The 57,486-nt window shown below is 69.2% G+C and carries 52 protein-coding genes and 2 tRNA genes (2 of these 54 running past the window's edge); 31 read left to right on the top strand and 23 right to left on the bottom strand.

The window, feature by feature from the left end:
- The 7 genes from ACZ5K7_RS17025 to trxA form a co-directional block, all read left to right on the top strand.
- A protein-coding gene (locus ACZ5K7_RS17025; RefSeq protein WP_450971828.1) for a DUF6049 family protein crosses the window boundary here: on the top strand, window positions 1-2,060 show its 3' portion. 367 nt of this gene lie to the left of the window's left edge; the window shows 2,060 of its 2,427 coding nt (coding positions 368-2,427); the start codon falls outside the window, past its left edge; the stop codon is at window positions 2,058-2,060.
- Between the two features lie 46 nt (window positions 2,061-2,106).
- The gene (gene murJ, locus ACZ5K7_RS17020; protein ID WP_468914256.1) at window positions 2,107-4,506 is read left to right on the top strand and encodes a murein biosynthesis integral membrane protein MurJ; all 2,400 of its coding nucleotides are present in this window, start codon (window positions 2,107-2,109) and stop codon (window positions 4,504-4,506) included.
- A gap of 119 nt (window positions 4,507-4,625) precedes the next feature.
- Window positions 4,626-6,317, top strand: coding sequence for a protein kinase family protein (locus tag ACZ5K7_RS17015; RefSeq protein ID WP_468914254.1), 1,692 nt, complete (start codon window positions 4,626-4,628; stop codon window positions 6,315-6,317).
- A 20-nt stretch (window positions 6,318-6,337) separates the two neighbouring features.
- The gene (gene sigM, locus ACZ5K7_RS17010; protein WP_351695847.1) at window positions 6,338-7,063 is read left to right on the top strand and encodes an RNA polymerase sigma factor SigM; all 726 of its coding nucleotides are present in this window, start codon (window positions 6,338-6,340) and stop codon (window positions 7,061-7,063) included.
- Window positions 7,060-7,974 carry an anti-sigma factor family protein gene (locus ACZ5K7_RS17005; RefSeq protein WP_468914252.1) on the top strand — a complete coding sequence of 305 codons (915 nt, stop codon included), beginning with the start codon at window positions 7,060-7,062 and terminating at the stop codon, window positions 7,972-7,974. Before sigM ends, ACZ5K7_RS17005 begins: the two co-directional genes overlap by 4 nt.
- Before the next feature lie 206 nt (window positions 7,975-8,180).
- Entirely contained in the window at window positions 8,181-9,149 is a 969-nt protein-coding gene (gene trxB / locus ACZ5K7_RS17000) for a thioredoxin-disulfide reductase (protein ID WP_351695851.1), read from the top strand.
- A gap of 46 nt (window positions 9,150-9,195) precedes the next feature.
- The gene (gene trxA / locus ACZ5K7_RS16995) at window positions 9,196-9,528 is read left to right on the top strand and encodes a thioredoxin (protein ID WP_351695853.1); all 333 of its coding nucleotides are present in this window, start codon (window positions 9,196-9,198) and stop codon (window positions 9,526-9,528) included.
- An 88-nt stretch (window positions 9,529-9,616) separates the two neighbouring features.
- On the opposite strand, the gene ACZ5K7_RS16990 is transcribed toward trxA, so the two are convergent.
- The 9 genes from ACZ5K7_RS16990 to rpmH form a co-directional block, all read right to left on the bottom strand.
- On the bottom strand, window positions 9,617-10,234 hold the full coding sequence (locus ACZ5K7_RS16990; protein ID WP_351695855.1) for a GNAT family N-acetyltransferase: 618 nt from the start codon (window positions 10,232-10,234) through the stop codon (window positions 9,617-9,619).
- A 382-nt stretch (window positions 10,235-10,616) separates the two neighbouring features.
- Window positions 10,617-11,729 carry a ParB/RepB/Spo0J family partition protein gene (locus tag ACZ5K7_RS16985; protein WP_351695857.1) on the bottom strand — a complete coding sequence of 371 codons (1,113 nt, stop codon included), beginning with the start codon at window positions 11,727-11,729 and terminating at the stop codon, window positions 10,617-10,619.
- Entirely contained in the window at window positions 11,726-12,799 is a 1,074-nt protein-coding gene (locus tag ACZ5K7_RS16980; RefSeq protein ID WP_351696270.1) for a ParA family protein, read from the bottom strand. Before ACZ5K7_RS16980 ends, ACZ5K7_RS16985 begins: the two co-directional genes overlap by 4 nt.
- Before the next feature lie 298 nt (window positions 12,800-13,097).
- A complete protein-coding gene (gene rsmG / locus ACZ5K7_RS16975) occupies window positions 13,098-13,814 on the bottom strand; it encodes a 16S rRNA (guanine(527)-N(7))-methyltransferase RsmG (protein ID WP_351695859.1) in 717 nt (238 codons plus the stop codon).
- Between the two features lie 119 nt (window positions 13,815-13,933).
- On the bottom strand, window positions 13,934-14,443 hold the full coding sequence (locus ACZ5K7_RS16970; protein ID WP_351695861.1) for a Jag family protein: 510 nt from the start codon (window positions 14,441-14,443) through the stop codon (window positions 13,934-13,936).
- A gap of 15 nt (window positions 14,444-14,458) precedes the next feature.
- A complete protein-coding gene (yidC, locus tag ACZ5K7_RS16965) occupies window positions 14,459-15,763 on the bottom strand; it encodes a membrane protein insertase YidC (protein ID WP_468914246.1) in 1,305 nt (434 codons plus the stop codon).
- 3 nt (window positions 15,764-15,766) lie between these two features.
- Entirely contained in the window at window positions 15,767-16,132 is a 366-nt protein-coding gene (gene yidD / locus ACZ5K7_RS16960) for a membrane protein insertion efficiency factor YidD (protein WP_351316546.1), read from the bottom strand.
- The gene (gene rnpA / locus ACZ5K7_RS16955) at window positions 16,129-16,500 is read right to left on the bottom strand and encodes a ribonuclease P protein component (protein ID WP_351695865.1); all 372 of its coding nucleotides are present in this window, start codon (window positions 16,498-16,500) and stop codon (window positions 16,129-16,131) included. The genes yidD and rnpA overlap by 4 nt, the downstream gene beginning before the upstream one ends.
- 21 nt (window positions 16,501-16,521) lie before the next feature.
- Complete coding sequence (rpmH, locus tag ACZ5K7_RS16950) at window positions 16,522-16,659, bottom strand: 50S ribosomal protein L34 (protein WP_005482975.1); 138 nt, start codon at window positions 16,657-16,659, stop codon at window positions 16,522-16,524.
- A gap of 373 nt (window positions 16,660-17,032) precedes the next feature.
- Here rpmH and dnaA point away from each other — a divergent pair, with 373 nt between their 5' ends.
- From dnaA to ACZ5K7_RS16905, 9 genes are all read left to right on the top strand, one after another.
- Window positions 17,033-18,973 carry a chromosomal replication initiator protein DnaA gene (dnaA, locus tag ACZ5K7_RS16945; RefSeq protein ID WP_468914243.1) on the top strand — a complete coding sequence of 647 codons (1,941 nt, stop codon included), beginning with the start codon at window positions 17,033-17,035 and terminating at the stop codon, window positions 18,971-18,973.
- A 953-nt stretch (window positions 18,974-19,926) separates the two neighbouring features.
- Entirely contained in the window at window positions 19,927-21,057 is a 1,131-nt protein-coding gene (gene dnaN / locus ACZ5K7_RS16940; RefSeq protein ID WP_351695869.1) for a DNA polymerase III subunit beta, read from the top strand.
- 177 nt (window positions 21,058-21,234) lie between these two features.
- Entirely contained in the window at window positions 21,235-22,110 is an 876-nt protein-coding gene (gene gnd, locus ACZ5K7_RS16935) for a phosphogluconate dehydrogenase (NAD(+)-dependent, decarboxylating) (RefSeq protein WP_351695871.1), read from the top strand.
- Window positions 22,111-22,150: 40 nt separating this feature from the next.
- The gene (gene recF, locus ACZ5K7_RS16930; RefSeq protein WP_468914239.1) at window positions 22,151-23,272 is read left to right on the top strand and encodes a DNA replication/repair protein RecF; all 1,122 of its coding nucleotides are present in this window, start codon (window positions 22,151-22,153) and stop codon (window positions 23,270-23,272) included.
- Complete coding sequence (locus ACZ5K7_RS16925; RefSeq protein ID WP_351695875.1) at window positions 23,269-23,796, top strand: DciA family protein; 528 nt, start codon at window positions 23,269-23,271, stop codon at window positions 23,794-23,796. Before recF ends, ACZ5K7_RS16925 begins: the two co-directional genes overlap by 4 nt.
- A gap of 374 nt (window positions 23,797-24,170) precedes the next feature.
- A complete protein-coding gene (gyrB, locus tag ACZ5K7_RS16920) occupies window positions 24,171-26,234 on the top strand; it encodes a DNA topoisomerase (ATP-hydrolyzing) subunit B (protein WP_468914235.1) in 2,064 nt (687 codons plus the stop codon).
- Between the two features lie 42 nt (window positions 26,235-26,276).
- Window positions 26,277-28,880 carry a DNA gyrase subunit A gene (gene gyrA / locus ACZ5K7_RS16915; RefSeq protein WP_468914232.1) on the top strand — a complete coding sequence of 868 codons (2,604 nt, stop codon included), beginning with the start codon at window positions 26,277-26,279 and terminating at the stop codon, window positions 28,878-28,880.
- An 18-nt stretch (window positions 28,881-28,898) separates the two neighbouring features.
- Complete coding sequence (locus ACZ5K7_RS16910; RefSeq protein ID WP_351695881.1) at window positions 28,899-29,693, top strand: DUF3566 domain-containing protein; 795 nt, start codon at window positions 28,899-28,901, stop codon at window positions 29,691-29,693.
- A 111-nt stretch (window positions 29,694-29,804) separates the two neighbouring features.
- Window positions 29,805-29,881: transfer RNA gene (locus ACZ5K7_RS16905), tRNA-Ile, on the top strand.
- A gap of 73 nt (window positions 29,882-29,954) precedes the next feature.
- On the opposite strand, the gene ACZ5K7_RS16900 is transcribed toward ACZ5K7_RS16905, so the two are convergent.
- Entirely contained in the window at window positions 29,955-30,170 is a 216-nt protein-coding gene (locus tag ACZ5K7_RS16900; protein WP_468914228.1) for a hypothetical protein, read from the bottom strand.
- A gap of 962 nt (window positions 30,171-31,132) precedes the next feature.
- Between ACZ5K7_RS16900 and ACZ5K7_RS16895 the strand changes: the two genes are divergently transcribed.
- Window positions 31,133-31,339 (top strand): hypothetical protein, encoded by a 207-nt coding sequence (locus ACZ5K7_RS16895; RefSeq protein ID WP_351695885.1) that lies wholly within the window; start codon window positions 31,133-31,135, stop codon window positions 31,337-31,339.
- Window positions 31,340-31,724: 385 nt separating this feature from the next.
- Here ACZ5K7_RS16895 and ACZ5K7_RS16890 read toward each other — a convergent pair whose 3' ends face one another.
- From ACZ5K7_RS16890 to ACZ5K7_RS16875, 4 genes are all read right to left on the bottom strand, one after another.
- Complete coding sequence (locus ACZ5K7_RS16890; protein WP_168508452.1) at window positions 31,725-31,901, bottom strand: hypothetical protein; 177 nt, start codon at window positions 31,899-31,901, stop codon at window positions 31,725-31,727.
- Between the two features lie 654 nt (window positions 31,902-32,555).
- Window positions 32,556-36,593 carry an nSTAND1 domain-containing NTPase gene (locus ACZ5K7_RS16885; protein WP_468914504.1) on the bottom strand — a complete coding sequence of 1,346 codons (4,038 nt, stop codon included), beginning with the start codon at window positions 36,591-36,593 and terminating at the stop codon, window positions 32,556-32,558.
- 450 nt (window positions 36,594-37,043) lie between these two features.
- Window positions 37,044-37,502 (bottom strand): hypothetical protein, encoded by a 459-nt coding sequence (locus tag ACZ5K7_RS16880; protein ID WP_468914223.1) that lies wholly within the window; start codon window positions 37,500-37,502, stop codon window positions 37,044-37,046.
- A gap of 381 nt (window positions 37,503-37,883) precedes the next feature.
- Entirely contained in the window at window positions 37,884-38,336 is a 453-nt protein-coding gene (locus tag ACZ5K7_RS16875; protein ID WP_468914221.1) for a DoxX family protein, read from the bottom strand.
- Window positions 38,337-38,520: 184 nt separating this feature from the next.
- On the opposite strand from ACZ5K7_RS16875, the gene ACZ5K7_RS16870 reads away from it, so the two are divergent.
- The 3 genes from ACZ5K7_RS16870 to ACZ5K7_RS16860 are packed head-to-tail and all read left to right on the top strand — an operon-like array spanning window position 38,521 to window position 40,941.
- Complete coding sequence (locus tag ACZ5K7_RS16870) at window positions 38,521-39,732, top strand: amidohydrolase family protein (protein WP_351695895.1); 1,212 nt, start codon at window positions 38,521-38,523, stop codon at window positions 39,730-39,732.
- 39 nt (window positions 39,733-39,771) lie between these two features.
- A complete protein-coding gene (locus tag ACZ5K7_RS16865; protein ID WP_450971832.1) occupies window positions 39,772-39,975 on the top strand; it encodes a ferredoxin in 204 nt (67 codons plus the stop codon).
- Between the two features lie 3 nt (window positions 39,976-39,978).
- Entirely contained in the window at window positions 39,979-40,941 is a 963-nt protein-coding gene (locus ACZ5K7_RS16860; RefSeq protein ID WP_468914216.1) for an FkbM family methyltransferase, read from the top strand.
- A gap of 450 nt (window positions 40,942-41,391) precedes the next feature.
- Here the strand turns inward: ACZ5K7_RS16860 and ACZ5K7_RS16855 are convergent, their stop codons facing one another.
- From ACZ5K7_RS16855 to ACZ5K7_RS16845, 3 genes are all read right to left on the bottom strand, one after another.
- A complete protein-coding gene (locus ACZ5K7_RS16855) occupies window positions 41,392-42,177 on the bottom strand; it encodes a glycosyltransferase family 2 protein (protein ID WP_468914213.1) in 786 nt (261 codons plus the stop codon).
- On the bottom strand, window positions 42,174-42,962 hold the full coding sequence (locus tag ACZ5K7_RS16850) for a GntR family transcriptional regulator (RefSeq protein ID WP_468914210.1): 789 nt from the start codon (window positions 42,960-42,962) through the stop codon (window positions 42,174-42,176). Before ACZ5K7_RS16850 ends, ACZ5K7_RS16855 begins: the two co-directional genes overlap by 4 nt.
- A gap of 184 nt (window positions 42,963-43,146) precedes the next feature.
- Window positions 43,147-43,497 (bottom strand): DUF6344 domain-containing protein, encoded by a 351-nt coding sequence (locus tag ACZ5K7_RS16845; protein WP_351695909.1) that lies wholly within the window; start codon window positions 43,495-43,497, stop codon window positions 43,147-43,149.
- A 361-nt stretch (window positions 43,498-43,858) separates the two neighbouring features.
- Here ACZ5K7_RS16845 and ACZ5K7_RS16840 point away from each other — a divergent pair, with 361 nt between their 5' ends.
- Window positions 43,859-43,987: a DLW-39 family protein gene (locus ACZ5K7_RS16840; protein WP_003999697.1), complete on the top strand. Its 129-nt coding sequence runs from the start codon at window positions 43,859-43,861 to the stop codon at window positions 43,985-43,987.
- 199 nt (window positions 43,988-44,186) lie between these two features.
- Window positions 44,187-45,521 carry a hypothetical protein gene (locus ACZ5K7_RS16835; RefSeq protein ID WP_468914207.1) on the top strand — a complete coding sequence of 445 codons (1,335 nt, stop codon included), beginning with the start codon at window positions 44,187-44,189 and terminating at the stop codon, window positions 45,519-45,521.
- On the opposite strand, the gene ACZ5K7_RS16830 is transcribed toward ACZ5K7_RS16835, so the two are convergent.
- Both ACZ5K7_RS16830 and ACZ5K7_RS16825 read right to left on the bottom strand, forming a co-directional pair.
- Window positions 45,485-47,260, bottom strand: coding sequence for a serine/threonine-protein kinase (locus ACZ5K7_RS16830; RefSeq protein WP_468914204.1), 1,776 nt, complete (start codon window positions 47,258-47,260; stop codon window positions 45,485-45,487). The two genes, ACZ5K7_RS16835 and ACZ5K7_RS16830, sit on opposite strands and share 37 nt — an antisense overlap.
- A 152-nt stretch (window positions 47,261-47,412) precedes the next feature.
- Window positions 47,413-47,961, bottom strand: a complete 549-nt coding sequence (locus ACZ5K7_RS16825; protein ID WP_046727633.1) for a helix-turn-helix domain-containing protein — start codon at window positions 47,959-47,961, stop codon at window positions 47,413-47,415.
- Between the two features lie 184 nt (window positions 47,962-48,145).
- On the opposite strand from ACZ5K7_RS16825, the gene ACZ5K7_RS16820 reads away from it, so the two are divergent.
- Window positions 48,146-48,218: transfer RNA gene (locus ACZ5K7_RS16820), tRNA-Ala, on the top strand.
- 286 nt (window positions 48,219-48,504) lie between these two features.
- Here ACZ5K7_RS16820 and ACZ5K7_RS16815 read toward each other — a convergent pair.
- The gene (locus ACZ5K7_RS16815) at window positions 48,505-49,587 is read right to left on the bottom strand and encodes a sensor histidine kinase (protein WP_468914202.1); all 1,083 of its coding nucleotides are present in this window, start codon (window positions 49,585-49,587) and stop codon (window positions 48,505-48,507) included.
- On the bottom strand, window positions 49,580-50,275 hold the full coding sequence (locus ACZ5K7_RS16810) for a response regulator transcription factor (RefSeq protein ID WP_351695918.1): 696 nt from the start codon (window positions 50,273-50,275) through the stop codon (window positions 49,580-49,582). Before ACZ5K7_RS16810 ends, ACZ5K7_RS16815 begins: the two co-directional genes overlap by 8 nt.
- A 399-nt stretch (window positions 50,276-50,674) precedes the next feature.
- Between ACZ5K7_RS16810 and ACZ5K7_RS16805 the strand changes: the two genes are divergently transcribed.
- Window positions 50,675-51,661 carry an endonuclease/exonuclease/phosphatase family protein gene (locus tag ACZ5K7_RS16805; protein ID WP_468914503.1) on the top strand — a complete coding sequence of 329 codons (987 nt, stop codon included), beginning with the start codon at window positions 50,675-50,677 and terminating at the stop codon, window positions 51,659-51,661.
- A 103-nt stretch (window positions 51,662-51,764) separates the two neighbouring features.
- Here ACZ5K7_RS16805 and ACZ5K7_RS16800 read toward each other — a convergent pair whose 3' ends face one another.
- Window positions 51,765-52,460 (bottom strand): DUF5324 family protein, encoded by a 696-nt coding sequence (locus tag ACZ5K7_RS16800; protein WP_351695922.1) that lies wholly within the window; start codon window positions 52,458-52,460, stop codon window positions 51,765-51,767.
- 370 nt (window positions 52,461-52,830) lie between these two features.
- Between ACZ5K7_RS16800 and ACZ5K7_RS16795 the strand changes: the two genes are divergently transcribed.
- Both ACZ5K7_RS16795 and ACZ5K7_RS16790 read left to right on the top strand, forming a co-directional pair.
- Window positions 52,831-53,364: a peptidylprolyl isomerase gene (locus ACZ5K7_RS16795; protein ID WP_351695924.1), complete on the top strand. Its 534-nt coding sequence runs from the start codon at window positions 52,831-52,833 to the stop codon at window positions 53,362-53,364.
- 124 nt (window positions 53,365-53,488) lie between these two features.
- Window positions 53,489-54,388 (top strand): rhomboid family intramembrane serine protease, encoded by a 900-nt coding sequence (locus tag ACZ5K7_RS16790; protein ID WP_351695926.1) that lies wholly within the window; start codon window positions 53,489-53,491, stop codon window positions 54,386-54,388.
- 299 nt (window positions 54,389-54,687) lie between these two features.
- On the opposite strand, the gene crgA is transcribed toward ACZ5K7_RS16790, so the two are convergent.
- Window positions 54,688-54,942, bottom strand: coding sequence for a cell division protein CrgA (gene crgA / locus ACZ5K7_RS16785; protein ID WP_351695929.1), 255 nt, complete (start codon window positions 54,940-54,942; stop codon window positions 54,688-54,690).
- A gap of 152 nt (window positions 54,943-55,094) precedes the next feature.
- Here crgA and ACZ5K7_RS16780 point away from each other — a divergent pair, with 152 nt between their 5' ends.
- The 5 genes in view from ACZ5K7_RS16780 to ACZ5K7_RS16760 are tightly spaced (at most 52 nt apart) and all read left to right on the top strand, a layout consistent with a single transcriptional unit that may run on beyond the window.
- On the top strand, window positions 55,095-55,883 hold the full coding sequence (locus ACZ5K7_RS16780; protein WP_468914196.1) for a DUF881 domain-containing protein: 789 nt from the start codon (window positions 55,095-55,097) through the stop codon (window positions 55,881-55,883).
- Between the two features lie 27 nt (window positions 55,884-55,910).
- The gene (locus ACZ5K7_RS16775) at window positions 55,911-56,594 is read left to right on the top strand and encodes a class E sortase (protein ID WP_468914193.1); all 684 of its coding nucleotides are present in this window, start codon (window positions 55,911-55,913) and stop codon (window positions 56,592-56,594) included.
- 52 nt (window positions 56,595-56,646) lie between these two features.
- The gene (locus tag ACZ5K7_RS16770; RefSeq protein ID WP_351695935.1) at window positions 56,647-56,808 is read left to right on the top strand and encodes a hypothetical protein; all 162 of its coding nucleotides are present in this window, start codon (window positions 56,647-56,649) and stop codon (window positions 56,806-56,808) included.
- Window positions 56,805-57,443, top strand: a complete 639-nt coding sequence (locus tag ACZ5K7_RS16765; protein WP_351695937.1) for an aminodeoxychorismate/anthranilate synthase component II — start codon at window positions 56,805-56,807, stop codon at window positions 57,441-57,443. Before ACZ5K7_RS16770 ends, ACZ5K7_RS16765 begins: the two co-directional genes overlap by 4 nt.
- On the top strand, window positions 57,440-57,486 hold the start of the coding sequence (locus ACZ5K7_RS16760) for a class E sortase (RefSeq protein ID WP_351695940.1). Its footprint extends 964 nt past the window's final position; 47 of the gene's 1,011 nt are visible here — the first part of the coding sequence; its start codon is at window positions 57,440-57,442; its stop codon lies off the right edge, out of view. The genes ACZ5K7_RS16765 and ACZ5K7_RS16760 overlap by 4 nt, the downstream gene beginning before the upstream one ends.

Genomic DNA, 57,486 nt, shown 5'->3' with positions numbered 1-57,486 from the left:
AGTACACCGAGGACTTCGACTCGCTCGCCCCGGGGGTCGCCCAGCAATTCAGCATCTCCGTGCCGGTCGACAAGCTCGATCTCGGCCAGGACGGCGTGTACCCGTTCGGCGTCTCACTGTCCGGCCAGACGTCCGCGCAGCCGTGGGAGCAGGTGCTCGGCATCCAGCGGACGTTCCTGCCGTGGCAGTCCTCCGAGGCCGACACAAGGACCAGGACGACGTATCTGTGGCCGCTGATCTCCACGGTCCATGTGACGGCGAAGACGGGCGCGGGTGAACTGCAGACACCGGTCTTCCTCGACGACGACCTCGCCAAGGAGATCTCACCCGGCGGCCGGCTGGCGCAGATGCTGGCGCTCGGCAAGGACCTGGACGTCACCTGGGTGATCGACCCGGACTTGCTGGCTTCCGTGGACGCGATGACCCGCAGCTACCGGGTCCAGGGCGCCGGCGACACCACCACGGCCGGCACCCATCAGGCGGTGGCCAAGCAGTTCCTGGCCGACCTGCAGGACGCGGTGGCGGACAAGGAAGTCGTGGCCCTTCCCTTCGCCGACCCGGACCTGGCTTCCCTCGCCCACAACGGCACCAGCGTGACCGGCTCGCTGAGCCACCTCAAGGACGCCACCGACGTCGCCGCCACCACGGTGGAGACTGTGCTCCATGTCACACCGAGCACCGACTTCGCATGGCCCGTGAACGGTGCCGTCGACCCGTCGATCATCAAGGTCGCCACCTCGGCGGGCGCCGACAAGGTGATCGCCCGCAGCGACAGCCTCCAGGAGACCGGCGGGCTGCCCTACACGCCCTCGGCGGCACGGCCGATCGGTGGCGGCACGACGGCGGTGGTCGCGGACGCGCGACTGTCCATGGCGTTCCAGGGCGATCTGACGAAGGCGGACTCGGCCACCCTCGCGGTGCAGCAGTTCCTGGCCCAGAGCCTGGCGCTGAACACCCAGACCGACAAAGAACGCAGCATCGTCGTCGCCCCGCAGCGGATGCCGTCGGCGAGCCAGGCCCAGGCGATGGCCACGGCGATCACCGCGTTGCAGAACGGCAACTGGTCGCAATCCCAGGACCTCGCGGCGGCGGCCAAGGCCAAGCCCGACCCCGGCGCGACCACGAAGATCCCCTCGTCGTCCGCCTACCCCTCCGCGCTGCGCAAGCAGGAACTGCCCCGGACGGCCTTCGAGCAGATCGCCCGTACCCAGGACAAGCTCGACAACTTCCAGGTGGTCCTCACCAACCAGTCCCGGGTGGTGACCCCCTTCGGGCGGGCCATAAACCGTGAGATGTCCACGTCCTGGCGGGGCCGCGGCAGCGAGGCCGACAGCTTCCGCACGGGTGTGGAGTCCTGGCTCGACAGCCTCATCGGCCAGGTCAAGCTGATCGACAAGTCCGAGACCAAGCTCTCCGGCCGCAGCGCCACCATCCCGGTGACCGTCCAGAACAACCTGGTCCAGGGCGTCGACCACCTCGTCCTGCGGCTCACCTCGACCATGCCGACCCGACTGGAGATCGGCGGCAAGGCCTACTACGAGCAGCCGGTAGAGGTCTCCGGCGGCCACACCCAGTCCGTGAAGTTCTCCACGTCGGCCAACGCCAACGGCCGGGTGGAGGTCATCGCCCAGCTCTACACCGAGGACGGCCAGGAGTACGGATCCCCCGTCCGGTTCGACGTGAAGGTCACCGAGGTCACGCCCACCGTGATGCTGGTCATCGGCGGCGGTGTGCTGCTGCTGGTGCTCGCCGGGTTCCGGATGTACACCCAGCGCAAGCGGGCGGCCGCCCGCCGTGCCGAGGAGGGCGACGGTCCCGACGAGACGGGCGAGGACACACCGGAGGCTCCACGGACTCCGGAGACCCCAGAGGGTCTGGAGACCGAGGGCCCCGAGGAGACCGGCCGGGCGGGGAACTCCGACGCTCGTGAGGATCGTCTCCAGGAAGAGTCCGGGGCCCGCTCCGGGGCAGACGACCCGGAGCAGCCGAGTGACCCGACACCGGACACCGCACCGGAAAGCGCCGACCCGTCCGGGACGGGTGAGAGAGTGGACCGTTGAGCGATGTCGTGGCCGGTGTGGCCCGGGACGATGAGGTGGGGTAACCATGAACGCGCCGTACGACGGTGAACGCGGCCAGGGCGCGGCCGGTTCGGGCTACCCCGAGCCGCCGCCGGAGGCCGGCCAGGTCCCGCCGCAGCACGCGGCTGACATGTACCTCCAAGACGCCTACGACCAGGACCCCTACCGGGCGCAGGACCTCTCCGCCCAGGACCCGGTCGCCGAGGCGCTCTACGACCGCGCCGCGCACCCCCCGCCGCCCCCGGGCATGTACCCGCAGCAGCCGCTGTACGGCCAGCCCGCGCAGTCGCCGTACGCCCCGGACCCGCATGTGTGGGCCCAGACCCCGCCGCCGGAGCCGGACGGCCCGACCCAGTACCTGCCGTACGGCGACAACCCGCGCACGACCCAGTTCGTGGGCGTGGACGATCTGGTCACGCACTCCGGTGAGGAGCGCCACGAGCCGGACGCCTTCGCGCACCTCTTCCGGGACCAGCAGCAGGGCGGCGGCAACCCGCAGACGGACCCCCGCTCCGTACCGGGCCCCGCAGGCCAGTACCCGCCGTCATCGGGTCAGTACCCGCCCCCCGCCGGTCAGTACCCGCCGTCATCGGGCCAGTACCCGCCCCCCGCCGGTCAGTACCCGCCGCCCGCGGGCCAGTACCCGTCACCGCAGCAGGTCCCCGCCGCCCAGAACCAGTACGCGGCCCCCCGGTTCCCGCAGGCACCGTCCGCACCCGGGGCCCCCGCCGCCGAGCCGGTACCCGCCGCCCCGACGGCCCCCGCAACGCCCTCGGCCCCTGCGGCCACGAAGGGCGGGCGTGCCTCCGGGCTGCTGAAGTCCAGTGCCGTGATGGCGGCGGGTACGATGGTCTCCCGCCTCACGGGTTTCGTCCGCTCCGCACTGATCGTCTCCGCCCTGGGCGTGGGTCTGCTCGGTGACACATTCCAGGTCGCCTACCAGCTGCCGACGATGATCTACATCCTGACCGTCGGTGGCGGCCTCAACTCCGTCTTCGTGCCGCAGCTGGTGCGGGCCATGAAGGAGGACGAGGACGGCGGCGAGGCGTTCGCCAACCGTCTGCTGACCCTCGTGATGGTGGCGCTGGGCCTGCTCACCGCGGCCACGATCGCGGCCGCGCCCCTGCTGATCCGCCTGCTGTCCGACCCGGTGGCCAGCGACCCGGCGGCCAACGACGTCGCCATCACCTTCGTCCGTTACTTCCTGCCCTCGATCTTCTTCATGGGCATCCACGTGGTGATGGGTCAGATCCTCAACGCGCGGGGCAAGTTCGGCGCGATGATGTGGACCCCGGTCCTCAACAACATCGTCATCATCGTGACCCTCGGACTGTTCATCTGGGTGTACGGCACCGCCGCGCACTCCGGCATGAAGGTCACCACCATCCCGCCGGAGGGCCAGCGGCTGCTCGGCCTCGGCGTCCTGCTCGGCCTCGTGGTCCAGGCCCTGGCGATGATCCCCTACCTGCGCGAGACCGGCTTCCGGATGCGGCTGCGCTTCGACTGGCGGGGACACGGACTCGGCAAGGCCGCCACCCTCGCCAAGTGGACCGTGCTGTTCGTCCTCGCCAACCAGGCGGGCGCGATCGTCGTCTCCCAGCTGTCGACCTCGGCCGGCAAGAAGTCCCCGGTCGACGGCACCGGCTTCGCCGCCTACGCCAACGCCCAGCTGATCTGGGGCCTGCCGCAGGCCATCATCACGGTCTCCCTGATGGCGGCCCTGCTGCCACGGATCTCCCGCTCGGCCGCCGAGGACGACACCGGCGCCGTCCGCGACGACATCTCCCAGGGCCTGCGGACCACCGCCGTGGCGATCGTGCCCATCGCCTTCGGCTTCGTGGCACTCGGCATCCCGATGTGCACCCTGATCTTCGGCTCCTCGGGCATCAGCGAGGCCACCAACATGGGGTTCATGCTGATGGCCTTCGGCCTCGGCCTGATCCCCTACTCGGTGCAGTACGTCGTCCTGCGTGCCTTCTACGCCTACGAAGACACTCGCACCCCCTTCTACAACACGGTCATCGTCGCCGTGGTCAACGCGGGCGCCTCGGTCACGTGTTACGTCCTGCTGCCGTCCCGCTGGGCGGTGGCCGGCATGGCCGCCTCCTACGGCCTCGCCTACGCGATCGGCGTGGGTGTCGCCTGGAAGCGGCTGCGCAAGCGGCTCGGCGGCGACCTGGACGGCTCCCAGGTCACCCGCACCTACGCGCGGCTCTGCATCGCCTCCGTACCGGCCGCTCTGCTCAGTGGTGCGGCCTGCTACGGCATCGGCCACACTCTGGGGCAGGGCGTGATCGGTTCCTTCGCCGCGCTGCTGGCCGGCGGAGCGGTCCTGCTGGGCGTCTTCTATGTCGCCGCGCGCCGCATGCGGATCGAGGAACTCAACTCCCTCGTGGGTATGGTGCGCGGGCGTCTGGGTCGCTGAGGCAGGGGTACGCGCACAACCATCGTCCGTCGCCGTGTGTCGTGCATAGCGGCAGACTGTGGGCACAATTGGTTTCGGCGTCGGACAGCGTGCAACGGATGGGGAGGCAGGGAACGACGGTGGCGGAACGGAGCACGGCTGCCGTCGACGTGGCAGACAACAGCGGTGACAAGCCGCTGACCGCCAAGGCGGAGCAGTCCACGGCCGACGGGGTGGCCCAGAACCCGGAGCGGGACACGGACAGCGAAGAGGCACAGGGGAGCGGCACGCCTGCGAGCCCAGGGAAGAAGGCTTTGCCTCCCGAACTGCACAGCGGTCACAAGCTGGCCAGACGCTACCGTCTTGAGGAGTGCGTCACCCGTCTGGACGGATTCAGCAGTTGGCGTGCGGTCGATGAGAAACTGCGGCGTGCCGTCGGCGTGCACATCCTGCCGGCCGACCATGTGCGCACCCGCGCCGTGCTGGCCGCCGCCCGCTCTGCCGCGCTGCTCGGGGATCCCCGGTTCGTACAGGTCCTGGACGCGGTCGAGGAGAACGACCTCGCCTACGTGGTGCACGAGTGGCTGCCCGACGCCACCGAGCTGACCGCGTTGCTCGCGGCCGGCCCGCTGGAGCCGCACGACGCCTACCAGATGGTCAGTCAGATCGCCTCCGCGATGGCGGCCGCGCACCGCGAGGGGCTGGCCCATCTCCGGCTCAACCCCAACGCCGTGCTGCGCGCCTCCACCGGTCAGTGGCGTATCCGCGGCCTCGCGGTGAACGCGGCGCTGCGCGGCATCAGTTCCGACACCCCGCAGCGCACCGACACCGAGGCGATCGGCGCCCTGCTGTATGCGGCGCTCACCCAGCGCTGGCCATACCAGAGCGATGCCTACGGTCTGCCGGGGCTGCCCAAGGACGTCGGCCTGATCGCACCCGACCAGGTGCGTGCCGGCGTCCACCGCGGCCTCTCGGAGCTCGCCATGCGGGCCCTGATCAACGACGGAGCCACCGCCTCCCGCCACGAGTCCGCGTGCACCACGCCGGAGGAGCTGGTGAAGGCGATCGGCGAGATGCCCCGCATCCGCCCGCCGGAGCCGTCGTTCACGGCACCGCCCGAGTACCAGCGCACCACGTACCAACAGGGCACCTACGGCCGCCCCACGCCTCCTGGCATGACGCAGCCCATCCAGACGCCGCCGCCCCCGCTCCAGAGCCGTACCGGCAAGGCCCTCAAGTGGGCGGTCTCCGCCCTGCTGATCGCCGCGCTGGGACTGGGCAGCTGGCAACTCGCGGACGCCCTGATGGACCAGGGCGACAAGTCCGGGGACACCAACAACACCCAGCCGTCGGGCGACGGCGACAAGAAGGCGCCGACAACAGTCAGCAAGCCGATCGCCATCAGCGGGGCCCGTGACTTCGACCCGTTCGGGGACGGATCCGAGAAGCCGTCCGACATAAGCAAGGTCTACGACAAGAGCCTTTCGACCTACTGGCAGACCGACTACTACAAGGGCGCCACCTTCGGAAACCTGAAGCCGGGCCTCGGCGTCATCCTCGATCTCGGCAAGATCCAGCAGATCGGGAAGGTGACCGTTACCTTCGTGGGAGACACGTCCGTGGAGTTGCGCGCCGCATCCAGCGACGCCGGCACGGAGCCGACGTCCTTCGGCGCATACACGAAGGTCGCCGACGGCTCGGGGACGAGCGTGACCCTGAAGCCGAACGCGTCCCTCAAGTCCCGCTATCTGCTGGTCTGGCTGACCAAGCTGCCGCTGACGGACGAAGGCACGTACCGCGGACGGGTGGCAGACATCAAGGTGACCAGCTGATCGCAGGGCGGAGGGGGCAGATGGCGGAGGGCTCCGGATACGACGGAGTGAGCGATCAGGACCTGCTCGCCCGTCATGTGGAAGGTGACCCCGACGCCTTCGGTGAGATCGTGCGGCGACACCGGGACCGGCTCTGGGCGGTAGCGCTGCGGACCCTGGGCGACCGCGAGGAGGCCGCTGACGCCGTCCAGGACGCCCTGGTGTCCGCCTACCGGGCCGCCCACACCTTCCGGGGCCAATCGGCCGTCACGACCTGGCTGCACCGGATCACGGTGAACGCCTGCCTCGACCGGGCCCGCAAGGCGGCCTCCCGGAAGACCGCTCCCGTCGACGACACCGAGCGGCTGGAGCAGTTGCTGGAGCCGCATGAATCGGCCTCCGCTCCGGCCGAGCGCAACGATCTGCACCGCCAGCTCCTCGAAGCCCTCGGCACGCTGCCGCACGATCAGCGCGCCGCCCTCGTCCTGGTCGACATGCAGGGCTATCCGGTCGCGGAGGCGGCCCGGATCCTCGACGTGCCCACGGGGACGGTGAAGAGTCGCTGTGCCCGCGGCAGAGCCAGACTCCTGCCGCTGCTCACCCACCTACGGCCGGAAAACACCGGCGACGAGAACACGCCGGGCTCGGCGCGGAACCGGGCGGAGGGGACATCCGTCCCACCGACAGCGAGGCCTCAGGACGGGGGCTCACAGAAGACCGGGCCGAGTGATTCAGCCGCAGTGAAGGGCGGAGGTGGGCGAGCGTGACTTCCACGACAGACACGGCCGGGCACCCGGACGTCGCGGAGATCTCCGACCTCACCGAAGGCCTGCTCCCGGATGCCCGGACCGCCGAGGTACGACAGCACCTGGACGAGTGCGAGCTCTGTGCCGATGTCCACGCTTCGCTGGAGGAGATCCGGGGCCTGCTGGGCGCACTGCCGGAGCCGTCGCCCATGCCGGCGGACGTCACGGGCCGGATCGACGCCGCCCTCGCCGCTGAGGCACTACTGAACGCCACGGCACCCGAGACGCATGTTTCACGTGAAACATCGAGCCTCGCATCGCCCCCGGTGGACCGTCCCGCCGGACGGTCGACTGCTGCGACAGGCCCCGGCCGCAAGGACCGCGGACAGGACCACGGACAGGCGCACGGAAAGGGACGCGTCCGACGCCGTCGGACCGTCGTTCTCGGAGCTGTCCTCACCGCGGCCGTCCTGGGCGCCGGTTCGTACTTCCTCCAGTCGCTCGGCGGCGATGGGCCGACGACCGCGCAGGGCCATCAGACGAGCTCAGCCGAGGGCTTCTCCAAGAGCACTCTCCCGACTGAGGTGGAGAACCTCCTCGGCACGAAGCCGCGCCTGCGTGGCTCCAATAAGCCGGACCTGGGAATCCAGGGCGAATCCACTTCGCCCGGTTCCACTGACTCGCCCTACACCACCCGGATCCAGCCCTCAGTGCCGGTGCCGCCGTGCGTCCGCCAGGGCATCAGCCAGAACGACGACGTCCTTGGTGCGAAGAAGGGGACGTACGCGGGGAAGGCTGCCTTCCTCGTCGTCCTTCCCGATGCCTCCGACAGCACCCGGGTGACCGTCTTCATCGTCGACGCCACGTGTGAGAGCCAGTCGACTGCTTCCCCTGGCGAGGTTCTGCTGACGGAGTCCCTGGCACGCCCCTGAGTGTCCCTGGGGTGCCCTCGGAGCGATCCTTCGCAGCGGAGGACGCATCGTCCGTTCTGGCGTGGAAATCCGTACGGTGTGGGATGCCCGTGTGCCCGGACACACCGGGAATGCGCGCCCCGTAGGATCCGTTGGGTGGGGTGAGAGCTTCTGACAAGAACTCCCACCGGTCGAACTGACGTAGACCAGAGACGAGGAATCAAGCCGTGAGCGACGTCCGAAACGTGATCATCATCGGCTCCGGGCCCGCCGGCTACACGGCGGCGCTCTACACCGCGCGCGCGTCGCTGAAGCCCCTCGTGTTCGAGGGCGCCGTCACCGCCGGCGGTGCGCTGATGAACACCACTGAGGTGGAGAACTTTCCGGGCTTCCGCGACGGCATCATGGGTCCCGACCTCATGGACAACATGCGCGCCCAGGCCGAGCGCTTCGGTGCCGAGCTGATTCCGGATGATGTCGTCTCCGTCGACCTGGCCGGTGAGATCAAGACCGTCACCGACACCGCCGGCACGGTCCACAAGGCAAAGGCCGTCATCGTCACCACCGGCTCCCAGCACCGCAAGCTGGGCCTGCCGAACGAGGACGCCCTTTCCGGCCGTGGTGTCTCCTGGTGCGCCACCTGTGACGGGTTCTTCTTCAAGGAGCAGGACATCGCCGTGATCGGCGGCGGCGACACCGCGATGGAGGAGGCCACCTTCCTCTCCCGGTTCGCCAAGTCCGTGACGATCGTCCACCGTCGGGACACCCTGCGCGCCTCCAAGGCGATGCAGGAGCGCGCCTTCGCCGACCCGAAGATCAAGTTCGCCTGGGACAGCGAGATCGCCGAGGTCCAGGGCGAGCAGAAGCTGGCCGGCCTGAAGCTGCGCAACGTCAAGACCGGTGAGCTCTCGGACCTGCCGGTGACGGGCCTGTTCATCGCGATCGGCCATGACCCGCGCACCGAACTGTTCAAGGGCCAGCTGGACCTGGACGAGGAGGGTTACCTGAAGGTCGACTCGCCCTCGACGCACACCAACCTGACGGGTGTGTTCGCCGCCGGTGACGTGGTGGACCACACCTACCGCCAGGCGATCACCGCGGCCGGTACCGGCTGCTCCGCTGCTCTCGACGCCGAGCGTTTCCTCGCCGCCCTCGCGGACGAGGAGAAGGCAGAGCCCGAGAAGACCACCGTCTGATCATCCCCCTTCCGCCTCACCGCACGAACGAGTAAAGGAGCCCGCCGTGGCCGGCACCCTGAAGCATGTGACCGACGCCGACTTCGAGGAGGTCGTCCTCAAGAGCGACAAGCCCGTCCTGGTGGACTTCTGGGCCGAGTGGTGCGGTCCGTGCCGCCAGATCGCCCCGTCTCTTGAGGCCATCGCCGCCGAGCACGGCGAGAAGATCGAGATCGTCAAGCTGAACATCGACGAGAACCCGACGACGGCCGCCAAGTACGGCGTCATGTCGATCCCCACCCTGAACGTGTACCAGGGCGGCGAGGTCGCCAAGACGATCGTCGGTGCCAAGCCGAAGGCTGCGCTCCTGCGGGACCTCGACGACTACATCGCCGAGTGACGTTTCACGTGAAACACGAATGGGCCAACCCCTCGGGGTTGGCCCATTCGCTTTGAGGACTCGCTTCGATCAACTGCGGGGCCAGTCTTTAGAGCGGCCGCAGCGCTGGTTCCTTCTGTACGGCCCCCAGAAGTCGGTCGAGTGCCAGCTCCACGTCTTCCTTCCAGGAGAGCGTGGTACGCAGCTCCAGCCGCATCCGTGGATGCGCTGGATGCTGCCGGACCGTCTTGAAGCCCACGGCCAGCAGATGGTCGGCGGGCAGCAGACAGGCCGGCTCCTTGTAACGGGCGTCACCGAACGCCTCGATCGCCTTGAAGCCCCGGCGCAGCAGATCCTTGGCGACCGTCTGGACCATCACGCGGCCGAGCCCCTGTCCCTGATATCCGGGCATGATGTAGCCGGTGATGAGCTGGACGGCGTCGGGTGAGACCGGGCTCGTGGGGAACGCCGTAGAGCGCGGGACGTACGCGGGCGGAGCGTAGAGCACAAAGCCCACAGGTACATCGTCGACATACACCACCCGGCCGCACGATCCCCAGTCGAGCAGCACGGCGGAGATCCAGGCCTCCTTCTCCACCGCGGGAGTGCCCGCCCTTACCGCTGCTTCGCCGCTGACGGGATCCAGTTCCCAGAAGACACACGAGCGACAGCGCTTGGGAAGGTCCTGAAGGTTGTCCAGCGTGAGCGGTACGAGCCGACGCCCCATGAAGGCTGTTCCTCGCTTTCTTCGCCCGCAGCATCGCGAGCGGCTGTCAGAACGCCGCGTTCCCTGAGCAGACTGCCGACGAATCCGACGGTCGCGCCCAGTCCCAGGCCCGCGCTCACCAGTCCGGTGCGGCTCATCGATCGCATGGCTCCCGCCTCCCCATCAGAGGTGCTGCCAGCTGTCAGGTGGATCCGCCGTACCCGAACGCATCGTATCCACACAGCGATTCCATCGATACCGCCTGAAAGCAAAGAGCGGATCGTGTTCCGGTACACACCGGACACGATCCGCTCTCGGAGCGAGAGGGCGCCGACGCGGCGGGAGCACCCGGTCCCGGGCGAGAAACACCCCCCACGGCCTCGGGCAGACCGCCTGCGGGCGGTCAGTCCTCGGACTCCTCAGGACCTGCGGAGTCGCCGTCGTGGATCCCCTGGTGGAGGACCGGGCCCTCGCCCGGGGCGAGCGTGCCAAGGATCCGCTCAAGGTCTTCCATCGAAGCGAACTCGACGGTGATCTTGCCCTTCTTCTGGCCCAGGTCGACCTTCACCCGCGTCTCGAAGCGGTCCGAGAGCCGGGTAGCGAGGTCGGTCAGCGCCGGGGAGACCCGGGCGCCCGCACGCGGCCCCTTGGCACGGGCCGGCGTCTGCGGCCGCGAGCCCATGAGGGTCACGATCTCCTCGACAGCCCGTACGGACAGCCCCTCGGCCACGATCCGGTGGGCCAGCCGGTCCTGCTCCTCCGAGTCGTCGACGGAGAGCAGCGCCCGGGCGTGCCCGGCCGACAGGACTCCCGCGGCGACCCGGCGCTGTACGGCCGGCGAGAGCTTCAGCAGTCGCAGGGTGTTGGAGACCTGCGGACGGGAGCGCCCGATGCGGTCGGCCAGCTGGTCGTGCGTGCAGTTGAAGTCCTTCAGCAGCTGGTCGTAGGCAGCGGCCTCTTCCAGCGGGTTCAGCTGGGCGCGGTGGAGGTTCTCCAGCAGCGCGTCCAGGAGGAGCTTCTCGTCGTCCGTCGCCCGGACGATCGCCGGGATCGCCTCCAGGCCGGCCTCACGGCAGGCCCGCCAGCGCCGCTCGCCCATGATGAGCTCATAGCGCGAGGGACCCAGCTGGCGTACGACGACCGGCTGGAGGAGGCCCACCTCCTGGATGGAGGTGACCAGCTCCTGCAGTGCGTCCTCGTCGAAGACCTCACGCGGCTGGCGGGGGTTCGGCGAGATGTCGTCGAGGGGGATCTCCGCGAAGTGGGCGCCCACCGGGGACGGGGGCACTTCGGGAGCCACACCGAAGACCGAGGGCTCCTCGGTTTCATGTGAAACAGCCGGCAGCGTCGTCACCTTGGCTGCGGCGACCCCACGGTCGGTCGTCAGCACCGGGACCACAGCGGGGGACGAAGATCCCGTACCGCCCACCGCTGTCTGGGCCGGGGTCTTCTCTGTAGGCGCAGCCGGAATCAGCGCGCCGAGACCACGCCCCAGCCCCCTCCGTCGCTCGCTCACTGGATCCCCTCCACCATGCTCGGATTGCTCTGTGCGCCAATGTGGGCCTGCGTCGGGTCGTAGCTGACGCCGAGGCCCTTGAGCGCGATTTCTCGGGCCGCCTCAAGATAGGAGAGGGCACCACTCGATCCAGGATCGTAGGTCAGTACCGTCTGCCCATAGCTCGGCGCCTCGGAGATACGGACCGAGCGGGGAATGCTCGTCCGCAGCACCTCGTCGCCGAAGTGGCTGCGCACCTCGTCCGCGACCTGGGAAGCAAGACGCGTCCGGCCGTCGTACATGGTGAGCAGGATGGTCGACACATGCAGTGTGGGGTTGAGGTGCCCCCGCACCAGATCGACATTGCGCAGCAGCTGGCCGAGGCCCTCCAGAGCGTAGTACTCGCACTGGATCGGGATGAGCACCTCGGCGCCCGCGACCAGCGCGTTGACCGTCAACAGGCCGAGCGAGGGCGGGCAGTCGATGAGGATGTAGTCCAGCGGCTGCTCGTACGCCTGGATCGCCCGCTGAAGCCGGCTCTCCCGTGCCACCAGGGACACCAGCTCGATCTCCGCACCGGCGAGATCGATCGTGGCGGGGGCACAGAAGAGGCCTTCGACGTCCACCACCGGCTGGACAACCTCGGCCAGCGGCTTGCTCTCGACCAACACGTCGTAGATGGACGGAACCTCGGCGTGGTGATCAATCCCCAGCGCGGTGGAGGCATTGCCCTGTGGGTCGAGGTCGATCACCAGGACGCGGGCTCCGTGGAGCGCCAGCGATGCGGCAAGGTTGACGGTCGTCGTCGTCTTGCCCACACCGCCCTTCTGGTTGGCGACCACCATGACTCGGGTCTGCTCCGGACGTGGCAGGCCTTCGCCGGCACGGCCCAGAGCCTCCACCGCAAGTTGGGCAGCACGACCGATGGGAGTGTCGTCCATCGGAGGCGGTGTTTCACGTGAAACATCCGCCCCCATCGACTCGGTACGGGGACCGGGGACCGGATCGGTCATCGGTCCCGCGATGTTGGCGTCGGACCGCAAGGATTCACTCTCCTCGACTTCAGGCTCGCAATGAACAGAGCCTCCCATGCCTTCGGGGTCGTGAACCAGTGAGGCCTGTTCTTCTGTGGAGAAATCCACCTCTGTGGACAACTCCCTGCCCCGCAGGAGGGACGGAGTGTCACCAGAGGACCCTTCTCTGAGGGAACCGAGGGGTTTTCGGTCGCGCGGTTCGGCCGCAGCGCGGCCCCGGCCGATGATGCCGTGCAACAGTGAGCGACGTTTCACGTGAAACACGATGCACAGCGAGCCGCACCGAAAAGCCGCGACACTCCGTCATGCGTAGGTTTGGCAGCTTGTGTGGAGTACGTCTGGTCGTCAGGACGGATCAGCGGCGCCTACGCGCCCGACCCGTACGAGCCGCCTTCGCCCGCTTCGCCGCGAAGCGCACACCCCCCGGGCTCTCCCCGACTTCCACCCGCACGACGGTGGACGGCGGGTCCACCACGCCCTCACCCACGTGCAGGATCGACGTGGACACCGCGCCGAGCTTGGTGAGGGCGGTGGCCGCAGCCTTCAGCTCCTCCTCCGCCGTGTCCCCCTTCAGGGCGAGCATCTCGCCGTAGGGACGCAGCAACGGGATGCCCCAGGCGGCCAGCCGGTCCAGCGGAGCCACGGCACGCGCCGTCACCACATGCACCGGAGGCAGCTTGCCCATGACCTCCTCGGCACGACCACGCACGACGGTCACATGGTCCAGGCCCAGCAGCTCGACGACCTCGGTCAGAAAGTTGGTGCGCCGTAGCAGCGGCTCCAGCAGCGTGATGTTGAGATCTTCCCTGACCAGCGCCAGCGGAATGCCCGGCAGGCCGGCACCGGAGCCGACATCGCACACCGTCACCCCTTCGGGGACGGCCTCGGAGAGCACCGCACAGTTCAGCAGGTGCCGCTCCCACAGGCGAGGTACCTCCCGTGGGCCGATCAGACCACGCTTTACGCCTGCCTCGGCGAGCAGCTCCGCATAGCGGACCGCATCGGCGTAGCGCTCGCCGAACACTTCCCGCGCCTGCTCAGGCGCCGGGGGGAGCTCCGCAGCCTCCGTCACGGGGACCGTCCTTCCGTACAGCGCCGGCGCTCCACGCACCGGCCACCAAGAACTACCAGGCTGACAAAGTTCGGCCCCGCCTGCTCAACAGACGGGGCCGGTGAAACGGGGGGAACCGATCAGGCGGGCAGCACGACGACGAACCGCTGCGGCTCCTCGCCCTCCGACTCGCTGCGCAGTCCGGCGGACTTGACCGCGTCGTGCACGACCTTGCGCTCGAACGGACTCATCGGCTTGAGCTTCACGGGCTCACCGGTGCTCTTCACCTCGGCCGCGGCCTTGGCACCCAGCTCGGAGAGTTCGGCGCGCTTCTTGGCGCGGTAGCCCGCGATGTCGAGCATCAGTCGGCTGCGGTCACCGGTCTCCCGGTGCACGGCCAGGCGGGTCAGCTCCTGAAGCGCCTCCAGCACCTCGCCGTCACGGCCGACCAGCTTCTGCAGATCGCGGCCGCCCGCATCGCTGATGATCGATACGGAGGCGCGGTCGGCCTCGACATCCATGTCGATGTCGCCATCGAGGTCGGCGATGTCCAGCAGACCCTCGAGGTAGTCGGCCGCGATCTCACCCTCCTGCTCCAGGCGGGTCAGGGTGTCTGCACCCTCGGCAGCGGAGGTGGTGCCTTCCGTCACGGGATGGGCTCCTTCTTACTTCTTGGACGGGGACTTGGGGCGCTGCGGACCGCCCTTGCGCTGACCGGACTGGGCCCTGCTGCGGCCGTTGGAACCGCCCTTCGGGGGCTGCTGCTGGGCGGCCGGCTTGGCGTCCTGCGGCTCGTCGGACTTCTCCAGCGAGGTCGTCGGTTCGGCGGAGTCCTCCTTCTCGGTGGAGGTCGACGGCTCGCCGGCCGCCTTCGCGCTGCCGGACTGCCGCTGGGCCTTGGTCTGGCGCTTGGGCTGCTGGCGCTTGGGCACACCGGTGGTGGTCGCGACGCCGTCCTCGGCCCCCGTGACGGCCTGAGCCTCGCCCTTCACCACGGCGCCGTCGCTCTGGGCCACGAGGCCCGCCTTGGTCAGCCCGTTGATGAACTTGCGCTCGAACTCGTTGCGGTCCCGGCCCTTGGCGACGATCGCCTTGATGATGGTGCGCTCGCTGCGCTTACTGGCCTTGCCGTGGTGCGTGACGTGCTTGGTCAGGCGCTCCAGGTAGGCGGCCTGGGCCTTGGAACCCGGGGTCGGGTTGTTGCGGATGACGTACATCTGCTGGCCCATGGTCCACACGTTGGTGGTCAGCCAGTAGACGAGGACACCGACCGGGAAGTTGATACCGAAGACGGCGAACATGACCGGGAAGACATACATCAGCATCTTCTGCTGCTGCATGAACGGCGTCTTCACGGTGGTGTCGACGTTCTTCGTCATCAGCTGACGCTGCGTGTAGAACTGCGACGCCGACATCAGGACGATCATGATGGCGGTGACGACCCGGACATCGGTCAGTGAAGCGCCGAGCGCCTCCACCTTGGACGATCCGTCCGTGAACTTCGCGGCGAGCGGGGCACCGAAGATGTGCGCCTTACGGGCGCTCGCGAGCAGCGACTCGTTGATGACGCCGATCGTCGAGCCCGTCGCGATGCCGTTGAGCACGTGGTACAGGGCGAAGAAGAACGGCGACTGCGCGAGGATGGGAAGGCACGAGGAGAGCGGGTTGGTACCCGACTCCTTGTACAGCTTCATCATCTCTTCGGACTGACGCTGCTTGTCGTTCTTGTAGCGCTCCTGGATCTTCTTCATCTCAGGCTGCAGCGTCTGCATGGCCCGGGTCGCCTTGATCTGCTTCACGAAGAGCGGGATCAGGCAGATGCGGATCAGGATCACCAGAGACACGATGGACAAGCCCCAGGCCCAGCCCGTGTCGGGACCGAAGATCTTCCCGTACACCGCGTGGAACTGGACGATGACCCATGAAACGGGTGTCGTGATGAAGCTGAAAAAGCTGGCAATCGTGTCCACTAATCATGCTCCTTGGGCATGGGACGAAGTCTCTGCGGCCGGGCTCGAAGGAAGCTCGGGAGCGAGCTTCTCCTCGGTGGCCGGTTCGGCGGCGGAGGGCCCGCCCTTGCGTGCACGCCAGGCGTCACGCAGCATTTCGTGCCACCGCGGTCGCTTACGCGGAGGAACATGATCCACACCGCCGAGCGACCACGGATTGCACCGCAGGATGCGCCAGGCAGTGAGCGCCGTCCCCTTGATCGCACCGTGCCGGTCAATGGCTGTGTAGCCGTAGTGGGAGCACGACGGGTAGTACTTGCACACCGGCCCCAGCAACGGACTGATCGTCCACTGGTACAGCTTGATCAGAGCCAGTAGTGGGTACTTCATCGCGCGCCCCCTCCCAGTAGCCGCTCGATGGCGGCGTCCAGGTCTCGGGCCAGCTGTCCATGGTCGGCGTCGCCCGCTCCGGGCAGCGCTCGTACGACTACCAGGCTACCGGGGGGGAACAGGGCGACTCGGTCACGCATCAGGTGACGCAGTCTGCGCTTGACCTTGTTGCGCACGACCGCGCCACCCACTGCTTTGCTCACGACGAAACCCGCACGCGTCGAGGGAGCGCTCTCCCCAGGCGCGTGCGGGTCCGTGGCACCGCTACGAAAGTGGACGACGAGGGACGGGCGGCCGGCCCGGCGACCCCGTCGTACAGCGGTCGCGAAGTCCTCGCGCCGCCTCAGCCGATGCTCGGTAGGCAGCACGACGTCATGACCTGATCAGAATCAGGCGGACAGGCTGGCGCGACCCTTGCTGCGGCGGTTCGCCAGAATCGCGCGGCCGGCACGGGTGCGCATCCGCAGACGGAAGCCGTGGGTCTTGGCGCGACGACGGTTGTTCGGCTGGAAGGTGCGCTTGCTCACTCGGGGGCTCCAGAAATCAAATCGGTGTGGCGGGTGCCGTCCTGGCTGTCACCGTGCGCCCACGAGTAGCTCGCATCACGCCCGAGTGCACCGCTTCCCGATCACCTTCAGCGATCTGTGCCCATCGGAGGCAGGCGGCAGCAGCCATCGACAACTCGACCTGGTCACGGTACGCGGGGCTACGCCATTCGGTCAAACCAGCAGTGACCGAGAGACACTATCCACAGGCTGGGGACAACAACTTGAACCGCACCCGCCACGCTGACTACCGTGGCTGAACTCCGATTCGTTCCTTTATCCCCGCCCGACCCGATATTCATCCCGACCCGTCCTCGAACCACACGTTCGTGGGACCTGTGAGAGAGCGTGCCCTGTGGCTGACGTACCTGCCGATCTTGCCGCAGTGTGGCCACGAGTACTGGAGCAGCTCCTCGGTGAGGGCCGCGGTCAGGGTGTGGAGGGCAAGGACGAACACTGGATCCGGCGCTGCCAGCCACTCGCCCTGGTCGCGGACACCGCACTGCTCGCGGTACCGAACGAATTCGCGAAGAACGTGCTGGAGGGCCGTCTCGCGCCCATCGTCAGCGAGACGCTGAGCCGCGAGTGCGGGCGCCCGATCCGGATCGCGATCACCGTGGACGAGTCCGCCGGCGAACCCCCGACCCCGCCGGCACCCCCCGTGCAGCCACAGCGCTACGAAGAACCCGAGCTCCCCTCCCCGCAGTACGACGGCGGATACGGCCGGCACCGCGCCGACCACCCGCCCGAGCAGGGCGGCCGCGACCAGCTGCCGCCCCCGCGCGCCGATCAGCTCCCCACCGCCCGGCCGGCCTACCCCTCCGAGTACCAGCGCCCCGAACCCGGCGCCTGGCCCCGCCCGGGGCAGGACGAATACAGCTGGCAGCAGCCCCGCCTCGGCTTCCCCGAACGCGACCCCTACGCCTCACCGTCGCAGGACACCTACCGCTCGGACGGTTACGGCGACTCCTACTCCCAGGAGTACCGGCCCCAGCAGCCGATGGACCGGCCGCCGTACGAGCAGCAGCGCACGGAGTACGAACCGCAGCGCCCCGACTACGACCGTCCCGAATACGAACGGTCCGACTACGACCGTTCCGACTACGACCAGCGGGACACCGGCCGCCGCGACCGGTCCGAGCCCCCGGCCGGGCCGGGCCAGGGCCGCCGGGGCGGTCCCGGACGCCCCGACCTGCCGGCCGCCACCGGCGCGCCGGGACCGCTGGGCGCCAAGCCCGCACCGGCGTCGGGCCCCGGCGAACCGACCGCCCGCCTCAACCCCAAGTACCTCTTCGACACCTTCGTCATCGGCGCGTCCAACCGCTTCGCGCACGCGGCCGCGGTCGCCGTCGCCGAGGCGCCCGCGAAGGCCTACAACCCCCTGTTCATCTATGGGGAGTCGGGGCTGGGCAAGACGCACCTGCTGCATGCGATCGGGCACTACGCGCGCAGCCTCTACCCGGGCACCCGGGTGCGCTATGTGAGCTCGGAGGAGTTCACCAACGAGTTCATCAACTCGATCCGCGACGGCAAGGGCGACAGCTTCCGCAAGCGGTACCGCGAGATGGACATCCTGCTCGTCGACGACATCCAGTTCCTCGCGGACAAGGAGTCGACGCAGGAGGAGTTCTTCCACACCTTCAACACGCTCCACAACGCGAACAAGCAGATCGTGCTCTCCAGCGACCGGCCGCCCAAGCAGCTGGTCACCCTCGAGGACCGACTGCGGAACCGTTTCGAGTGGGGTCTGATCACCGACGTCCAGCCGCCGGAACTGGAGACGCGCATCGCGATCCTCCGCAAGAAGGCGGTCCAGGAGCAGCTCAACGCACCGCCGGAGGTACTGGAGTTCATCGCCTCCCGCATCTCGCGCAACATCCGTGAGCTGGAGGGCGCGCTGATCCGGGTGACGGCGTTCGCGTCGCTCAACCGGCAGCCGGTCGATCTGGGCCTGACCGAGATCGTCCTCAAGGATCTGATCCCCGGGGGGCAGGACTCCACGCCGGAGATCAGCGCGACGGCGATCATGGCGGCGACCGCCGACTACTTCGGCCTCACGGTCGACGACCTCTGCGGCAGCTCGCGCGGCCGGCAGCTGGTCACCGCGCGGCAGATCGCCATGTACCTGTGCCGCGAGCTCACGGACCTGTCCCTGCCGAAGATCGGGGCGCAGTTCGGCAACCGGGACCACACGACCGTGATGCACGCCGACCGGAAGATCCGCGCACTGATGGCGGAGCGGCGGTCGATCTACAACCAGGTGACGGAGCTGACGAACCGCATCAAGAACGGCTAGTTCCACAGCGTTCAGGGCGCCCTCGGGAGAGATCCCGGGGGCGCCTTTCGGCGTCCTGGGGTAGTTCGGCAGGGGTCCCCGCGGGTCCGTCCGTGGTGGCTCGCGCGGTGCTCCGCGCCCCTGATGGGGCGTGTCCACTGAGCGGCGCCGCGAACAGGCGCCCTCCCGCTGTTCGATTACCAGCCTGGTTACGGGCGTCCTCCACAGATTTGCCGACTTTCTTGCGTCCACACCCTGGGGACTGTGAAGTTGTCCCGAACGCCGTCCACAGGTCGGCGGGTGAAAAAGCATCGGGGCAGCTCAGGGGGCTGTGGAATCGTGGACGACGGATCTCCACAGGCTGTGGACGAAGAAAGCGTCCACAGGCTGTGCATGAAGTTGTCCACCGGTACCTCACAGGCTGAGGGGTGGTTGTCCCCAGCGATCCCCAGCTTCTCCACACGGCTGTCCACTGTTCGGCAACGTGACGCGCCTGCTCACCGTGTCGAGTGAAAGGCGTCACACGAAGCTGCCGGGTTGGCCTGTGGGAAAGGTGGGTAAAGCTGGGGACGGCGCTGGGGAGAAGTCGCCTCGGGCTGTGCACGGTGTGTGCAGAACTTTCTGTTCTCCACAGAGACACCTGGTTGTCCACCGGCTTAACCCACAGGGGCAGTGGACAAAATCTGGCCCCTGAGCTGGGAAAACGGGGTTATCCACGGTATCCACAGCCCCTACTACTACTCCCAACTAGAGAGAGCTGGGAATCCGTTTCGAAGAGGGCCCTGTGCACAACTCGCTCTTCGGCCTCTGACCGCGCCTCGTCACGACTTGACCTCGACGGGCACCAGCTGTCAGTGCGGTGCGTCAGACTGGTCCCCGGTGTTCTTCCCCTCCCCGGGGCTCACGACACCGAGTCAGACGACGAAGACGCAGCAGGGCGAGAAGCCCCGGCAACAGCAGGAGGCGGGCTTACGGTGAAGATCCGGGTGGAACGCGACGTACTCGCGGAGGCAGTGGCCTGGGCGGCACGCAGCCTCCCGGCCCGTCCGCCGGCGCCGGTCCTCGCCGGCCTGCTGCTGAAGGCCGAGGACGGCCAGCTGAGCCTGTCCAGCTTCGACTACGAGGTCTCCGCGCGGGTCAGCGTCGAGACCGAGGTCGAGGAGGAGGGCACGGTCCTGGTCTCGGGCCGGCTGCTCGCCGACATCTGCCGTGCCCTGCCCAACCGGCCGGTGGAGATTTCCACAGACGGTGTACGGGCCACGGTGGTCTGCGGATCGTCCCGGTTCACGCTGCACACCCTGCCGGTGGAGGAGTACCCCTCGCTGCCGCAGATGCCGAACGCGACGGGCACCGTCCCCGGCGAGGTCTTCGCCTCCGCCGTCTCCCAGGTGGCCATCGCGGCCGGGCGTGACGACACGCTGCCGGTGCTGACCGGTGTGCGGATCGAGATCGAGGGCGACACGGTCACCCTGGCCTCCACCGACCGCTACCGCTTCGCGGTCCGTGAGTTCCTGTGGAAGCCGGAGAACCCCGAGGCGTCCGCGGTGGCCCTGGTGCCCGCCAAGACGCTCCTGGACACCGCCAAGGCCCTCACGAGCGGCGACAGCGTGATCCTGGCGCTGTCCGGCTCGGGCGCGGGCGAGGGGCTCATCGGTTTCGAGGGCGCCGGCCGGCGGACGACCACGCGGCTGCTCGAAGGCGACCTGCCGAAGTACCGCTCGCTGTTCCCGACCGAGTTCAACTCCGTGGCCGTGATCGAGACCGCCCCCTTCGTGGAGGCCGTCAAGCGTGTCGCCCTGGTGGCCGAGCGGAACACCCCGGTGCGGCTCAGCTTCGAGCAGGGCGTGCTGATCCTGGAGGCCGGTTCCAGCGACGACGCACAGGCTGTGGAAAGGGTGGACGCGCAGCTGGAGGGCGACGACGTCTCGATCGCCTTCAACCCGACCTTCCTGCTCGACGGTCTGAGCGCGATCGACTCGCCGGTGGCCCAGCTGTCGTTCACGACGTCCACGAAGCCGGCGCTGCTGAGCGGGAAGCCGGCGCTCGACGCGGAGGCGGACGAGGCGTACAAGTACCTGATCATGCCGGTGCGGCTGAGCGGCTGAGTCTGTCCACAGCTGTGCACGGTGCCGGGTGCCCCCTGTGGGTATCCGGCACCGAGGTCCGATGGGTTTCCCCAGGTGAGCGGCTGAGCCCACAACTGTGCACAAAGGGTCGCGATTAGGCTCGGGCGCGGCACGAAAGTGCCTCTCCTGCCACACCGCAACCTAAGGAACCAACTGATGGAGCTCGGTCTCGTCGGCCTCGGCAAAATGGGCGGCAACATGCGCGAGCGGATCCGCCGCGCGGGCCACACCGTCGTCGGATACGACCGCAACCCGGACCTCGCCGACGTCCACAGCCTGGAAGAGCTTGTGGGCAAGCTCAGCGGGCCCCGGGTGGTGTGGGTGATGGTCCCGGCCGGGGCGCCGACCCAGTCCACGATCGACGAGCTGGCCGAGCTGCTGGAGCCCGGTGACGTGGTCGTCGACGGCGGCAACTCCCGTTGGACGGACGACGAGAGGCACGCCGAGGAGCTGGCCGCCAAGGGCATCGGTTTCGTCGACTGCGGGGTCTCCGGCGGTGTCTGGGGCCTGGAGAACGGCTACGCGCTGATGTACGGCGGCGAAGCCGAGTACGTCGAGAAGGTCCGGCCGGTCTTCGACGCGCTCAAGCCCGAGGGTGACTTCGGTGCGGTGCACGCAGGCAAGGTCGGCGCGGGTCACTTCGCGAAGATGGTCCACAACGGCATCGAGTACGCGATGATGCAGGCCTACGCTGAGGGCTGGGAGCTCCTGGAGAAGGTCGACTCCGTCACGGATGTGCGCGAGGTCTTCCGCTCCTGGCAGGAGGGCACGGTCATCCGTTCCTGGCTGCTCGACCTCGCGGTGAACGCCCTCGACGAGGACGAGCACCTGGACAGGCTGAAGGGCTTCGCCCAGGACTCCGGCGAGGGCCGGTGGACGGTGGAGGCCGCGATAGACAACGCGGTGCCGCTGCCCGCGATCACCGCCTCGCTGTTCGCGCGGTTCGCCTCCCGGCAGGAGGACTCGCCGCAGATGAAGATGATCGCCGCGCTGCGAAACCAGTTCGGCGGCCACGCCGTAGAGGCGAAGTAGAGACGAAGTAGCAGGTCACGGGGAGGTCGGCGAAACACCTATGCACGTCACGCATCTGTCGCTGGCCGACTTCCGCTCCTACGCCCGGGTCGAGGTCCCGCTCGACCCGGGCGTCACCGCCTTCGTCGGCCCCAACGGCCAGGGCAAGACCAACCTCGTCGAGGCCGTCGGCTATCTCGCCACCCTCGGCAGCCACCGGGTCGCCTCCGACGCTCCCCTGGTCCGGATGGGTGCCGAGCGGGCGGTCATCCGGGCGCAGGTCCGGCAGGGCGACCGGCAGCAGCTGGTCGAGCTGGAGCTCAACCCGGGCCGGGCCAACCGTGCCCGTATCAACAGGTCCTCGCAGGTCAGGCCGCGGGATGTGCTGGGGATCGTACGGACGGTGCTGTTCGCGCCGGAGGATCTCGCGCTGGTGAAGGGCGACCCGGGTGAGCGGCGGCGCTTCCTGGACGAGTTGATCACGGCGCGGTCGCCGCGGATGGCCGGCGTGCGGTCCGACTACGAGCGTGTCCTCAAGCAGCGGAACACCCTGTTGAAGAGCGCGGCCCTCGCCCGGCGGCACGGTGGCCGTTCCATGGATCTGTCCACGCTGGACGTGTGGGACCAGCACCTCGCGCGGGCCGGTGCCGAGCTGCTCGCCCAGCGGCTCGACCTGATCGCCGCGCTCCAGCCGCTCGCCGACAAGGCGTACGAGCAGTTGGCACCGGGCGGTGGCCCGGTCGCGCTGGAGTACAGGCCGTCGGCCCCCGGTGAGGCGCACACCCGTGAGGATCTGTACACCCAGGTGATGGCGGCGCTGGCGGACGCCCGCAAGCAGGAGATCGAGCGGGGTGTCACGCTGGTCGGTCCGCACCGCGACGACCTGGCCCTCAAACTGGGGCAGCTGCCCGCCAAGGGCTACGCCTCGCACGGCGAGTCCTGGTCGTACGCGCTGGCGCTGCGCCTGGCGTCGTACGACCTGCTGCGCGCCGAGGGCAACGAGCCGGTGCTGGTGCTCGACGACGTGTTCGCCGAGCTGGACGCGCGGCGCCGGGAGCGGCTGGCGGAGCTGGTCGCGCCCGGGGAGCAGGTGCTGGTCACCGCCGCTGTGGACGACGACGTGCCGCATCTGCTGACCGGTGTGCGGTACGCGGTGGCGGACGGGGTGGTGGAGCGCGCATGAGCACCGACGGATCCGCCCCGAAGAAGGAACCCTCCGGTGTCGACCTGGCGCGTGTGGCGCTCAGGGCGGCGAAGGAGGCGGCACGCGCGCGTGGTGACGCGGCGCAGCAGCGGAAGCAGGCGCGGCGCGGTGGTCTGCGCTCCGGCGCGCGCGCCGACGGTCGCGATCCCATGGCGCTGGGTTCCGCGATCAACCGTTTGATCACCGAGCGCGGCTGGGAGACGCCGGCCGCGGTGGGTGGGGTGATGGGCCGCTGGCCGCAGATCGTGGGCGAGGACCTCGCCAACCACTGTGTGCCGCAGCGGTACGACGAGGACGAGCGGGTGCTGGTCGTCCAGTGCGATTCCACGGCCTGGGCGACCCAGCTGCGCCATCTCTCTCCCGCGCTGGTCGCACGCCTGAACGAGGACCTCGGGCATGGCACCGTGCGGATGATCAAGGTGCTCAATCCCGGCGGTCCGCCCCGGCGCTACGGCCCGCTGCGCGCCCCCGGGAGCACCGGTCCCGGCGATACCTACGGGTGACTTGCGTCACGTCATCAGCCGAGCGTGGAGCCTTCGTGCGGCCGCCTCGGCTGATCGTCGTACAACCGCACGCGGTTGCGAATCGCGACCTGACCCCGGAGTAGCCAAGGGTTGACAGCCGGAAGCGCTGAGTGCCTCTGTGAGCCTCTTGGAGCCCCCATCCGTATATCGGGAGTCGGCAGAGGCGGGTTCAGGGCGGCACATGCGGACTCAGGTACCGGCAAACCCCCATCACTGTCGGCGCTACCGGTAGACTGGGAGACAATCCCGCCCCGAACGTGGGGACCGTCCGGGAAAAGCTGAGCAACGCTGATCAAGGCTTACCAACGCAACATGCCGCAGCCGCTCCGGCAACCCGCCGACGAGCCCGGCTCGTGCTGTGCCAGAAAGGGCGCTTCGTGGCCGATTCCGGCAACCCCAACGAGAACATCCCGTCCACCGACGCCGGCGCGAACGGTGAGGTCACCGCCTCCTATGACGCCAGTGCCATCACCGTGCTCGAAGGGCTGGACGCGGTCCGCAAGCGACCCGGTATGTACATCGGCTCCACCGGTGAACGCGGCCTCCACCACCTCGTGTACGAGGTGGTGGACAACTCCGTCGACGAGGCTCTGGCGGGCCACGCGGACACCATCGACGTGACGATCCTGGCCGACGGCGGCGTGCGTGTCGTCGACAACGGCCGCGGCATCCCCGTCGGCATCGTGGCGTCCGAGGGCAAGCCGGCCGTCGAGGTCGTGCTGACCGTGCTGCACGCGGGCGGCAAGTTCGGCGGTGGCGGTTACGCCGTCTCCGGCGGTCTGCACGGTGTGGGTGTCTCCGTCGTGAACGCCCTGTCGTCCAAGGTCTCGGTCGAGATCAGGACCGACGGTCACCGCTGGACGCAGGACTACAAGCTGGGCGTCCCGACGGCTCCGCTGGCGCAGCACGAGAAGACGGACGAGACCGGCACCTCGGTCACGTTCTGGGCGGACCCGGACATCTTCGAGACCACCGAGTACTCCTTCGAGACGCTTTCGCGGCGCTTCCAGGAGATGGCCTTCCTCAACAAGGGCCTGACGATCCGGCTCACCGACGAGCGCGAGTCGGCGAAGGCCGTCGCCGGCGCCGACGAGGCGGGCGCGGACGAGAAGGCCGAGGACAAGACCGTCACGTACCACTACGAGGGCGGCATCGTCGACTTCGTGAAGTACCTCAACTCCCGCAAGGGCGACGTGGTGCACCCGACGGTGATCGACCTGGAGGCCGAGGACAAGGACAAGAGCCTGTCCCTCGAGGTCGCCATGCAGTGGAACAGCGGCTACAGCGAGGGCGTGTACTCGTTCGCCAACATCATCCACACGCATGAGGGCGGTACCCACGAGGAGGGCTTCCGCGCGGCGCTGACCTCGTTGATCAACAAGTACGCGCGCGACAAGAAGCTGCTGCGTGAGAAGGACGACAACCTCACCGGTGACGACATCCGCGAGGGTCTGACCGCGATCATCTCGGTCAAGCTGAGCGAGCCGCAGTTCGAGGGGCAGACGAAGACCAAGCTGGGCAACACGGAGGCCAAGACCTTCGTGCAGAAGGCGGTCTACGAGCACCTGAACGACTGGCTGGACCGCAACCCGGTCGAGGCGGCGGACATCATCCGCAAGGGCATCCAGGCGGCCACCGCGCGCGTGGCGGCCCGCAAGGCCCGGGATCTCACCAGGCGCAAGGGCCTCCTGGAGAGCGCGTCCCTGCCGGGCAAGCTCTCCGACTGCCAGTCGAACGACCCCACCAAGTGCGAGATCTTCATCGTCGAGGGTGACTCCGCCGGCGGTTCGGCCAAGTCCGGCCGCAACCCGCAGTACCAGGCGATCCTCCCGATCCGGGGCAAGATCCTCAACGTCGAGAAGGCGCGGATCGACAAGATCCTGCAGAACCAGGAGATCCAGGCGCTGATCTCCGCGTTCGGCACGGGTGTGCACGAGGACTTCGACATCTCGAAGCTCCGCTATCACAAGATCATTCTGATGGCGGACGCCGACGTCGACGGTCAGCACATCTCCACCCTGCTGCTGACCTTCCTGTTCCGCTTCATGCGGCCGCTGGTCGAGGCCGGGCACGTGTACCTCTCCCGCCCGCCGCTCTACAAGATCAAGTGGGGCCGGGACGACTCCGAGTACGCGTACTCCGACCGCGAGCGCGACGCGCTCATCGAGATGGGGCGGCAGCGCGGCAAGCGCGTCCGCGAGGACTCGATCCAGCGCTTCAAGGGTCTCGGCGAGATGAACGCCGAGGAGCTGCGCATCACCACGATGGACCAGGAGCACCGGGTCCTCGGCCAGGTCACCCTCGATGACGCCGCCCAGGCGGACGACCTGTTCTCGGTCCTGATGGGCGAGGACGTCGAGGCCCGCCGCGCGTTCATCCAGCGCAACGCCAAGGACGTCCGCTTCCTCGACATCTGAGTCGGTCTCAGCTGACCGCACCAGGAAGGATCTTGACCAGCTATGACCGACGAGAACACTCCCGTCACCCCTGAAGAGGGCGGCGAGGTCGCGATGCGCGTCGAGCCCGTCGGGCTCGAGACGGAGATGCAGCGCTCGTACCTGGACTACGCGATGTCCGTCATCGTGTCCCGTGCGCTGCCCGACGTCCGCGACGGCCTCAAGCCCGTGCACCGCCGCGTCCTGTACGCGATGTACGACGGCGGCTACCGCCCCGAGCGCGGCTTCTACAAGTGCGCCCGTGTCGTCGGCGACGTCATGGGCAACTACCACCCGCACGGCGACTCCTCGATCTACGACGCCCTGGTGCGCCTCGCCCAGCCCTGGTCGATGCGCATGCCGCTCGTCGACTCCAACGGCAACTTCGGCTCCCCGGGCAACGACCCGGCGGCCGCGATGCGGTACACCGAGTGCAAGCTCGCCCCGCTGTCGATGGAGATGGTCCGCGACATCGACGAGGAGACCGTCGACTTCACGGACAACTACGACGGCCGCTCCCAGGAGCCGACCGTCCTGCCCGCCCGCTTCCCGAACCTGCTGATCAACGGCTCCGCCGGTATCGCGGTCGGCATGGCGACCAACATCCCGCCGCACAACCTGCGCGAGGTCGCGGCCGGTGCCCAGTGGTACCTGGAGAACCCGGAGGCCTCGCACGAGGAGCTCCTGGACGCGCTGATCGAGCGGATCAAGGGCCCCGACTTCCCGACCGGCGCGCTGGTCGTCGGCCGCAAGGGCATCGAGGAGGCCTACCGCACGGGCCGTGGTTCGATCACCATGCGCGCGGTCGTCGAGGTCGAGGAGATCCAGAACCGCCAGTGCCTGGTGGTCACGGAGCTGCCGTACCAGACCAACCCCGACAACCTCGCGCAGAAGATCGCCGACCTGGTGAAGGACGGCAAGGTCGGCGGCATCGCCGACGTCCGCGACGAGACCTCCTCCCGCACCGGCCAGCGTCTGGTCATCGTGCTGAAGCGGGACGCGGTCGCCAAGGTCGTCCTGAACAACCTCTACAAGCACACCGATCTGCAGTCGAACTTCGGCGCCAACATGCTGGCGCTGGTCGACGGTGTGCCGCGCACGCTCTCCCTCGACGCGTTCATCCGGCACTGGGTGACGCACCAGATCGAGGTCATCGTCCGCCGTACGCGCTTCCGGCTGCGCAAGGCCGAGGAGCGGGCGCACATCCTGCGCGGTCTGCTGAAGGCGCTGGACGCGATCGACGAGGTCATCGCGCTGATCCGGGCCAGCGACACGGTCGAGATCGCGCGGACGGGCCTGATGGGGCTCCTGGAGATCGACGAGATCCAGGCCAACGCCATCCTGGAGATGCAGCTGCGCCGGCTGGCCGCCCTGGAGCGCCAGAAGATCATCCAGGAGCACGACGAGCTCCAGGCGAAGATCACCGAGTACAACGCGATCCTGGCCTCGCCGGTCCGCCAGCGCGCCATCGTCAGCGAGGAGCTGGCCGCGATCGTCGAGAAGTACGGCGACGACCGCAAGACCATGCTGGTGCCCTACGACGGTGACATGTCCATCGAGGACCTGATCGCCGAGGAGGACATCGTCGTCACGGTCACGCGCGGCGGGTACGTCAAGCGGACCAAGACGGACGACTACCGGGCGCAGAAGCGCGGCGGCAAGGGCGTACGCGGTGCGAAGCTGAAGGAAGACGACATCGTCGACCACTTCTTCGTCTCGACCACGCACCACTGGCTGCTGTTCTTCACCAACAAGGGCCGGGTGTACCGGGCGAAGGCGTACGAGCTGCCGGACGCCGGGCGGGACGCGCGTGGTCAGCACGTGGCGAACCTGCTGGCCTTCCAGCCGGACGAGGCGATCGCCGAGATCCTCGCCATCCGCGACTACGACGCGGCGCCCTACCTGGTGCTCGCCACCAAGGCCGGTCTGGTCAAGAAGACGCCTCTGAAGGATTACGATTCGCCCCGTTCCGGCGGTGTCATCGCGATCAACCTGCGGGAGCGCGAGGACGGTTCCGACGACGAACTGATCGGAGCCGAACTGGTCTCGGCGGACGATGATCTGCTTCTGATCAGCAAGAAGGCACAGTCGATCAGGTTCACCGCCTCCGACGACACTCTGCGCCCCATGGGCCGGGCCACCTCCGGTGTCAAGGGCATGAGTTTCCGCGAGAGCGATGAACTTCTGTCGATGAATGTTGTTCGACCCGGTACGTTCGTGTTCACTGCCACCGACGGGGGGTACGCGAAGCGGACCCGTGTCGACGAGTACCGCGTCCAGGGCCGCGGCGGCCTCGGTATCAAGGCCGCCAAGATCGTGGAGGACCGAGGTTCGCTCGTCGGCGCGCTGATCGTCGAGGAGAACGACGAGATCCTCGCCATCTCCCTGTCCGGCGGTGTGATTCGTACGCGAGTCAGCGGGGTCAGGGAGACGGGCCGTGACACCATGGGCGTCCAACTGATCAATCTGGGCAAGCGCGATGCCGTGGTCGGCATCGCACGGAACGCCGAGGCCGGCAGCGAGGCGGAGGAAGTCGACGGTGAGGACACCGTGGACGAGACCGTCGAGATCGCCGAGGGTGTCGAGACCAGCGGTACGGACGAGGGTGAGGCGCCCTCGGCCGAGTAGCACGAGGAGAGAGTCATCGTGAGCGGAGCCACGGGCGCCGGATCGGCCGGTACCTCGAGGGGTACGGATGCGGACGGCGGCGGCCGTGGCTCCGCCGCGTCCGGCGGGGCCACCGAGGGCGGTGCGCGGCCGATGGACACGCACACCACCCAGTTGAAGGCGGTCAAGGCGTCCGTGAAGGCGTCCACGCCGGATGCACAGGGAACCCAGGGGGGAACCGTGACCGACACCCGAGGCCAGGCCGCGGCGGGCACTCAGCCGGCGTCCGCGCAGCAGCCGAACGCCTCTCCGCTGCCCGGGGAACGGCATTCGGAGCAGCCCGCCGGGCCCTACCACCCGCCGCAGGCCTACCCGGCGACGCAGACCCCGCAGGCCCCCGCGGGGACGCCTGCGGGGGCGGTACGGCGGCCGCGCACCGGCGCCGGGGCACGCACCGCGCCGCGCACCCGCAAGGCCCGGCTGCGGGTCGCCAAGGCCGATCCGTGGTCGGTGATGAAGGTCAGCTTCCTGCTCTCCATCGCGCTGGGCATCTGCTCGATCGTGGCGTCGGCGGTGCTGTGGATGGTCCTGGACGCGATGGGCGTGTTCTCGACCGTCGGCGGCACGATCTCGGAGGCCACCGGTTCGAACGAGTCGAACGGCTTCGACCTCCAGTCGTTCCTGTCCCTCCCGCACGTCCTGATGTTCACGGCGATCATCGCGGTCATCGACGTCGTCCTCGCGACGGCGCTGGCGACCCTCGGCGCGTTCATCTACAACCTGTCCGCCGGCTTCGTCGGCGGCATCGAGCTGACCTTGGCCGAGGACGAGTAACCAGGGTTCAAACCTCTGCTGAAGGTCCCCCGACAACCGATTTTGGGACTGCCCCGGTCGTGCGCTAATCTTCAGGAGTCAGCGCGCGGGACACACACCGCAGAGCGCGGCGGGGCTATAGCTCAGTTGGTTAGAGCGCATCCCTGATAAGGATGAGGCCACAGGTTCAAATCCTGTTAGCCCCACCAGCACGAAGACCCCCGGATCATTGGTCCGGGGGTCTTTTGACACCAGTGGTTGACACCAACCGCCAGGGCCGCGTCAGGTGGCGTGAAGCGGGCACCGCTCGTCGGCCGCCAAGCGAACGTCTCCCTCCCAGACGTAGAAGCCGCCATCCAGCCATCCGGTGCCTCCGCAGGCACAGAGGGCGGGGTCGAGGGAGAGGCGCACGCCGACGCTGTAGTGCGCGCCCTCAGGGGCCTTGCTGGAGCCGTCGGAGCAGGAGCAGGGGACAGGCTTGCCGGGCTTTCCGGTCACGGAACCATCATCGGTCGTGAGGCAGGTTCCGGAACAGGTCGGGCAAGGCTCTTGTGCGATGGCGAGGGCGGATCGACTCGACATGGCTTCGACTCCTTCGAATCGGGCGGGCCAACTTTCACTGCTCTGCGCTCTTGCCCCAACGGGCCACGGTCGCGCGGGAGATCCCGGTGAGTTCGGCAAGGCGGCGATAGGGGACGCCGGCGCTGACGGCTTCGAGAACCAGAGGGCGGAGACTGGCGTCCAGCCGCTCCAACTCAGCCGTGAGACGGACGCGTTCTTGCCCAGGTTCCACGAGCTGCCGTACGGCCTTGGCCCGAGCGTCTTCGGGGGTGGTGGGAGGTTCGTCCGCTGCGGGGGCCTGGGCTGTATGGGGCGGTTGCTGCGTGGCCTTGGGCCGTTGTCGATTTCGACAGGTGGACATGTCTCCACGTTGCGGCACCGTCTCACCTGAGACAAAACGTCGCACTGAAGACGCATATGTCAATTTGGGGCGCTGGTAAAAGCCCAGCTCGGAGAGTTGTTGTCTTCCTCGGCAGGCCATGGAACAGGAGAGCTGTCACAGGTTTCTCTACCTCATCAAGCCCCGGCTGCGCTCCGCTCCGCCGGGCGCGCTTCCCGGCTCCGCCGCGGGCGCCGCTCCTGCCTCCGGCCCGCTCCGCCCGCGCTGCGCCGACGCGCGCCCACTGGTGGATAGGGCCGGTGGCCATGAGTCGATCACCGCATAGAGCGGCCCACGGCCAAGACGATGGTTGCGGACGCTGTCCCTCCGGAACAACGAAGAGACCACCCATCCGGCCGGGGTGGTCTCTTCGTTGCAGGGCCTGTCCGACGGGTCACGTCACCGACCCCGCACCTGACAGCAATGTCACCCGAATGGCGCAACATGACGTGCCACCCACATGGGTGAAGATCAAGCTGGCTAGTGCCCCACCCGAGGCAATCCGTGAAAGGGAAACCAAATGCGCATTCGACGAATCCTCGCCGCCGTCATCGCCACGGCAGCCCTCGCCGGACTCGGCCTCACAGGCGCCGCCACCGCCACCGCCAGCAGCGTCAGCAGCGTCACCCCGGGTGAGTGCACGGACGGCGGTGGAACGATCGATCGGTCGACGCCCGTGCTCCCGACCTGCAGGGGCGGTATGTACGACGGGCAGACAGTCGACTAAACCCCACTAGGGCCTGTTGCGATCGGCACCCCGCAGCCACGCGCTGCGGGGCGCTCCCTCGCGAGCGCAGCCGGGAGAGTCGCAGGGACTGTGCCGACCCGTCGGGCACGCCAGGTCCGAGTCGGCCCGGAAGCATGCGGCGGGCGGGAGCTGAGGTGCGGCCTACGGCCGCGCAAACCTTGGCAGCTCGCTTCGCTCGCGCGCGACGGCGTTCGGGATGGGAGCTGGGGTGAGTGGTGGGCGGAGGAAGGGGTTCGGCTGCGTCCTGCGCACTGAAAAGCCTGATTAGGCGTGGCATCCTCGCCGGACCCGAGCCCGGGCAGTTCACCCAGCCCAGCCCATGACCCGGCAAGCGACGTAGCAGCGTCGTAGCCCCGCACCAGCCTCACGACCCGAAGACCACTTGGAGAACGACGCCGATGAGCCCCAGTCCGGGAAGCGCGGCGACTGCAAGGCAGAACCAGGAGGCCGCCTTCGCGAACCGCGTTCCGTGCTCCCGCAGGACCGCGAAAGCTATCAATGCGACGCCGACCACGACAGCGGAGTAGAAGAGCGCGGCCATGGCTCACCTCCCCAGTCCGCGAGACTCTACCCCGGCAATACCTGCGCGTCGGCACCCGCCGAACACCCGAGACAGCGTGCCCCTGGCGTACCCGTTCCAGAGGCAAGCCACGGGGAACGCCGGTCAGCGCTCATCGAACAAACAGGTCACCGTTATGCCAGCTCAAGCCGCACCCGCATACGCGATCTTCCAAACTAGTGCTGCGGATCGGCGAGGCGGCCCTTGTCAAGACCGCAAGCGGTGGCTGACACCAGCCGCTGACACCAACAAGCACGAACAGCGGCGGTCGACGCCGGACCCGGGTGGACGATCGGCCGAGGCGTCCGGGCGGTTGACCGATGTTGACAGTCCCCCGTGATCGACCTGATAAGGATGAGGCCACAGGTTCAAATCCTGTTAGCCCCACGAGCACGAAGACCCCCGGTCCGGATGGATCGGGGGTCTTTGCGTTGGTGGGTGTCTGTGGCCGGCGGCCGGGGCGTTTCGTGTCCGGCTCCGGGTATGGAAAGGCCCGGTCGCTGGCGACGGGGGATGCACCAGCGACCGGGTTACGGTCAGCCTAACAAGGTGGCCTGTGCGGCGGGAGTCAACTTCTCAGCCGTCGTGAGCAGTTGTGATCGGGATCACTCAAAGGGCGTCATGCGGAGGGCCGGTTCAGTCGCCGCAGGGCGGGTCGTAGGCGAGGCGGGGGAGGTACTCCTGCCACTTCGCCTCGGTCAGGACGTTCCGGGTGACCGAGCAGATGCGGCTGACCGCCTGGTCGACGTCCAGGCTCCACAGCCGGACCGTGCCGGCGCCGCTGGAGACGCCCAGCATGTTGCTTTTCGGGCTGAAGGACAGGAAGTTGCCCGTCTTGGCGTTGGGGCTCATGGACTGGCCTATGGGGTGGGCGGAGGACGGGGACGAGACGTTCCAGAGGCGGACCGTGTTGTCGTTGCCGCCGCTGGCCAGGGTCCTGCCGTTCCGGCTGAAGGTCAGGGACACCACCGCCTCGGTGTGGCCGGTGAGGGCCGAGCCCAGCCGGGTCGCACGGGCCGGCTCCGAGACGTTCCAGAGGCGGACCGTGTCGTCGTCGCTGCCACTGGCCAGGGTCGCCCCGTCGGGACTGTAGGCGAGGGTGTTGATGGGCCCCAGATGGCCCTTGAGGGGGCCGCCCAGGGCCTTGGCACGGGCCCGGTCCGAGACGTCCCAGAGCCGGACCGTGCCGTCCGCGCTGCCGCTCGCCAGGGTCCTGCCGTCAGGGCTGAAGACCAGCGCGTTGACGTAGCCGGTGTGGCCCTTGAGGGGTTCGCCGAGCTGTTTGGGGTGGGCCGGGTCGGTGATGTCCAGGAGCTGGACCGTGCGGTCGTCGTAGTCGGCGGCCACGGTGTGCCCGTCCGGGCTCAGCGCCAGTGCCTCGGCGCCCGCGTACCGGGTGTTCAGCCGGACGGGCGCACCGTACTGACTGGGGTGCGCGGGGTCGGAGACGTTCCACAGCTGCACCCAGTTGACGTCGTTCTCGCCGGTCATGATGACGAGGGTGCGGCCGTCGCGGGTGAACACCATCGACCTAAGGTCCCGCCGCCCGGTCCTGAACGGCTCGCCGAGCGCCGTCGGCCGGGCGGGATCCGTGATGTTCCACAGCCGCATCCGGCTGTCGCCGCCCCCGGTGGCCAGAACGCGACCGTCCGGGCTGAACGCCCCCGCCTCGCCGATCATGTCCGCCCCCGGGACCGACCACAGCCGTACCTTGCCGTCGCCGCTGCCGGTGGCGAGGGTGTGTCCGTCAGGGCTCCAGCCGACGGCGTACATCTCCCCGCTGCTGCCCGCGAGCGGCTCGCCCACCTGGGAGGGGAAGGCCGGGTTGCCGACGTTCCACACGCTGGCCGTGGAGTCCGCGCTGCCCGCGGCGAGCATCGAACCGTCGGGGCTGAAGGCCACCGACCAGACGGGCCCGGTGTGCCCGGTGAGCGGTCCGCCCAGGGCCTTGGCATGCGCCCGGTCGGTGACGTCCCACAGCCGTACGGTGTCGTCCTTGCTGCCGCTCGCGAGGGTGTGGCCGTCCGGGCTGAAGGCCACGGAGTGCACGGTCCCGGTGTGCCCGGTCAGTGCCGCCCCGACACGCTCGGGGCGGCGGGGGTCGGAGACGTCGTACAGGAGGATCGAGTTGTCGTCGCTGCCGGCCGCGAGTGTGCGGCCGTCGGGGCTGAAGGCGAGGGAGCGGACGGCTTCGGTGTGGCCGGTCAGGGCGCCGATCGCGGTGGGGTGGCGCGGGTTGTGCACGTCCCACAGGCGGACGGTGCGGTCCTCGTCGGCGGTGGCCAGGGTGCGGCCGTCGGGGCTGAAGGCGACCAGGTAGATCGTGCCGTCGTGACCGCTCAGCGGGGTGCCCAGGGATACCGGGTGGGTCGGGTCGGAGACGTTCCACAGGCGTACGGTGCCGTCGTCGCCGGCGCTGGCGAGGGTCCTGCCGTCCGGGCTGAAGACCGCACTGGAGACCCAGCTCGTGTGGCCGAGTAACGGCTTGCCCAGCGCCTTGGGGCGGGTCGGGTCGCTCACGTCCCACAGGCGGACCGTGCGGTCGTAGGCGGCGGTGGCCAGTGTCTTGCCGTCGGGGCTGAAGGTGGTGAGGTAGACGGCACCGGTGTGGCCGAGCAGCGGGGTGGCCAGTGGCGCGTTGACGATCGATATCAGGCGGTTGTTGGCGCCCTCGTCGTCCGGGCGTAGACCGTGGGCGACCAGATCCAGCTGGGCGGAGAGTGCCGGGTCCGAGTACTGGAACCGGTCCGCCTCCGCGATCACCTGCTCGAACATCGCGTCGTCCCGCTGCTGCCGGGCGATCACGGCGGCGCCGGCGGCCAGCACCGCCAGCACGACCAGAGCCGACACGGCGGCCCTGCTGATCCACACCGTGCGCCGGCGCAGCCGCACCGAAGCCGCCAGGAACTCCACCGCACTGCGGGTCAGGAAGGTGTCACCGGCCGACTTCGCCCAGGTGTGGGCCTGCTCCAGCCGCGAACCCCGGTACAGCAGTGCGGAGTCGTGGCCGGACTCGTCCCAGGACCGGCCGTCCTCCTCCAGACGCTGGCGCAGCAGGTTCCCGTTGCGGTCCTCGTCGAGCCACTCGCGCAGCCGGGGCCAGGCGTGCAGCAACGCCTCGTGGGTGATCTCCACGGTGTCCGCGTCGAGGGTCACCAGGCGGGCCCGGACCAGCGCTTCGAGCGACTCCTCCGTCTTGTTCGGGTCGGCGGACTCGGCGGCCAGCTGGCGCCGGGTGCCACGCCTGCGGGTCGCCTGGGTGTCCTCGCCGAGGCGGACCAGGCGGAGCAGCAGCAGCCGGGCGGCGGTGCGGGCGGCCGGGTCCAGGCTGGACCAGGCACGCTCGGCGGTCGCGGCGACAGCGCCCTGGATACCGCCGGCCGCCCGGTAGCCGGCCAGCGTCAGGCGGCCCCCCTTGCGGCGCTGCCAGGTGGCGAGCAGAGCGTGCGAGAGCAGCGGGAGGACGCCGGCGTCATGGGCGCCACGCGGACCGTCGGCGCTCACCTCGCGGACGATCAGCTCGGCGAGGCCGGGCTCCAGTTCCAGGCCCACCGCCTTGGCAGGGGCGGTCATGGCGTCGCGCAGCTCGGCGGTGGTCAGCGGGCCGAGCACCATGTGCCGGTGCTGGAGCGCGTCGGCCAGCTCGGGATAGCCCAGGCACTGCTCGTAGAAGTCGGCCCGGATGCCGAGGACGACCAGGGCAGGGGCCGGTTCGCCGGAGGTGGCGGAGGTACTGGCCGCGTGCAGCAGCTGGACGAAGGTCCGCCGGTCCGCCTCTTCGGCGCACAGGGTGAAGGTCTCCTCGAACTGGTCCACGATCACGACAGGGCGTGCCGTCCCAGGTTCCAAGGGCCATGTTTCACGTGAAACATCCTCGGCCTCGCGCCCGGCCCAGGCCATGACCGCTTCCCGTGCAGCCGCCGGATCGTCCAGGTCCGCCAGATCGGCCAGCTCCGGTATGCGGCGGGTCAGTTCGTTGACGGGGTCCGCTCCCGGGACGAGCTGAAGGACCTCGTGCGGGCGGTCCTCCTCGTCGGCCAGGGCGCCGTTCTGCAGGGCGGTGACCAGGCCTGCGTTCAGCAGCGAGGACTTACCCGCCCCCGAGGCGCCGACCAGCATGACCAGACCGCCGCCTGCCTTCGCCGACCGGAGCTGGGCGACCAGGGCGTCGGTACTGCGCTCCCGGCCGAAGAACCAGCGCGCGTCCTCACGGCGGTAGGAGGCCAGGCCCCGATATGGGCAGACGCTGTCGACCGGCGGTGGTGCCTCCGTGTCCTCCGCCGTCTCCGGTACGGGCAGCTCGCCGACCGGATCGGCCACGGCCCGCTCCCAGAGCTTCTGCCACTGGGCCAGGTCGTACAGCCCGGAGGAGACCGGCGCCGGCTGGGAGCGCCGGGCCTGCGGGATGAGGACCTGGAGTACGGCGGAGAGCGCGGCGAACTGCGCGGGCACGTTCTTCGCCCGCCGCCAGTCGCTGATCCGCTGGGCGGAGACCCGCACCGGCCGGCCCCGCTCGTCGACGCGATGCAGTCGGCCGACCGCCTCGGCGACGCGTTTGAGCGGAGGATTGCCGGCCTCCTTGTACAGCAACGCGAGACGTTCCGCGAAGGCTGTGCGTGCCCCTGCGTCGGGACCCAAGGCTCTCCACCCCTTACTTCCCCCGCTGCTGGACATCCGGACCGGAAAACTCACTTTATATGGCTGACCTGCGGCGAAGCCCTGGACCGGACGTCATGACCTCCTCAGATGTGCACCTCGACTGGCAGGATTTCGACGCAGTAAGGCGAGGGTCGGGCGTCGCCCGGCAGGCCCACCAGCTCAGCGTCCGCGGAGACAGTTCACGGCACCGCATGTTCTCGGTCAGGTTCCACCGGCGATTACCCGCCGGAGCGGCGCGACGACAGCAGCTGCTCTCTCCGACCGGGCCGGCCCTGCGGGGCCTGAGGCCACCCGCGCCGTTCGGCACCGGTCCCCACGTGGGGAGGGACCGGAGCCGAACGGCACGGGTGCACCACCGCGCACCGTCGAGCGCCGAGGCACCTGGCGTGATGCGCTTGCGCGCCCTGAGCGTCGTATCGCCGTCGGGGCGCGCGCTGTGCCCCCGCGTGCGGCACCTGCGCGCCTTCAGCGCCGTATCCAGCCCGCCGTACGCGCTGCCTCGACCGCCTGTTCCTCCGCGTCGTCGGCCGCCGTGTTCAGCGCCGTGTCCCGGCCCGCCGCGGTCCCGCCTGCCGCCACCGCGGCCGTCCTGGACGCCGTGAGGGCGGCGCTCAGGGCCGCTGCCGCCTCGGGGCGGTCGTCCAGCGATCCGGCCACCTGCGCGGCCAGCGCGGCGGTGGCGGCGGCGTTGCGGGCGCAGCGGGCGTCCGCCGCCGGGTCGGGTGCGGTGTCCGCGAGGGCGGTGAGGGACTGGGCCGACAGCCGGAGCGCGTTCGCGGCCCGGCCGACCGGGCTCGTCGGTACGGGCTGGGCCGCGTCGGGGTCGACCCCCGCGTGGCGGCAGACGGCCAGTGCACGGGCGTATGCGCGGTGCGCACGCGCGGAGTGCAGCTTTCTGAGTAACTCCGCCGAGGGACCAGTCATCTTCGCCTCCTTGCTGCCGGGCGCGGGCAGGGTGCCATGCCGGCCGTGAAGAGGCCATAGGCGATGCGGGGCGCTTCGCTGGGAGGGCCGTGTGTGCCGTCGGTCGGCTGCGGGTTCGTCGTGGCTGGTCGCGCAGTTCCTCGCGCCCCTTTGGGGCGTTTGTGGGGCGCTCTTTTCGAGGAGGCCGGGGGTTTTGTCGGGAGTGTCGTGGGTCGGCTGCGGCTGGGTTGTGGCTGGTTGCGCGGTTCCTCGCGCCCCTTTGGGGGCGTGGGTGAGTCGCCCTTCTTGAGGGGGCAGCGTCGTGCCGTCGGTCGGCTGCGGCCGCCCCTTTGGGGCGTTTGTGGGGTGCTCCTTTCGAGAGGTCAGGGGCTTCTCGTGTTGCTAGGGGGTGAACAGGCCCAGTGCTGAGTCCAGGGACCAGGTCTGCCAGCACATCGCGAAGAGGCCGACCGCGGAGATCAGGGCCATCATCAGGTTCTGCCCCTGCTCCGCCCAGTCGTGGATCATGAGGGTCAGGTAGATCAGGTTGAGCAGGAACCCGGCCACCAGGGCGATCGGGGTGAGGAAGCCGAAGGCCAGGCCGAGGCCGAGGGCCAGCTCCGCGTACGCCACCACGTAGGCCATCAGCCGGGGACGTGGCGCGACGACGACGTCGAAGCCCCGCCGGACCACCGGCCAGCGGTGCTTCTCCGCGACACCGGCCGCCCACTGGATGCCCCCGCCGCCGAACCACTGCTTCTTGTCCTTGTGCCGCCAGCTCTCCAGCCACCACAGACCGAGCCCGATGCGGAGCACCGCGAACCATTCGGCACCGCTCAGCAAGGCTGATCTCATCCCGCACCCTCCCCGGATCCACCCACTCATCTGACGATCCGTCAGTTCAGCGGAACGCGGCGCGGGCCGCAAGAGGTCCGGCGGCTCTTGCTGGCACCGGCTCCTGGGCCTAGCCTGAAAGCCGAACCGAAATCTGATGGTCCGTCAGTTAATCGGGCATCCAAGCAGGCAGCAGGGGGTAGGCATGGCAGAGAACGCGACCGGCACCCAGGATCTGCCCAGGGTCGTCAGCGTGGACGACCACGTGATCGAGCCCGCGCACCTCTTCGAGAGGTGGCTGCCGGGCAAGTACCGCGACAAGGGCCCCAAGCCCTTCACGGCCGGCATCGGCGAACTCGCCTACGTCGGCGGCAAGTACCGCTTCACCACCGATCCCGAGGGTCAGATCACCGACTGGTGGGAGTACGAGGGCCTGCTCTTCCCGTACAAGCGGATCATCGCGGCCGTGGGCTTCTCCCGGGACGAGATGACGCTCGACGGCATCACCCGGGAGCAGATGCGGCGCGGCTGCTGGGACCCCAAGGCCCGCCTGGACGACATGGACATGAACCATGTGGAGGCCTCCCTCTGCTTCCCCACCTTCCCCCGTTTCTGTGGACAGACCTTCGCCGAGGCCGAGGACAAGGAGGTCGCGCTGGCCTGTGTCCGCGCCTACAACGACTGGATGGTCGAGGAGTGGTGCGGCGACAGCGGCGGCCGGCTGATCCCGCTGTGCCTGATCCCGCTGTGGGACATCGACCTGGCCGTCGCCGAGATCCGGCGCAACGCCGAGCGGGGTGTCCGCGCGGTCACCTTCAGCGAGATCCCCACCTATCTGGGCCTGCCGTCCATCCACTCCGGCTACTGGGACCCGTTCTTCGCGGTCTGCGAGGAGACCGGGACGGTCGTCAACATGCACATCGGCAGCAGCTCGCAGATGCCCGCCGCCTCCCCCGACGCCCCGCCCGCCGTACAGGCCTCGCTGAGCTTCAACAACGCCATGGCCTCGATGATGGACTTCCTCTTCTCCGGGGTGCTGGTGAAGTTCCCCCGGCTCAAACTGGCGTACAGCGAGGGCCAGATGGGCTGGATCCCCTACGCCCTGGAGCGCGCCGACGACGTCTGGGAGGAGCACCGTGCCTGGGGCGGGGTCAAGGACCTGGTCCCGGAGCCCCCGTCGACGTACTACTACCGGCAGATCTTCTGCTGCTTCTTCCGTGACAAGCACGGCATCGAGGCGATCGAGAGGGTCGGTGTGGACAACGCGACCTTCGAGACGGACTACCCGCACGTCGACTCGACCTGGCCGGAGACCAAGCGGGTCGCCCAGGAACACGTGGGCGGGCTGGCGCCGGAGGTGGCCTACAAGCTGCTGCGCGGGAACGCGATCCGGATGCTGGAGCTGCCCTTCACGTAACCCGGTTCGGCGGGGCGTCCGGTGGGCAGGGGAGTTCCCATGAAGGTCTCCGTCGACACCGATGTCTGTTATGGGTCGGGCGAGTGTGCCTTCCGGGCACCCGCCGTGTTCGGCTTCGAGGACGGGTACGGTTTCGTCCTGCCCGGACGGGAGGAGTCCGGGGACGACGAACTGATCCGGGACATCGCCGAACGCTGCCCGTCCCAGGCGATCCGGATCAACGGGAAAAGGGTCACTGACTAGCGGATGAGCAGCACCGGAACGGAACGCACCGGACCCACCGGACTCACCCGGCGCACCGGACTCACCGAACTTCTGGCCACCCTCGGCCGCGGCTATGTCCGGGGGTTCCCGGGTCCCTGGGGCAAGACCCTCGCCGCCCGCGCGCTCAACCCCTACCTGCGCGACCACCCGCGCCGGCGGGTCGTGGAGACGCGCTCCGGCGCCCGGTTCGCGGTCGACACCCAGGACCTCATCCAGCGCTACCTCTACCTCTTCGGGGTGTGGGAACCGCACATGACCCGCTGGCTGCGCGGCCGGCTGGCGCCGGGGGACTGCTTCGTCGACGTCGGTGCCAACATCGGCGTCTTCAGCGTCCTCGCCTCCCGGCTGGTCGGGGACCAGGGCCGGGTCGTGGCCGTCGAGGCCTCCCCCGTCTTCCACCGCCGCCTCGAACAGCAGAGCGCGCTCAACGGCTGCCGGAACATCCGGGCGGTCAACACCGCCGTCTCCGACGCCCACCGCACCCTGACCTTCGTGCTCGCCAGCTCCCGCAACACGGGCGCCAACAGCATCGTGCCGTGGGACGGTCCGGCCGAGTCGAGCTTCGACATCGAGGCCGTTCCGCTGCCCGAACTGCTGCGGCCTGAGGAGATCGAGACCGCGCGGGTCATCAAGATCGACGTGGAGGGCGCCGAGGGCGCGGTGGTGCGCGGGCTTGCCCCGCTGCTGGAGAAACTGCGCCCGGACGCCGAGATCACCGTCGAGGTCACCCCCGACCGCATGGCCCAGCTCGGCGATTCGGCGGACGACCTGCTGCGCACCATGACCGACGCCGGCTACCACGTCTACCGCCTCGCCAACAGCTACGCGGCCGACAGCTACCCCCGGGCACTGTACGGCGAGCCGGTGCCCCCGGTCCGCTGGGACGGACCGGTGACCGAGGAAAGCGACCTGGTGTTCTCACGGACCGACGCGGCGACGCTGTAGCCGGTCGACGGCCGGACACGTGAGCCTGTCGGTCGGGGGCCGCGCGCGTATGCCTGTTAGCCGCAGGCTGGACGTGGAGCCTGCAGCCGCAGGCCGGACGCGTACGCCTGTCAGCCGTAGGCCGGACATCTGCGCCTCCCACGCGACGGCCGGGCACGCGCGTCTTCCACTCGGCGGCCGCACGCGTGCGCCTTGCGGTCGGCCGCCGGACGCATGTGCCCTTCAGTCGGCCTAGTCGGCCTAGTCGGCCTAGTCGGCCTAGTCGGCCTAGTCGGCCTAGTCGGCTTAAGCGCTCCGCTGGAAGTGCCGCGATATGCCGTCAGTCGACTGCGGCGCCGTCGTGGCTGGTCGCGCGGTTCCTCCCCCAGCCTTCGGCCGGGGGTACCCCCAGCGCCCCAGGGCGTTGCCCCCGATAACCGGAGCGGACTTCGCCGGACCCGCTTGGTCGGCCTAGTCGGCCGTCGTCGTCGGGTACCGCCAGTCGAACTCCGCCAGTGCCCGTGCCCGCGCCGCCACGACCGTCATCCGGGCCTGCCGTTCGGCGGGGTCGGTGTGGGCGGGCTGCCCGGTGACCTGGCCCTCCCACTTGCGGTAGAGCAGCCCGGCCTCCGCCGTGAACCAGCCCCGGCTCACCGCGTTCAGCGCGAGCAGCAGCCCGGTGTCCTCGGAGGCCGGCAGCGCCATCCAGCCGCCCAGGCCGAGCAGCAGCTCACGGCGGACGAAGAGGCTCGCCGGGTGGACCTGGGCGAGGAAGCCGTTCGCCGTCCAGAAGTCGAGCACGGCTCCGCGCTCGACCGGCCCCTCCTCCGGGTCGCCGGGGAAACCCGCCGTGGAACCGTCGGGCAGCAGGTCGAGGACGCGGGAGGTGGCCCAGCCGATCTCCGGGCGGGCCTCCAGCACGGCCAGATCGCGGGCCAGCGCGCCCGGCGTGAGCTGGTCGTCGGCGTCGAGGATCCTGACGTACGGCCCCTCGGCCCGCGCCAGCGCGATGGTGCGGGCGACTCCGGGACCGCCGGTGCGGCCCTGCCGGAACGACACCCGGGCGTCGTCGGGGACGTACGGGCGGACCTCGTCGCCGTAGCCGTCCTCCTGGACCAGCCACTGCCACTCCCAGCCGTCCGGCAGTCGCTGCTCGCACAGCGACTTGTACGCCTCCGGCAGGAAACGGGCCGACGGCGCGTGGACCGCGGTGACGACGGTGACGACGGCGGCGCACCGGCTCACGGCGGCGCTCACCACCTTTCCAGGTGCGTGGTGAAGAGCAGTTCCGTGCGGTCGCCCGGAAGCGTGACGACGGAGATGTCCACGATGCGGTCGTGGATGTCGTACGACGTCTTGCGCAGCAGGATCACCGAGGTGCCGGCCGGCAGGTCCAGCTCCCGGGCCTCCTCGGGCGTCGGCGGCCGGGCGGTGAAGCGTTCCTCGACGCGGGCGACCTCGATGCCGACGGTGTGCAGCTGGTTCTGGGTGCCGCCCGGCCAGGGCTCCCTGGTCTCGTCCAGAAGCGCCGGGTTCGCCGCGATCATGTCCCGGACGAGATAGGAGCTCACCAGGCTGAAGGGGGCGGGCTCGGCCGAGTACCGGGTCCGGTAGGTGCGTTCCAGGAGCACGGTGCCCTCCGGTACCCCGAACGCGTCGGCGAGGTCGCTGGGCGCGATCAGCTCGCGGTAGCGGGCGAAGAAGATCAGGTCGTCGAGGGTCAGCCCGGTCTCGTGCTCGGTCGCGCCCGTCGCGGCCCGGGTGGCCTCCGGCATCCTGGCGCGGTCCTTCTCCCACTGGTGCCGGGTGTTGTCACGGATCGCGCGGGTGCGGGGCCGGCGCACGAAGGTGCCGCTGCCGTGCCGCTTGTCGATCAGACCCTCCGCGCTCAGCAGCCGCAGCGCGTTCTGGATCGTGGGCACGCTCCGGCCATGGTGCCGGGCCAGCTCCGCCTCGGAGGGCAGCTGTGCACCGGGCTTGAGTTCGCCGTTCCTGATGGAGCGGCGGAGGTCGTCGGCGATCTCCTCGTACGCCTTGGGCACGGGTTCAGCCTACGACTCCTCAAGAGGAGTTGAAGAGTCGAGTGCCCCGCCGACGAGGCCCCACCGACGAGCCCGGACATGCGAAGACCCGCGGCCGGTTCCCGGTCGCGGGTCTTTTCGCAGTAGGCGCTGGTACGTACGCAAGTCGCCCTTGCGCCGTTGCGTCTGAGCCGTCTGGGGAGGGTCAGCAGTCGAGGGGGGCCGCGGGGGGTTCGGCCGGGTTGTCCTCCGACTCGGTCGTGTCCAGGGGCCGCTGGCGGCAGCCGGGGGTCTTGCCGTGGGCCTCGGCCCGGATGCGCTGCTTCATCGTGGGGGGCAGGGACCTGGCCTGGGACCAGAGCCAGTGGGTCTGTGCCGGGATCATCACCCGGCCGGCCGGGCTGTGGTCGTCGCCGGGGTTGCTGTTGCTGGGGGTCTCGGTCTGCGGTACCGCGGTGGCGGTGGCGGCGGAGACGAGTCCGAGCGCCGTGCACAGCGCGAGGAAGGCGGTGACGAAGGCGGTCCACAACTTCATGACCTTGGCGTTCCGAGCCATGGCCCCTCACTTTCGGGTTGGGCGATTTGCGTACTTTCCTCATGATGTGTATGGGGATCGGGAAGTGGGGGACGTCGACCTGCGGCGCGGCGATGTTCTGATGAACACCACCCGGATGGAGGCGTGAGGGCCGAAAAATCAGAAGAAAGGCCCCTGAATGGGGGCGAGAGGGGCAAAGTAACCGTCCGTGGAGGTGTGATCACCCTCCGATCGGAACGGCCCGGCCTTCTGCAACTCCTCGTGCAACACCTTGTGGTGGGCCGGAGTTGGGGCCGGATGCCAGGTCACCGATCGATATCGGTCGGTGTGTATAGTCGGGCGCCAGAGGTCCCCTACGTCAAGGAAGAGACGAGGTCGCGCGGTGAAGAAGCTTCTCCTGGTCGCACTGGCCGCCATCGGCGGGCTCCTCGTGTACCGCCAGATCCAGGCGGATCGCGCCGAGCAGGATCTGTGGACGGAGGCGACTGACTCCGTGCCCACGGGTTCGTGAGTACCGACAACGAACGACACTGAGACCCCGGCCGCCTCGCGGTCGGGGTTTTGCGTTGTCCGGGGGCGCAGGGGTGCCGGGGCGCGAGGCGGGGCGTTTCGGACGGTCGTACAAATCGCCGGGTGGCGCGGGGGCGTGCGCGGCAGTATGGGGCCGGTCCGGGACTTCGACGGCTGACGAGCGACGGCTGGGGGCGCGCGTGATACGGCGGTGGCGTACGGCGGCGGAACGGCGGGGGATCGGCAGGACGGCCGCCGTCGCCCTGACAGCACTGCTGACAGCACTGCTGACGGCACTGCTGCCGGCCTCTCCGGTTGCGGCGGACGGCGGCAGCGGCTACGCCTTCGCCCCGGGCGCCCGCACGATCACCGGAGCGACGGGCACCGCGGCCGCCGTACCACTGGAGCCCGGCACGACCTACCGCAGCACCCTGCCGGACAAGGGCCGGGTGTACTTCCGCCTCGAACTCACCGCCGGCAGCACGGCCTACGTCCCCGTCACCGCCGTCCCGCCGGCCGACGCCACCGTGTCCGCGAGCGACGGCATCGGAGTCTCGGTCGAGGACGCCAACGGTGTCTCCTGCGGCTACGACGGCGCCCGCTTCGGCGCCGGACTGAGCCCCCGGCCGGTCACGGCGCTGGGGCGGCGCGACGCGGGCAAGGCGCTGTGCCAGGACGCGGGCACCTACTACGTCGTCGTCGAGCGGCTCGCGTCCGGCTCGGGGACCACGTCCCCGGGCAGCTGGGACCTGGAGATCGCCCCCGTCACCGAACCGGGCCTGGCCGGGGCCGGCGCCACCACCGCCCCCGAGACCTGGAACTCCGCGTCCCCCGAGCCGCTCACCGACGACCCCGAGCTCCGCACCGCGGGCGCCGGCTTCACCACGGCCCGCACCCTCGTCACGGGCGTGTGGCAGACCGGCATCACCCCGGGCCAGACCCTCTACTACGCGGTCCCGGTCGGCTGGGGACAGCAACTGCACGCCACCGTCGACCTGGGCAGCACCAGCGGTGACACCCACGGCTACGTCAGCGCCGCGCTCAACCTCTCCCTCTACAACCCCGTCCGCGGCTACGTCGACGACATCTCCCTCGGCTACGACGGCACCCAGAAGTCGTCCTCCCTCGATCCCCTGCCACCCGTGGCGTACGCCAACCGGTACGCCGTCTCCGGCGAGGAGAACTCCGTCCGCTTCGCCGGCGCCTACTACCTCGTCGTCCACCTCACCGGGCAGACCGCGGACACGTTCGGGAAGGGGCCGTACGACGTGACACTCCGCGTCCGCGTCGACGGCACCCCGAACTCCGGCCCCCGTTACGCCGGTTCGCCCGTCCCGAAGAACGTCTTCGACCCGCCGTCGGACCAGGGCGGCGGCCTGGCCGCCGCCGCGGCCGGCGACGACGACACGGCCATGCGGGTGCTCGCGGCCGGCGGGATCGGAACGGGTACGGCCCTGCTCCTCGTCCTGGGCGTGTGGACGCTGACCGCCCGTCGCGCTCAGATCCGGGTCAACGCCCAGAAACCCACGGCGTAGCAGGCCAGCGCGAGCAGCAGGATGGGCACGGCGGCCTTCGCGGGCGGCCCGGGCCGGGACACCCGGCGCCGGCGCCTGCCGTGGGTACGCACGGCAGGCGGCGAAGCCTGCGGCGCGGGCTGCGGGTCGCGCGCGGTGTAGGTGGCCGTGGTGGTGGTGTCGGCATGCGGCTGGGCCGGGGGGAGGGGTTGTGCGGGGAGCCAGGGGGTGCGGGGCTGCGGGACGGGGGAAGCGTCCGGGAGTTGTGCCTGTGCCTGTGGTTGTGGCTGCTGGTGGGCATACGGCGGGTACGGCGGTGTCGGCTGCGGCGGCTCCGCGTGCGGGGTGGGAGGTACCGGTGTCTGGGGCGGCGGGAGCCGGAAGCTGCCGGTTTCGGACATGCCGGCCGGGGCCGAGGGCGCGCCGGTGGGTCCGGTGGAGGTGACCGGGGGAGCGTCCGCGTGACCTGCCGGGGCTCCGGCCGCCGAGTCGGGATCCGTGCCGGTCGCGGTACCGGAAGCGCCCTTCGGCGCTGTACCGAAAGCGGCCTCCGGCGTCGTACCGAAGGCGGCCTGCCGTGCCACGCCGGATGCGGCTTCCGATGCTGTACCGGGGGCGGTCTCCTGCGCCGCGCCGTAAGCCGGCGGGGCGGCCGACTCTGACTCCGCTTCGCTTCCCGTCGCCGTGCCCGATTCCGGACCTGGCCCTGTCCCCGCGCCTGTCCCTGTCACCGCGGCCGTACCCGGGGCAGCCCCCGAACCCGCGGCCGCCTCCGTCGTACCCTCGGCGGCCCTTGATCCCGTCGCCGTCGTCCCAGCCGCGCCCGTCGTCCCGGTCGTCCCGGTCGCGCCCCGCGCCGAATCGATTCCCGATGCCACTCGCAGCGGGCCCTCGGGTCCGAACCCCGAGGGCAGTGGTCCCAGTTGGTCGAAGATCTCGATCAACTCGTCGTCGATGCCCGGCTCGGGGAGGAGTTCCCTGGCCTGGGCGAGGGCCTTGCGGGCGCCCGTGGCCGTGCGGAAGCGGGACAGGGGGTTGGGCTGGAGAAGGGTGGCGACGACCTGCCAGAGGGGGTCGGGGATGCCCTTGGGGGCTCCCGGGGTGCCGTGTTCGGCGAAGTACTGGACGAGGGCCTTGGCGTCGGGCTTGGCGCCTTCCAGGAGGAACAGGGCGACCAGGCCGACGGCGAACAGGTCGGCCGCGAAGTCTGGCTCAGCGCCCAGGAGTTGCTCGGGGGCGATGTAACCCGGCGTGCCGACCACGAGGTTGGTCTCGGTCAGCCGGGCCTCGCCGAACCGCATGGCGATGCCGAAGTCGGACAGACGCAGGCGCGGACGGGCCGTGCCGCTGGCCTCCAGCAGGATGTTCGCGGGCTTGATGTCCCGGTGGACCACGCCCTCGGCGTGCACCGCGGCGAGGCCGGAGAGCAGCTGGTCGAGGAGCGTGCAGACGAAGGCGGGGGGCAGGGGACCGTAGTCCCCGACGAGGTGGACCAGCGAGCCGCCGGCGACCAGGTCCATCGTGAACAGGACTTTGTCGTCGTCGGCGGCCCAGCTGGCCGGAGCCAGGACATGGGGATGGTCGATGCGCAGCGCCTGCTCCCGCACGAAGCGCAGTAGCGCGTGGGCGTCGCTCTGCTGGAGCACCTTGGCGGCCACATAGCGCTTGCGCCGGTGGTCCCAGGCACGCCAGACGGCGCCCACGCCGCCATGACCGATCGGGTCGGCCAGTTCGTACCGGCCTGCGAAGACCTCACCCATGACTGCCCGTAGCCCTCCCCCTCTGGTCCCCCCTGCCACACCCCCCCTTGCTTCCCCCGGATGAGCGATACGACCCCTCTCGCGTGACCCCCTCGTCCAGGGCCGGGCCCCGCCCGGTTCACCGGACCCCCTCCGGTGTACCGGGCCGTGACTCAGCTCTGGTGCGACTGGTAGTGCGTGACCGCGTCCGAGGTGCGGCCGGCACCGTAGACCCGGAGGAACTCCGCAAGCTCCGGATGGGTCGGAGCCAGCGTGTCCGCCGCGTCGATGATGTCACCGGCGGCGGCCACCGAACGCAGCAGCGACTGGATCTCGCGGACCACCCGCTTGACCGTGGGCGCTCCCGAACCGCTCGTCGTCTGCGTGGTGTTGCTGAGCACCGAGCCCCCCTGGGACTTCTTGATCTCGTCCATCCGCTCGGTCGCCTCGGCCGCGCTCACGCTGCCGTCCGCGACCTGCGCCGCCAGGTCCTGGAGCAGCTGCACCCGCTGGACCACGGCCGGGTTGCCGATCTTCGCCCGCTGTCCGCTCATCAGCTGCGACAGCATGGGTGCGGACAGTCCGAGGACCGCCGCGAGACGTGCCTGGTTGAGCCCCAGGTCGTCGATGAGCTTACGGAAGAGCGCCCCCAACGGCTCTCCGTACCAGTTCCGCTGCAGCTCCCGCGCTCTGGCGGTGGCTTCCTGCTGTGCGGCGTCCATTGCGTCTCCCCATCGCTTCCCCAAAAAATCCACGGTTCGCTACAGCGAACCTCGTCGAGCATCTTACGGAGCGTGGTCATCCGGGGGGACCCCCAATCTTTTTGTGAGGTACGGGGGGTGAACCGGTAGTCTGGTCCCCGGCACCGACCAGCGGACCTTTCGCTCGGCCGGCCGCTTCCCGTACGGGGCCTTAGCTCAGTTGGTAGAGCGCCGTCTTTGCATGGCGGATGTCAGGGGTTCGACTCCCCTAGGCTCCACAGCATCTGACCCCTCTGAACTGCGGAAACGCAGTTCGGAGGGGTCTTTTTGTCCCGGTTTTCCGGCAGGGTCTCGGTGTGGAGTTCCCGCCTGGAGCGTGGGTTCAGAGGGCCGATGCCCGGACGGCGATCCGCGCGCACCATATGTGCCGGGGCGGCTACGTCACGTGAGCGACCGCGTCCTCGCGCCCCCGCTGTGCGTCCTGGTCGGGCGCCGGAGGCCGGGGTCTATTTCCGGTGTTCCGGCGTGAGCGGCGGCACTCGATATCCCCTGGCTCGTCGCTCGTCACCTGTCGGTGTGCGGGGATATCGCGGGCAGTTCGACGATGACGCGCATCCCGCCGTCGGCGCGGGGGGTGAGGGTGAGCGTCCCGTCGTGGGCGCGGGTGATGGTCTTGACGATGGCCAGGCCGAGGCCGACGCCCGCGTGGTCGGTGCGTACGCGTTCGGTGCCGCGCTGGAACGGCTCGGTAAGTGTCGAGGCCAGCTGGGGGGTGATCCTTCGGCCGGTGTTTTCCACGGTGAGCACCACGGTCCTGGGGCGCACGCCGGTATCGACCCACACGGTGCCCTGCGCGGGCAGGTTGTGGACGATCGCGTTGTGCACGAGGTTCGTGGTCAGCTGGAGCAGCAGCGCCGGCGATCCGGTCGTGGGGGTGATCTCGCCGGAGGTCTCGATGGTGACGCCGTTCTTCTCCGCGAAAGAGAGGAGCGTTTCGGTGGCCTCTTCCGCCATGAGGGACAGATCGACGCGTTCTCGGGTGAAGGACCGTTGGCCGGCACGGCTGAGCAGGAGCAGTGCCTCGGTGAGGTCGATCGCTCTGGTGTTGACGGCGTGCAGGCGGTCGATGATTTCGCCGGTGGCGTGGTTCGGACCGGTGCGGGCGACGTCGAGAAGTGTCTTCGAGATCGCCAGCGGGGTGCGCAGTTCGTGAGAGGCGTTGGCTGCGAATCTCTGCTGTTCGGCGATGTGCGCTTCGAGCCGCGCGAGCATCGTGTCGAAGGCGTCGGCGAGTTCACGGAACTCGTCCTCGCGGCCCGGCAGCCGGATCCGGTGGGAAAGTGATCCGTCCGTGGCCAGCCGGGTGGCGTCCGTGATGCGGGTCAGGGGAGCGAGCATCCGGCCGGCGAGGATCCACCCTCCCACGAGACCGAACACCAGCAGGAACGTCAGTACGGCGATGGCCGTCGGGGCGAAGGTGCGCACGACGGCCAAGCGGTAGTCGGGCTCGAAGATGAGCCCCGGGTGGGGCACACGGTTCAGGAACACCCACACCGCCGCCAGCAGCAGGGCGCCGGCCACCATGACGAACCCGGCATAGCTGAGGGTGAGTTTGAGGCGAGCGCTCGGACCAGGGGCTCTATCCACGGTCCCCCTCCTCGTGCCCGGCCTCCGGCCGGGTGTCGATGCGGTAGCCGACGCCGGGCACGGTGGCGATGACCCAGGGCTCGCCAAGACGCTTGCGGAGCGCCGAGACGGTGATGCGCACGGCGTTGGTGAACGGGTCGGCGTTCTCGTCCCACGCGCGTTCCAGTAGTTCTTCGGCGCTGACGACACCGCCTTCGGCAGCGACGAGGACTTCGAGGACCGCGAACTGCTTCCTGGTCAACGCGACGTAGCGGCCGTCCCGGTAGACCTCTCTGCGGAACGGGTCAAGACGCAGACCCGCGATGTCCCTTACGGGCGGCCGGTGATGGGCACGCCTGCGGTCAAGTGCCCTGAGTCTGAGCACGAGTTCCTGGAGTTCGAACGGTTTCGTGAGGTAGTCGTCGGCGCCGAGTTCGAAACCGGAGGCCTTGTCGTCGAGCCGGTCGGCCGCGGTGAGCATGAGGATCGGCATGCCGCTTCCGGAGGCGACGATGCGTGTGGCGATCTCGTCCCCGGAAGGTCCGGGGATGTCGCGGTCGAGGACGGCGATGTCGTAGCGGTTGATGCCCAGCAGTTCCAGAGCGGTGTCGCCGTCACCCGCGATGTCCGCCGCGATCGCTGCCAGGCGCAGGCCGTCGCGGATGGCCTCGGCCAGAAAGGGCTCGTCCTCGACAACCAGCACACGCATGCCCTTGATGCTAAGAGTCGGTACATATCGTCGGCGTATCGAAAACCGCATACGTGCCGGGAACACCGCACTGCCTTGACTGGCGGCACGACGTCAGAGACGGCCGGCTTTCGCCGGAGTGATCAAGGACAGACGATGACGCAGATCGACCCGGCGAACCCAGTGGACCCGGCGAACCCGGGGGACGCGGCGGACACAGCGGACACAGCGGCGAGCGGGCAGGACGGCCCCGGCCGCCCGGCCACCGTGTCCGTCACCCGGCACGCGGGCATCCGCCAGGACACCAGCGCCAGAGCCTGGCAGGCGGTCATCCGCGGGGACACCGGCGCCAGAGCCTGGCGGGCGGCCATCCGCCAGGACACCGGCGCCGGGACCTGGCGCACGCGCATCCGGCGGGCGATCCGTAGCGGCACCCGACCCGGGCCCTGGAAGCGTGGCCCGGTGCTCGCGGCGCTGGCGCTGCTCCTCGGCCTGCTCATGCTGCTGCACGCCGAGATCCCGAACCGGATCGGGCACCTCGGCAGCCTGGTGGAGACCCTCCTGCCATGGTTCGGCCTGTTCGTCCCTGTGCTGCTGGCCGGGGCCCTGTGGCGGCGCTCCGCCGCCGCGACGGCCGCGCTGCTACTGCCGGTCACGGTGTGGCTGAACCTCTTCGGCGGGCTGCTCGGCGACAAGTCCCACCCGGGCAGTGACCTCGTCGTGGTCAGCCACAACGTCGACGCCGGCAACCCCGACCCGGCCGGCACCGCCCGTGACCTGGCCGCCTCCGGTGCGGACGTGCTGGCCCTGGAGGAGCTGACCAAGCAGGCCACGGGCATGTACGAGAAGGGGCTGGCGAAGGCATACCGGTACCACACGGTGCAGGGCACGGTCGGGCTGTGGAGCAGGCTGCCGCTGTCGGACACCCGGCCGGTCGACGTCAAGATGGACGCGGGGCCGCTGGCGGACACCAAGCCGGCCGACGTCAAGATGGGCTACAACCGGGGCCTGCGGACCACGGTGGCCACGGATCACGGGCCGCTGGCGGTGTACGTGGTCCACCTGGGGTCCGTACGGGTGGTTCCCGGTACGGGCTTTTCGACGGCCCAGCGGGACGCCGGCGCGCAGGCCGTCGCCGCGGCCGTCGCCGCCGACCGGAACGCGCGGGTGGTCCTGCTCGGCGACCTGAACGGCACGCTGGACGACCGCGCGTTCGCCGGCCTCACCGGGCAGCTGCGCTCCGTCCAGGACATGGCCGGCGACGGCTTCGGCTTCAGTTGGCCGGCGAAGTTCCCGGTGGCGCGGATCGACCAGATCCTCGTCCGCGGCGTGCGGCCGCGGAGTTCGTGGGTACTTCCCGCCACCGGCAGCGACCACCTGCCGATGGCAGCCGGAATCAGCTGGTGAACACACGTGCGGCCGGCTTCTTCCGAGGCGCCCGACAAATCCCCTCCGACCTGCGCATACGCAGATCAGAGGGGGTCCTTGTTTCACGTGAAACGCGCTGGGTTCAGCGCTTCTTGTCGTCGCGGGACGCCTGCTCCTCCGCCTCCTTGGCCTGGACCTCGGGGTGCAGCGGAGAACTGCCGTCCACCGAACCGAGACGGCCCGAATCCGGAACCTCCGTGGCCGCGGGAGGCTCGACCAGCCAGTCCGGGTTGGCCTGCTTGTCCCACCACTTCCACGCGACGAAGGCGGCACCCGCCAGCACACCGAACACGGCGAACGCCTTGAACGCACGGCCGTACGCAGAACGCCGCTCGTTCCTGCGCGCCAGCTTCTCGATCTCCGCGGCCGAGACATTGCCACGCAGCGCGGCCAGCGCGGCGGCACCCCGCGCCGAGGCCTCATCACGGACCGGCCCGGCCGCCGCCACGGCCTGCTCGATCCTGGGACGTGAATAGTCGGCGGCCTGCCGGGCCGCCTTACGGGTCAGATCGGCGGCGTCGTGCGCAGCCTGGTCCACCATCGGCGGCACATGCGTCCGCGCCTGCTCCAGACGCGGCACGAGACGGGCGTCGTACTGGACGCGGGCCTGTTCAGCGGCCTGCGACACTACGGGCGCGAGCCGTACGCGTGCCTCCTGCGCGTAGTACGCGGCACGCTCCTTGGCCGTGTCGGCGTAGGGCGCCACCACTTCCGCTGCGTGCCGCACGCTGTCCTTCGCCGAGCTGGTCGCAGCGCGCACGCTCTCTTTGCGGGTCACGGGTTTCCTCCTCCTCGGTGGCGTACGGTATTTCGACTATCCACCCTTTTAGGGATCATGCCTGTCCCCGGGCCAAGCGGCGCGCGAGGACGGGCATACGGGTGCAACCAGAACTAAGAGGGGCTTGTCGACGACAATGCCACGGATCGGCGCCCAGCGCTCCGCCTCGGCGGGGATCTGAGGACTCCGCCGGGTTTCTGCAAGCGATTCGTTCTGAGGACTCCGCCGGGTTTCCGCAAGCGATTCGTGAGGATCCGTGCCAGGAGGCCGCAGGCGGGCCACCGGGCCGCCGTACCGTGCGAGGATCGTGGCGGGCAAACCCAGCACCGGGTAACACCCGAGCACACGAGAGCACAACGGAAGGCGGACCGTGGCCGAGCAGCTCTACGCCACCCTGAAGACCAGCCTCGGCGACATCGAGATCCGGCTCTTCCCGAACCACGCGCCGAAGACCGTCAAGAACTTCGTCGAACTGGCGCAGGGCGAGCGTGAGTGGACCCACCCGGCCACCGGCACGGTCTCCACCGACCCGATCTACGATGGCACCGTCTTCCACCGGGTGATCAGCGGCTTCATGATCCAGGGCGGCGACCCGGTCGGCACCGGCATCGGCGGCCCCGGCTACAAGTTCGAGGACGAGTTCCACCCCGACCTCCGCTTCGACCGCCCCTACCTGCTGGCCATGGCCAATGCCGGCCCCCGCACCAACGGCTCCCAGTTCTTCATCACGGTCAACCCCGCGCCCCACCTCAACCGCAAGCACACCATCTTCGGCGAGGTCGTCGACGCGGACAGCCAGAAGATCGTGGACAAGATCGCCTCCGTCACCGTCAGCGGACCGAACAAGCGCCCCGAGAACGACGTCGTCGTCGAGACGGTCGTCGTCGAGAAGCGCGCGAGCTGATCCGGCAGAGGGAGACGCCCCGAGGGAAGCGCCCAAAAGGAGGCGCCCGAAGGGAACCAAACGCCCCGCTCGTCCGTAAGGATGTGCGGGGCAGAGCATTGCCCACGACGAGCGAGGGGACCCCATGGAGGACCAGGCGGCAGGCAGCGCGCAGGACGCTCACAGCCTGCCCATGTGCTACCGGCACCCGGACCGGGAGACGGGCGTGCGCTGCACCCGCTGCGAACGCCCCATCTGCCCCGAGTGCATGGTCAGCGCCTCTGTGGGATTCCAGTGCCCCGAGTGCGTCCGCGGCACCACCACAGGCCAGAGCGGCCCGCCCCCGGCCGACACCCGCCCACGCACCATCGCCGGCGGCACCGTCACCGCCGACCCACGGCTGCTCACCAAGATCCTGATCGGCGTCAACATCGCCGTCTTCCTGGTCCAGCTCTCCGTCGGAGACAGCTTCACCAACCGCTTCGATCTGATCGGCCAGGCCTGGTTCCCGCAGTACGGCGACATCGAAGGCGTCGCACAGGGCCAGTACTACCGGCTGCTCACCGCGATGTTCCTGCATGACAGCTCGAACCCCATGCACATCGCGTTCAACATGCTCAGCCTGTGGTGGATCGGCGGCCCCCTGGAGACCGCCCTCGGGCGCGCCCGGTACATCACGCTCTACTTCGTCTCCGGCCTGGCCGGCAGCGCCTTCACCTACCTGCTCGCCGCCCAGAACCAGCCCTCGCTCGGTGCCTCCGGCGCGATCTTCGGCCTCTTCGGCGCGACCGCGGTACTCATCCGCCGGCTCAACTACGACATGCGGCCGATCATCGCCCTGCTGGTCATCAACCTCATCTTCACCTTCAGCGGCGGAATCGCCTGGCAGGCCCATATCGGCGGACTGGTCGCCGGTGTCGTCACCGGGTACGCGATGGTGCACGCCCCGCGCGAGCGGCGGAACCTCATCCAGTACGGCACCTGCGCGCTGGTCCTGGTGGCGGCGCTCGTCCTGACGGTCGTCAGGACCGCCCAGCTCACCTGACCCGGGCTCGCCCGGCGCCCTGTTCGCCTGTTCACGGCGGCTCGCCGCACCGATACCGAACCGTTGTCCACAGTCGGTGGCGGATCTTGTGCATAGCGTTCCCGCACAACTGCGCCCCCTGTCACTCACCTGCGTTCGCGCAGGTCAGGCAGGGGGCGAACAGCCTTGCGGCGGGCGTTGTGGTAGTCGTACCGGCGTCAACGCCCGATGGGTTATCCACAGATCGTCGTCTTTTCCCCAGGAGGGTGTGGACAGCGGATCAGGCCTGTGGATAACTCAGCGAACAGCCCTGGGCAGAGCTACTTCCACTGTGTGGAGACGCCGAAGCCGGCCGCGATGAAGCCGAAGCCCACGACGATGTTCCAGTTGTCGAGGCTGTCGATGGGCAGCGAACCGTCGGTCACATAGAAGACGACGATCCAGGCCAGTCCGATGAGGAACATGGCCAGCATGACCGGTGCGACCCAGCCGCGACTGTTCAGTTTGAGGGTGGTCGCCTGCTTCGCCGGGGGCGGCGTGTAGTCGGCCTTCTTGCGGATACGTGACTTCGGCACGAGGGTCTCTCCTGTCGATGCGCTGCGTGGCCGCGCAGGTAACTGGGTCGGGCTCGGAGCAGCGTACAAGGGGACAGTAAGGGCGCACTGACCGCTCCCCCGGGCGTCCGTTAGCGTAGTGCTTCCGCGGCGCCGAAGGAGATAAGGGTACGTTGAGCAATTCTGCCGACTCCAACGCGACCGGATCAACGGGTGCGGACCCGGTCCGCAAGGATGGCTTCCGTCCGGTGCGGATTCTGACCGTCGCCGTCTTCGCGCTGGCCGGTCTTCTCTTCTTCACCAGCTTCAACACGGCCAAGGGCACCGACATCCGCTCGGACGACAATCTGCTGAAGCTGTCCGACCTGATCCAGGAGCGCAGCCGCAAGAACAAGGAGCTGGACGAGTCCAACGCGGGCTCGCGCGAGCAGAACGAGAAGCTGGCCGAGCGCGACGACGGCTCCAGCAAGGCCGACGACGACGAGATCTCCGGGCTGGAGAAGGCCGCGGGGACCCAGAAGCTCACCGGCGACGCGATCACCGTCACGCTGAACGACGCCCCGCCGAACGCCACGGCCAAGCTTCCCGGCTACCCCGAGCCGCAGCCCGACTACCTGGTCATCCACCAGCAGGATCTGCAGGCCGTGGTGAACGCGCTGTGGCAGGGCGGCGCCCAGGGCATCAAGGTCATGGACCAGCGGCTGATCTCCACCAGCGCCGTGCGCTGTGTCGGCAACACCCTGATCCTCCAGGGCCGGGTGTACTCACCGCCGTACAAGATCCAGGCGGTGGGGGACCCGGCGAAGATGCAGCAGGCGCTGGCGGGCTCCGAGGCGATCCAGAACTACATGGTGTACGTCAACGTGTACGGCCTCGGCTGGAAAGTCACCGAGGACGGGACGGTGACTCTGCCGGGCTACTCGGGCACAGTGGATCTGCACTACGCGAAGCCTGTGGGGTAAGCAGCTCGTCGTCTTCTGGAGCCGCCGGTGCGCGTGATCGTCAGAACCGTCAGCGAGCTCTGCATCACCCTCGGTACGCTCACAGTCCTCTTCGTCGTGTATGTGCTGTTCTGGACCGGTGTGAAGGCCGACGGCGTGATGCATGACCAGATCGACCAGTTACAGCGCCAGTGGTCGGACAGCGCCACGGTGCACCCCACTGCCAAGGCGTCCGCCGCCCCTGCCGAGCCGGCCGCGTACCACTACGGCAGGCCTTTCGCGATCATGTACATCCCTCGGTTCGGTTTCACGTGGAACAAACCGGTGCTGGAGGGCACCGGCACCGATGTGCTGAAGAAGGGCCTCGCCCACTACGCCCGTACCGCCCGGCTGGGCCAGGAGGGCAACTTCGCGGTCGCCGGCCATCGGCGCACGTACGGCGACCCGTTCCTGGACTTCCCGAAGCTGCGCAGGGGCGATGCGATCGTGCTGACGGACGGTACGACCTGGTTCACGTACCGGATCGACAAAGGCCCCTACAAAACAGTTCCGACGGACGTTGAAGTGATCGACCCTGTGCCACGTAAGTCGGGGTATACGCGTCCAGGCCGCTATCTCACGCTGACCACGTGCGATCCGGAATGGGGGCACAGTCATCGGCTGATCGTCTGGGCGCATCTGGACTCCACACAGCCTGTGGAGGCAGGCAAACCCAAGGCGCTGCGCCGTTAGTCTGGTGCAGTACGGCGGGATTCTGGTGCCGTGGTGGAACGGAAGGGACGGCATGTACGGCTGGATCTGGCGGCATCTGCCGGGCAGTGCGTGGGTGAGGGCGTTGATCGCACTCGTGCTGGTCCTGGCCGTGGTCTATGTCCTCTTCCAGTACGTCTTCCCCTGGGCCGAACCACTGCTGCCCTTCAACGATGTGACGGTGGACAACCAGTGAGCGCACGGATTCTCGTCGTCGACAACTACGACAGCTTCGTCTTCAACCTGGTCCAGTACCTGTACCAGCTGGGCGCCGAGTGTGAGGTGCTGCGCAACGACGAGGTGTCGACGGCGCACGCCCAGGACGGCTTCGACGGTGTTCTGCTGTCGCCCGGGCCCGGCACGCCGGAGGAGGCGGGCGTGTGCGTGGACATGGTCCGCCACTGCGCCTCGACCGGGGTGCCCGTCTTCGGTGTCTGCCTCGGCATGCAGTCGATGCAGGTGGCGTACGGCGGTGTGGTGGACCGGGCGCCGGAGCTGCTGCACGGTAAGACGTCGCTGGTCGAGCACGAGGGCAGGGGGGTCTTCGCCGGGCTGCCGAGCCCGTTCACCGCGACCCGTTATCACTCGCTCGCCGCCGAGCCGGCCACCGTGCCGGCGGAGCTGGAGGTCACGGCCCGCACCCACGACGGGATCATCATGGGCCTCAGGCACCGTGAACTCCCGGTCGAGGGAGTGCAGTTCCATCCCGAGTCGGTGCTGACCGAGCACGGGCACCGGATGCTGGCCAACTGGCTGGTGGCGTGCGGTGACCAGGGGGCCGTGGCGAGGTCGGCGGGGCTCGCCCCGGTGGTGGGCAGGGCCACGGCGTGACCGCCCTGCGCCCCGAGCGCGAGACCGATACCTCGTACGGGGG

The organism is Streptomyces sp. NPDC031497 (genome assembly GCF_055580905.1).
This window is presented reverse-complemented; position numbering and strand designations above follow the sequence as displayed.

What these genes read in the sequence shown, in the direction of transcription:
- murJ (WP_468914256.1), top strand. Translation starts at nt 2,107, where the DNA reads ATGAACGCGCCGTACGACGGTGAACGCGGCCAGGGCGCGGCCGGTTCG.
- sigM (WP_351695847.1), top strand. Translation starts at nt 6,338, where the DNA reads ATGGCGGAGGGCTCCGGATACGACGGAGTGAGCGATCAGGACCTGCTC.
- ACZ5K7_RS16990 (WP_351695855.1), bottom strand. Translation starts at nt 10,234, where the DNA reads ATGGGGCGTCGGCTCGTACCGCTCACGCTGGACAACCTTCAGGACCTT.
- ACZ5K7_RS16980 (WP_351696270.1), bottom strand. Translation starts at nt 12,799, where the DNA reads ATGGGAGGCTCTGTTCATTGCGAGCCTGAAGTCGAGGAGAGTGAATCC.
- yidD (WP_351316546.1), bottom strand. Translation starts at nt 16,132, where the DNA reads ATGAAGTACCCACTACTGGCTCTGATCAAGCTGTACCAGTGGACGATC.
- gnd (WP_351695871.1), top strand. Translation starts at nt 21,235, where the DNA reads ATGGAGCTCGGTCTCGTCGGCCTCGGCAAAATGGGCGGCAACATGCGC.
- recF (WP_468914239.1), top strand. Translation starts at nt 22,151, where the DNA reads ATGCACGTCACGCATCTGTCGCTGGCCGACTTCCGCTCCTACGCCCGG.
- ACZ5K7_RS16925 (WP_351695875.1), top strand. Translation starts at nt 23,269, where the DNA reads ATGAGCACCGACGGATCCGCCCCGAAGAAGGAACCCTCCGGTGTCGAC.
- gyrA (WP_468914232.1), top strand. Translation starts at nt 26,277, where the DNA reads ATGACCGACGAGAACACTCCCGTCACCCCTGAAGAGGGCGGCGAGGTC.
- ACZ5K7_RS16895 (WP_351695885.1), top strand. Translation starts at nt 31,133, where the DNA reads ATGCGCATTCGACGAATCCTCGCCGCCGTCATCGCCACGGCAGCCCTC.
- ACZ5K7_RS16890 (WP_168508452.1), bottom strand. Translation starts at nt 31,901, where the DNA reads ATGGCCGCGCTCTTCTACTCCGCTGTCGTGGTCGGCGTCGCATTGATA.
- ACZ5K7_RS16885 (WP_468914504.1), bottom strand. Translation starts at nt 36,593, where the DNA reads ATGTCCAGCAGCGGGGGAAGTAAGGGGTGGAGAGCCTTGGGTCCCGAC.
- ACZ5K7_RS16880 (WP_468914223.1), bottom strand. Translation starts at nt 37,502, where the DNA reads ATGACTGGTCCCTCGGCGGAGTTACTCAGAAAGCTGCACTCCGCGCGT.
- ACZ5K7_RS16875 (WP_468914221.1), bottom strand. Translation starts at nt 38,336, where the DNA reads ATGAGATCAGCCTTGCTGAGCGGTGCCGAATGGTTCGCGGTGCTCCGC.
- ACZ5K7_RS16870 (WP_351695895.1), top strand. Translation starts at nt 38,521, where the DNA reads ATGGCAGAGAACGCGACCGGCACCCAGGATCTGCCCAGGGTCGTCAGC.
- ACZ5K7_RS16865 (WP_450971832.1), top strand. Translation starts at nt 39,772, where the DNA reads ATGAAGGTCTCCGTCGACACCGATGTCTGTTATGGGTCGGGCGAGTGT.
- ACZ5K7_RS16860 (WP_468914216.1), top strand. Translation starts at nt 39,979, where the DNA reads ATGAGCAGCACCGGAACGGAACGCACCGGACCCACCGGACTCACCCGG.
- ACZ5K7_RS16845 (WP_351695909.1), bottom strand. Translation starts at nt 43,497, where the DNA reads ATGGCTCGGAACGCCAAGGTCATGAAGTTGTGGACCGCCTTCGTCACC.
- ACZ5K7_RS16830 (WP_468914204.1), bottom strand. Translation starts at nt 47,260, where the DNA reads ATGGGTGAGGTCTTCGCAGGCCGGTACGAACTGGCCGACCCGATCGGT.
- ACZ5K7_RS16825 (WP_046727633.1), bottom strand. Translation starts at nt 47,961, where the DNA reads ATGGACGCCGCACAGCAGGAAGCCACCGCCAGAGCGCGGGAGCTGCAG.
- ACZ5K7_RS16810 (WP_351695918.1), bottom strand. Translation starts at nt 50,275, where the DNA reads ATGCGTGTGCTGGTTGTCGAGGACGAGCCCTTTCTGGCCGAGGCCATC.
- ACZ5K7_RS16790 (WP_351695926.1), top strand. Translation starts at nt 53,489, where the DNA reads ATGGAGGACCAGGCGGCAGGCAGCGCGCAGGACGCTCACAGCCTGCCC.
- ACZ5K7_RS16770 (WP_351695935.1), top strand. Translation starts at nt 56,647, where the DNA reads ATGTACGGCTGGATCTGGCGGCATCTGCCGGGCAGTGCGTGGGTGAGG.